Below are 53,732 nucleotides of genomic sequence, written 5' to 3'. Positions count from 1 at the left end.
GAGGAAAGGAGACGCCATGAGTGCGGAAGACAAGATCAAGGCTGCGGCGGAGAAGGTCGCCGGCAAGGCGAAGGAGACCGTCGGCAAGGTCACCGGCGACGACCGGCTCGTCGCCGAAGGCAAGTCCGAGCAGGCCAAGGGGAACGTCCGTGACGCGGCCGAGAACGTCAAGGACGTGTTCAAGAAGTGACGGCGGCGGGGAGAGGCCCGAAAGGGTCTCTCCCCGCCCCTTCCAAGGTCCGTGGGAGAGGATCCGATCCGGTGACGTTCGCGTTCCGAATCTCGTGGGGGATCCGAGTGGGGAGTGGGGTAGATGGAAGACGAACGCTTTCGCAGAGCGCTCGAGCACGCGGATGATCGCATCGTCGCCGGGCGGGCGGCGGACGGGGACGTCGAGGCGTTCGCCGTCCTCGTGCGCAGGTACACGCCCATGATGCGCGCGTACACGCAGCGGATGCTCAACTCCTCCGCGGATGTGGACGACATCGTGCAGGAGTCGTTCGTCACCGCCTGGCAGAGGTTCGGCGAGCTCGAGGACCTCTCGAAGGTCAAGAGCTGGCTGATGCGGATCGTGAGCCGCAAGGCGGTGGACCGGATCCGCGCCCTCCGCCCCGCGGTGGACATCGATTCCATCGACCGCCCCGCCCCGCTGCACACCTCCCCGTCGGCCGTCGTCGAGATGCGGGCGGGAGTGGCTGCGCTGGGGGCAGCCCTGCGCGAACTCCCGGACGCCCAGCGCGAATGCTGGGTCCTGCGGGAGATCGGCGGCTACTCCTATGAGGAGATCGCGGAAGAGCTCGACATCCCGGTCTCGACCGCGCGAGGACTGCTCGCTCGGGCCCGGAAATACATGATCGTACGGATGGAGGAGTGGCGATGACCGACGACAGGGAGGTCCCGGAGATCCGCCGGCTCGGACTGGAACCCACCGATCTGGACGGGCACACGATCGAGGAGCTCGCCGACTATCTGGATGCGGGGAGGACGCCGCGCGACCGCTCGATCGAGGAGTCGCCGGGGTGCCAGCTCGCCCTGGACGCGCTGCAGAGGCTGCACGGCCTCGGCTCGGAGCTGCTGGACGCCGAAACGGCGGCGGAACCCGAGGTCGATCCGACCTGGGTCGAGCGCGTCCTCAGCGGCATCGCGATGGACGCCAGGGCAGGACGGCGCATCCCCTTCGCGTCGGAGGAGCCGGACACGGACCTCGGGATCACCGAGGGTGCGGTGCGCGGCCTGATCCGCGCGGCCGAGGCCGCCGTGCCCGGGCTGCTGATCGGGCGCTGCCGATTCACCGGCGATGTGACGGCGGCCGGCGCTCCGATCCGCATCGAGATCGATGCGAGTGCCGTGCACGGCCAGTCGATCCCGGCGGTGGCCGACCGTCTGCGGGACGAGGTCGATCGCGCCCTGCGCACGCACACGGAGCTGAACGTGACCGCCATCGACATCGCGATCCGCGATATCCGGGAGGTGCCGACGTGGACGGAGGAGAAGCCATGACCACCACGGAGCAGGCGGTGCTCGCCGCCGAGATCGAGGGCGCGGTGCGGGCGACCGCCGGTGTCAGCGCCGTGTACCGCTCCGCCTCCGTGATCTCGCATCTGCTGCGAGCCGGTGCTGCCGCGCTGGGCGTCCGTCCGGAGGACGAGCCGCTCGTGTCGGTGGCCGAGACGGAGGTCGGCGTCGCGGTGGAGGCCTCGATCGGCGTCGAGTCGCACACCAGGTCCGGGGACACGCTTCGCGCCGTGCGCGCGGCCGTCGATGCCGTGCTCGAGAGGCAGGGCGTGCGGCGGGAGAGCCTGACGCTCACGGTTGTGCACGTCCACGCGGCGGCGCCGGAACCGGTGGTCTGACCGGCGCGGAGCGCGTGTCGTCCGTGCAGCGGACGGCACGCGCTCCGCTCGCCGGTCAGAGCGCCGCGCGCAGGCCGTCGACGAGCGGCGTGGTCGGGCGGCCGATCAGACGCGACAGGGTGCCGTCGGTGTCGGCGAGCGCGCCGTCGCGGATGCCCGCGTCCAAGGCGGCCACGAAGCCCGCCGTCCCCTCGTCCAGGCCGGCCTCGCGCAGGGCGGCCAGCTGCTCGTCCACGCTGAGGGCTCGATATGAGACGGGGCGTCCGGTGATCTCCGAGAACGCGGCGGCGAGGTCGCTGTAGGTCCACGCCACGTCGCCACCCAGCTCGTAGACCTGGCCGATGTGGCCGTCTTCGAGTGCCACGACCGCTGCCGCCTCGGCGAAGTCCTTGCGGCTCGCCGAGGCGACCCGCCCCTCGCCGGCACCCGCGGCGAGCACACCCGTCTCGGCCGCGCGGGCGAGGTCGGCGGCGTAGTTCTCGGTGTACCAGTTGTTGCGGAGGATCACCGCGGGGAGCCCGGCCGCGGCGATGAGCTCCTCGGTCGCCTTGTGCTCGGGAGCCAGGACGAGATCGCTGGTGGTGGCCTTGGGGGCGCTGGTGTAGATGAACTTCGCGACACCGGCGTCCTTCGCCGCCTCGATGACCGCCCTGTGCTGCGCGACGCGCTGGCCGACCTCGGAGCCGGAGACGAGCACGACGGTGTCGATGCCGTCGAGCGCGGTCGCGATCGAGGCGGGATCGGTGTAGTCGAGGTGGACGGCGCGGACACCCAGCTCCGCAGCCTTCGCGGTGTCGCGGGCGCCCGCGACGATCGACTGCGGGTCCGCACCGCGCTCCTGCAGGGCGGCGATGATCAGACGGCCGAGGTTGCCGGTCGCGCCGGTGACGAGGATGGTCATGAGGGGTCCTTTCGTAGGTGACCTCCTCGACAACCGCTCTCGCCCTGGTGACCATTCCGTCTGCGGGGTACCCACTTTGACGTAAGGTACCTACATGTCGGTGAGTTTTGCGCAGATCAAAGAGACCACGCCGTTCGCGTTCGACAAGAACTGCGGCACCCGGGTGGTGCTCGACCACATCATGAGCAAGTGGGGCGTGCTCGTGCTGTCGTGTCTCTCCGACGGCACCCGTCGCTGGGGAGAGCTGCGGCGGGAGGTCGACGGCATCAGCGAGAAGATGCTGGCCTCGACGCTGCGCACCCTCGCCGACGATGGGCTGGTGCACCGGGAATCCCTGCCGACCGTGCCCCCGCACGTGGAGTACAGCCTGACGCCGCTGGGTCGCGATCTGATGGAGCGCATGCTGCCGTTGATGCAGTGGGTCGCCGATCACGCCGACGGGATGCTCGAGCGGTCCTGAAAGTACGGATTCCTTTGCGAACTCGCGCAAGGACCTACGCAATTCGTCGCAGAAAGAAAGTCTTGACGCGATAACGGTGGCACCCCTACTGTCTGAGACATGGCTACGACGCCCATTCACCTTGAACGACCCGACGGCAAGGGACTGGCGGCAGGAACCCTCGGTCTGTGGGGATCCACCGTCATCGGTCTCGCTTCGACCGCTCCGGTCTATTCGCTCGTCGCGACGCTCGGCTTCGTGGTGCTGGCCGTGGGTGCGCAGGCGCCCATCGCCTTCATCATCGCTTTCGTCCCGATGCTCCTGATCGCGTTCGCGTATCGCGAGCTCAACAACGCCGTCCCCGACTGCGGCACCACCTTCACGTGGGGCACCAAGGCGTTCGGGCCCTGGGTCGGCTGGATGGGCGGGTGGGGCGTTGCCGTCGCGGGGATGGTCGTCCTCGCGAACCTCGCCCAGATCGCGTCCGTCTACTTCTGGTCGCTGATCGGCCAGGACCTGGAGAACAACGACTGGCGCGTCGTCGTGGTCGCCGTGATCTTCATCGCTGCCATGACCTGGGTCAGCTGGCGAGGCGTCGAGATCGGCGAACGCATCCAGAACGTCCTGCTCGCGATCCAGTACCTCGCGCTGGCGATCTTCATCGTCGCGGCGCTGTGGCAGTTCTTCGCCGGCACGGCCCCCGGCGCCACCGCGTTCGACTGGGAGTGGATGAACCCGTTCGCTTTCACGGACTGGTCCGGCTTCACGGAGGCGATCCTCCTCGCCCTCTTCATCTACTGGGGCTGGGACACCTGCCTCGCGCTGAACGAGGAGACCAAGGACCCCAAGCGGATCCCTGGACGCGCTGCGCTGCTGACCACGGTCATCCTGCTGGTCACCTACGTCGCCGTGACGATCGCCGCGATGATGTACGCCGGGCTGGGCGAGGACGGCACGGGGCTGGGCAACGAGGCCAACGCCGACGACTTCTTCCTCGCGATCAAGGACGGCCTGCTCGGCCCGTTCGGCTGGGTGCTCGTGGTCTCCGTCATCATCTCCGCGATCTCGTCGACCCAGACGACCATCCTGCCCACGGCCCGGGGAACCCTGGCGATGGGCGTCTACCGGGCGCTCCCGGCGAAGTTCAAGGATGTGCACCCGGTCTACAAGACGCCGTCGTTCTCCACGATCGTGATGGGCGTGGTCGCCTCCGCGTACTACGTCGGCATGACCCTGATCAGCGACAACATCCTGCAGGACTCGATCCTGTCCCTCGGTCTCGCGATCGCCTTCTACTACGCCATCACCGGTTTCGCGTGCGTCTGGTACTTCCGCAGGGACCTCACGTCCTCGGCGCGCGACTTCTTCTTCAAGGGGCTGTTCCCGCTGCTGGGCGGAATCATGCTCACGGGAGCCTTCATCCAGTCCGCGATCGACATGTGGGATGTGGACTACGGCTACACGGTGCTGTTCGGCATCGGCGGCACGTTCGTGATCGGCGTCGGCTCGCTGGCGTTCGGTCTCGTGCTGATGTTCCTCTGGTACCTCTTCCCGCGGTCGAAGCGGTTCTTCCGCGGCGAGAGCCTGAACCGCGACACCGAGGTGATGGTGCCGGACGAGCCCGCCGTGACGATCCGCTCGATCGACGGCGGGATCTGACCCGACCGGACGGCAGAGGGCGTTGTCCTAGGCTTGCTTCGTGCGCATCCGGCTCGACATCGCCTACGACGGCACCCACTTCCGCGGGTGGGCGAAGCAGCCGACGCCCCGCACGGTCCAGGGGACCCTCGAGGCTGCGCTGGCTCGCATCGTCGGCTCCGACGTGCAGTTCGTGGTGGCCGGTCGCACGGACGCCGGCGTGCATGCCAGCGGCCAGGTGGCGCACGTCGACCTCGACGAGAGGCAGTGGTCGCGGATCGAGGCCAGGCACGGACGCGCCCCACAGGACCCGGCCGGCACCATCGCCGGACGCCTGCGCGGCGTGCTCGGCGCGTACTCCGATGTGACCGTCTTCCGCTCGTCGATCGCCCCCGACGGATTCGACGCCCGGTTCTCGGCGGTGTGGCGGCGATATCGCTACCGCCTGGCCGACGAGCAGTCCGGCTACGACCCGCTGCGCCGGCTCGACACGACCAGCATCCGCGGACGCCTGGACGATGCGGCGATGGACGCCGCCGCCCGCACGCTCATCGGTCTGCATGACTTCGCCGCCTACTGCAAGCCGCGCCCGGAGGCGACGACGATCCGCACGCTGCTCGACTACCGCTGGGCACGCGATGCCGACGGGGTGCTCGTCGCCGAGGTCAAGGCCGACGCCTTCTGTCACAGCATGGTGCGCGCGCTCGTCGGCGCCTGTGCGGCCGTCGGCGAGGGGCGCCTCGACGTCGACGACCTCGCCGTGCTGCGGGACGCCCTGACGCGGACGAGCGAGTTCAAGGTGCTGCCGGCGCGGGGCCTGACCCTCACCGAGGTCGGCTATCCGACTGACGATCTGCTGTCGGCACGAGCCGAGCAGACCCGAGCCCGGCGCGACGCCGCCGCGGGCGACTGAGCCTGCGGCGCGCGCGCCGATACGGAGCCCTGCCACAGCCGAGGCGAGTAGCGTGGGCACGGTCATGAAGGTCATCTCCTACAACCTCCAGAAGCACCGCGCGGCAAGTGAGCTCGCGGCCCTCGTCGGCGAGCATGATCCGGACATCCTCTGCCTGCAGGAGTGCGACGTCCCGGCGCTGCCCCCGGAGATCGGCGACCTGGTGCTCGCGGATGCGACCCAGGGCAACCGTCTGGGACTGGCGCTGTTCTATCGGGCGAGCACCTTCCATCTCCAGGCCATCCGCACACTGGGGCTGAAGAAGTCGCTGCATGACCGCATCGCGAAGCCGGCGCACGAGCGCGTGCTGGGGGCGAGGCTCCGCGACATCGATGACGGTCAGGACTTCATCGTCGCGTCCTTCCACGCCGCCCCGCTCACGGCCCTGAACTCGCTGCGCCGCCACCAGATCCGCGCCGCTCTCACGGAGCTCGCAACGCTCGGCGACGGGCTGCCGCAGCTCATGGTCGGCGACTACAACTACCCGGTGTTCAAGGAGAGTCTCGGGCAGGCGGTGCGCGACCACGGTTACGCGCTGTCCCTCAGCGACGACCACACGTACACGCGGTACCGGGTGTTCCGCGGCCACTACGACTTCGCGACCTCCTCCGGCTTCGAGATCGAGCGCATCACGACCCTTCCGCAGGGACTGAGCGACCACCGCCCGATCCTCGTGACGGTCAAGCCCGACTGACCCCGTTCGGCGGTGGGTTTGGGCATACGGCCCGCGTGGCGTATGATTTCCCTTTGGTGCCTTTCCCCGTCCGCGGAGAAGGGGCATCGTCCGAACGTGAGCCCTCCACTGGCGTGTTCCCATCTCGACAGGCTCGATGAGCCAGAGATGACGAACCACCCCGGAGTGGGATTCACGAACCTCTCCGTTCGACACAAGAAAGCAGCACTATCGTGACGCGCACTTACACCCCCAAGGCTGGCGAAGTCCAGCGCGATTGGGTCGTCATCGACGCCACCGACGTCGTTCTCGGCCGTCTGGCTTCGCACGCCGCTACGCTCCTGCGTGGCAAGCACAAGCCGACCTTCGCCAACCACATCGACTCGGGTGACTTCGTCATCATCGTGAACGCCGACAAGGTCGCGCTCACCGGTCAGAAGCTCCAGAAGAAGCTGGCCTACCGCCACTCCGGTTACCCGGGCGGCCTGAAGTCGGTCACCTACGCCGAGCTTCTCGAGAAGAACCCGGTCCGCGCTGTCGAGAAGGCCATCCGTGGCATGCTCCCCAAGAACAGCCTCGGCCGCCAGCAGCTGTCCAAGCTCAAGGTGTACGTCGGTGGAGAGCACCCGCACGCCGCGCAGCAGCCCCAGCCGTACACCCTCGACCAGGTCGCCCAGTAAGCGCCGTAAAGACTAAGGACATACTCGTGGCTGACATCCAGGACACCACCGAAACCCCCCAGAGCTTCTCGACCTCGACTCCGGAGACCGAAACGGTCGAGGCGGCTCCCCGCCCCGTGCTGAGCGTCCCCGGTGCCGCTGTGGGACGTCGCAAGCAGGCCATCGCCCGCGTGCGCCTCATCCCCGGCTCGGGCACCATCACGGTCAACGGCCGTACGCTCGAGGACTACTTCCCGAACAAGCTGCACCAGCAGCTGATCAACGACCCGTTCACGGCGCTGAACCTCGCCGGCGCGTACGACGTCATCGCCCGCATCTCGGGCGGCGGCGACTCCGGCCAGGCCGGTGCGCTGCGTCTCGGCATCGCTCGTGCGCTGAACGAGATCGACGCGGAGAACAACCGTTCGACCCTCAAGAAGGCCGGCTTCCTCTCCCGTGACGCTCGCGTCAAGGAGCGCAAGAAGGCCGGACTCAAGAAGGCACGTAAGGCGCCTCAGTACTCGAAGCGTTAAGGTCCACTGCTCCGATGCCGATCTTTGGCACGGACGGCGTGCGAGGACTCGCCAATGGCATCCTCACCGCCGACCTGGCGCTCACCCTGGCCCAGGCGACAGCTGTCGTCCTGGGCCAGGGCCGTACTGCGGAGGCTCGCAAGGCCGAAGGCAAGCGACTCACCGCAGTTGTCGCCCGCGACCCCCGGGTCTCGGGACACTTCCTCACCGCTGCCGTCGCCGCGGGACTCGCGTCCTCGGGTGTCGACGTGCTCGAGGCCGGTGTCATCCCGACGCCCGCGCTCGCATTCCTCGTCGCCGACCGCGACGCCGACTTCGGCGTGATGATCTCCGCGTCGCATAACGCGGCGCCCGACAACGGCATCAAGATCTTCGCCCGCGGAGGCCGCAAGCTGCCCGATGTGGTCGAGCAGCGCATCGAAGAGGCCATGAACGGGGAGATGCTGCGCCCCACCGGCGCCGGGGTCGGCCGCATCGACCGCTTCTCCGACGCGGAGGACCGCTACGTCGTCCACCTGCTCGGCTCGCTGCCGAACCGTCTCGAGGGCATCCACGTGGTGCTCGACTGCGCGCACGGTGCCGCATCCGGTGTCTCGCCCGAGACGTTCCGCGACGCCGGGGCCGAGGTCACCGTGATCGGTGCCGACCCCGACGGCTGGAACATCAACGACGGCGTCGGCTCGACCCACCTCGACAACCTCGCCGAAGCCGTCGTCCGCCTGGGCGCAGACATCGGCATCGCCCATGACGGCGACGCCGACCGCTGCCTCGCGGTGGACGCGCAGGGCAACGTCATCGACGGCGATCAGATCATGGCGATCCTCGCGGTGTCGATGAAGGAGCGCGGTCGCCTCACGGACGACACCCTCGTCGCGACCGTGATGAGCAACCTCGGCCTGCACGTCGCGATGCGCGAGCACGGCATCACCGTCCGGCAGACCGCCGTGGGCGACCGCTACGTGCTCGAGGACATGAACGAGGGCGGCTACGCGCTGGGCGGTGAGCAGTCCGGCCACGTGATCATGAGCGAATACGCGACCACGGGCGACGGCATCCTCACCGGTCTGCACCTGGTGGCCGAGATGGCACGGCAGAACAAGTCGATCGCCGAACTGGCCTCGATCATGACCGTCTATCCGCAGGTCCTCATCAACGTGCGCGACGTCGACAAGGACCGCGTCTCGGACGACGAGGTCGTCCAGCAGGCCGTGCGCGACATCGAGACCGAGCTCGGCGACACCGGGCGCGTCCTCCTGCGCAAGTCCGGGACGGAACCGCTGGTGCGCGTCATGGTGGAAGCCGCCGACGCGGAGTCGGTGCACGCCTACGCGGGACGCCTCGCCGAGGTCGTCCAGGAGCGGCTCTCGCTCTGACCGCAGCGCTTTCGCAGACGGCCGGCCGCTGACCTCAGCGGCCGGCCGTCTCGCGTGCGGCGTGCTGACCGGTGTCCCGCTGCGTGCGCAGCGCCCGCGGCGTCGTGCCGTAGTCCTCGTCGAGTGCGCGGCGGAGACTCATCGGCGAGTGGAAACCCGCACGCTGCGAGATCTGCTCGATGCTCAGCTGGTCGTGAGCGCTGTCGAGCAGCAGCGAGCGGGCGAGCCGCGCCCGCTGATGGCGGATCTCTCCGGCGACGCTGTTCTCCACCTCGGCGAACACGAGCTGCAGCTGCCGCAGAGAGCACTGCACCTCACGAGCGACCACCGCCGGCGTGAGCCCCGGATCGCCGCACTGCTGGGCGATGACCGCGACCGCCCTGTCGCGCAGCGTGGCCCGCGGAGAGCGCTGAGAGGACTCGGCGCCGACCCTGTCGAGGAGGATGGCGCCGCTCATCTCCACGATCAGATGCTCGATCGCGTACCGCTCGATCGCCGTCGCCTCCTCGTCGGTGGCGAGGATCTGCTCGATGAACGCCTGCATGGCCAGGTCGAGCGGTCGTCGCTCGCCCAGACTCCTCGCGTCGTCCGGCACCCCCGTCACGAACGCGCCGAGAGCCGGCCGCCGGACGTACGCCGCGGTGATGTGCCACGGCCCCTCGCACCGCACGTGATGGGTGACGCCGGGCGGCGCGACCACGAGCCCGCTCTCCACCGGCATCCAGGGTCCGTCCGAGGGCTTCATCGACAGTTCGGCGGTGTCGACGAACGCGAAGACGGAGTGATCGGGGTGGGCGCTGGCGGTGTCGATGGCGAACTCGGTGGAACGGCCCTGCATCGACAGCAGGATCACCGGACCGGGCGTGCGCTCCGTCGCCCGCAGCGGTGCCCGGTCGTCGATCGTGCGGACACCGTGCGAGATCAACTCCTCCGCGCCGATCCGCCGTACCTCGCCTGGACTCACAGCACCCCCCGACGCCGATGACCGTGGGACGGCGCCGACCGTGAGGCCGGTGCTCGCCGAGCTCGTGCCTCCCCGCCGCCGACCGCGAGGGGAGGTGCGCGCTTCGTCAGAGGATACCGAGTCCGCACCAGCGGGCAACAGGGCATCCGCGTCGGTGTCGCGCGGTTCAGCGCGCCGTGTCGCTCCAACTCAGCTGCTCGATGTACCGCAGCAGCACGCCCTCGCGCAGCGCCCACGGCGAGACCTCCAGCTCGTCGAGTCGGAGCGCGGTCATCGCGGCGTGCAGGGAGACGGCCGCGGCCACGATCTGGAACGTCCGGTCCGGAGTGATCCCGGGGAGCTCCTGCCTGGCCGTGGCGGGCAGGCGCGCCAGCCGGGGGATCCAGGAGCCGAGCGAGGCGCGGGGGAGCAGCATCCGCTCGCTTCCCGACCACCCGGGCGCGGGATAGCCCACCAGTCGAGCGAGGGATCGGATGGCCTTGGACGACCCCACGACATGGTCGGGCCGGGGGAGGGCCAGGAACTGCGGCAGCACCGGTGCGAGCGTCTGCTCCGCGTGCGCGCGCAGCCGCTCCACCCCCTCCTCGCCCGGCGGATCGTCCGGCAGGAACTGCACGGTCATGCGCCCAGCGCCCAGCGGGACCGAGGCCGCGGCGTCCGGCAGCTCCTCGGCTCCGGCCGCGATCTCCAGAGAGCCGCCGCCGATGTCCAGGAGCAGGATCTGCCCCGCCGACCAGCCGAACCAGCGGCGCACCGCCAGGAAGGTCAGCTCCGCCTCGGTCTCGCCGTCGAGGACCTGCAGCGGCTGCCCGAGAGCGGCTTCGATGCGCGCGATGACCTCGGCGCCGTTTCGCGCGTCACGGACGGCGCTCGTCGCGGTGGCCAGCAGCGCATCCACGCGCTCGCTCTCGGCCACGCGACGCGCCTGGACGACCGCAGCCTCGAGTGCGACCACGCCCTCCTCCGAGATCGCGCCGTCCGGCGTGAGGTAGCGCATCAGGCGCAGCACCGACCGGTCGCTCGTCGTCGCCAGGGGCCTCCCGCCGGGGCGGACGTCGGCTGCCAGCATGTGGACGGTGTTGGATCCGATGTCGAGAACTCCCAGGCGCACGGGAAGAGACTACTCGCGCCCGGATACGATGTATCCCGTGACCACCGCCGACCCCACGCTGCCGCTGTCGCCGTACCGCGAGATCGGGCGGGCGGAGTGGGCCAGGCTCGCGGCAGGGCTCGATCAGCCGCTGACCGAGACCGAGGTGGTCGAGCTGCGCGGCATCGGCGACCGCCTCGATCTGACCGAGGTGCGCGAGGTGTACCTCCCGCTCAGCCGCCTGCTCAGCCTCTACGCGACCGCGACCAAGCGCCTCGGCGCCGCGACCTCGGCGTTCCTGCAGGAGGACGACACCACCACGCCGTTCGTGGTCGGCGTCGCCGGCTCCGTGGCTGTGGGCAAGTCGACCATCGCCCGCCTGCTGCGCGAGCTCATGAGCCGCTGGCCCGGGACGCCCCGGGTCGAGCTCGTCACCACCGACGGCTTCCTCTACCCCAATGCCGAGCTCGAGCGTCGCGGGATCATGGACCGCAAGGGCTTCCCCGAGTCGTACGACCGGCGCGCGCTGATCGAGTTCCTCACCGAGGTCAAGAGCGGCGCGACCGAGGTGCGTGCGCCGTTCTACTCCCACATGCGCTATGACATCGTCCCCGATGCGAACGTCGTCGTGCGTCGCCCCGACGTCGTGATCGTCGAGGGGCTGAACGTCCTGCAGCCGCCGCCCGCGCCGAACGACGTCGCCGTGAGCGACCTGTTCGACTTCTCGATCTTCGTGGATGCCGAGACCGCCCACATCGAGAAGTGGTACGTCGACCGATTCCTCGCTCTCCGCCAGGCGGCCTTCAGCAACCCGTCGTCGTACTTCAATGTGTTCGCCCACCTGACGGATGAGGAGGCGATCACCACGGCCCTCGGGTACTGGAACGAGATCAACATGCCCAACCTCGTCGAGAACGTGATGCCGACACGGCATCGTGCACGGCTCGTCCTGCGCAAGGGGCCGGACCACGACGTCGAGAGCGTGCTGCTCCGCAAGCTCTGACCGTCCGGCCGGGGTGAATGTACGGACGACTCGCAAAAATCCCGTCTTACTCTTGTTCCCATGTGTGGAATCGTCGGATACGTGGGCCCGCGCCCCAGCCAGGACATCCTTCTCGCGGGGCTCGCCCGCCTCGAATACCGCGGATACGACTCCGCGGGCGTCGCGGTCATCGACGGCGACGGCTCGCTCGGCATGCGGAAGAAAGCCGGAAAGCTCGCCGTGCTGCGCGACTCCCTCGCCGACGCCCCCCTCCCCGACGGCTCCACCGGCATCGGCCACACCCGCTGGGCGACCCACGGCGGCCCCACCGACGTCAACGCGCACCCGCACCTCGCCGACGACGACAAGCTCGCCCTCATCCACAACGGCATCATCGAGAACTTCTCGGCGCTGCGCGAGGAGCTGCTCGCCGACGGCGTCGTGTTCCGCAGCGAGACCGACACCGAGGTCGCCGCGGCCCTGCTCGGTCGCGAGTACGCCGGCAACGGAGGCGACCTCGAGCTCGCGTTCCGCTCGGTCGTGAACCGCCTCGAGGGGGCATTCACCCTGCTCGCCATGCACCAGGACCACCCAGGACTCGTCGTCGGCGCGCGCCGCAACTCCCCGCTCGTGATCGGCCTCGGCGAAGGGGAGAACTTCCTCGGCTCCGACGTCGCCGCCTTCATCGAGCACACCCGCAAGGCGCTCGCGATCGGTCAGGACCAGATCGTCTCGATCACTCCCGACGCGGTCACGGTCGTCGACTTCGCCGGCACGCCGGTCCAGCCCGAGCCGTTCGACGTGTCCTGGGATGCCGCCGCCGCAGAGAAGGGCGGCTGGTCGAGCTTCATGGCCAAGGAGGTCGCCGAGCAGCCCGAGGCCGTCGCCAACACGATCCGCGGACGCATCCAGGACGGCCAGGTGGTCATCCCCGAGCTGGACGGCCTCGATGAGCTGTTCCTCGGCATCAACCGCGTGATCATCACCGCGTGCGGCACCGCGTCGTATGCAGCCCTGGTCGGCAAGTACGCCATCGAGCAGTGGGCGCGTGTCGCGGTGGATGTCGAGCTCGCGCACGAGTTCCGCTACCGCGACCCGGTGATCGGCGCCGACACCCTCGTCGTGTCGATCAGCCAGTCCGGCGAGACCATGGACACGCTCATGGCCGTGAAGTACGCCAGGGAGCGCGGCGCGCGCACCCTCTCGATCTGCAACACCCAGGGCGCGACCATCCCGCGCGAATCGGACGCCGTGGTCTACACGCACGCCGGACCCGAGGTCGCCGTCGCATCGACGAAGGCCTTCTCGGCGCAGATCACCGCGCTGCTGCTGCTCGGCCTCCACATGGGCCGTGTGCGCGGTGCCGTCGCCGATGCGTCGGTCGACGTGGCCGAACTCGCCGCGCTCCCGGAGAAGATCGCGTCGGTGCTCGAGGGTGAGCAAGAGCACGTGACGCAGCTCGCCGGATGGATGGCGGACACCCGGTCCGTGCTGTTCCTCGGCCGTCACGTCGGCTACCCGATCGCGCTCGAGGGTGCGCTCAAGCTCAAGGAGATCTCCTACATCCACGCCGAGGGCTTCGCCGCGGGCGAGCTCAAGCACGGACCGATCGCCCTGATCGAGCCGGGCCAGCCGGTGTTCGTGCTGGTCCCGTCGCCGCGCCACTCCGCACTGGTGCACTCCAAGGTCGTCTCCAACATCCAGGAGATCCGCGCACGCGGTGCCCGCGTGATCGTGATCGCCGAGGTCGGAGACGCCGCCGTGCTGCCGTTCGCCGACGAGGTCATCCACATCCCGCTCGCCGGCGCGATGTTCGAGCCGCTGCTCGCGGTCGTGCCGCTGCAGATCTTCGCGATGGCGCTCGCCACGGCGAAGGGCCTCGACGTCGATCAGCCGCGCAACCTCGCGAAGTCCGTCACGGTCGAGTAACCGCGCTCCGTGCGCGCTCCCCGCGGACGAAGGACGGGCGCGCGCGGGCGGGGGCACGGGCGGGGGAGAAGGGGCCGCGGGTAGGCTGGGCGGGTGATCATCGGCACCGGCATCGACCTCGTGGACATCCCGCGGTTCGAGCGCACGATGGCCAGGACTCCTCGCCTGCGCGAGCGGCTCTTCGCCCCGGCGGAACGCGAGCTGCGTCTTCCCTCGCTCGCGGCACGCTACGCCGCCAAGGAAGCGCTGATCAAGGCGCTGGGCGGCTCCGACGGAGTGCACTGGATCGAGATCGAGATCGCCTCCGAAGCCTCGGGTCGACCGCACTTCGTGCTGTCCGGATCGACGGCCGCGGTCGTCGAAGAGCGCGGGATCCGCACGCTGCACCTGACCCTCACCCACGATGCCGGCCTGGCCGCTGCGTTCGTCGTCGCCGAAGGAGACCCCCTGTGACCGTCCCGTTCCGCGAGGCGACCATCGACCTCGATGCCATCGCCGACAACGTGCGCCACTTCCGTCGGCTCACCGGCGTCGAGGTCATCGCCGTCGTGAAGGCGAACGCCTACGGTCACGGCGCGGCGGCCGCCGCGGTGGCGGCGCTCTCCGGCGGTGCGACGCGACTCGGGGTGGCCGAGATCCCCGAGGCGCTGGAACTGCGCCGCCAGGGCGTGCACGCGCCCATCATGGCCTGGCTGCATGCGCCGGGGGAACGGTTCGAACAGGCGGCAGCGCAGGACATCGAGGTCGGGATCTCCTCCTTCGACCAGCTCGCGGCGGCTGCGGCGGCGGCCTCCGTCGCCCGTCCCGTCGCCGTGCACCTCAAATTCGAGACCGGGCTCTCGCGGAACGGCCTCGCTCCGGAGGACTGGGGTCGTGTGCTGGCCGAGGCCGCGCGACTCGAGCGCATCGGACGTCTCCGCGTCGTCGGCCTGTTCAGCCACCTCTCGAACACCTCCGCCGAGGACGACCGCGCGGCACTGGCGAAGTTCGACGAAGCGGTGGCGACCGCCGCCACGTTCGGAATCCGTCCGGAGATCCGCCACATCGCGGCCACGGCGGCCGCGATCGACCTGCCGGAGATGCGCCTCGACGCCGTCCGGATCGGCATCGGCCTCTACGGACTGTCGCCGTTCGAAGACCGCACCTCGTCCGACCTGGGCCTGCGACCGGCGATGACGCTCCGCGGTGCCGTCGCGGCCGTCCGGAGGGTGCCCGCGGGGACGGGCGTCTCCTACGGCTACGACCACCGCACGGAGCGCGACACGACGCTGGCGCTGGTTCCCCTCGGGTACGCAGACGGGATCCCCCGGAACGCCTCCGGGCGGCTCCCCGTGTCGATCGGCGGGCGGCGGTATGCGAACGTCGGGCGGATCGCGATGGACCAGTTCGTCGTCGACGTCGGCGACGCCCCCGTCTCCATCGGCGACGAGGTGGTGCTGTTCGGGGATCCGACGCTGGGAGTGCCCTCGGCCGCGGACTGGGCGACTGCCGCCGGCACCATCGACTACGAGATCGTCACGCGCATCGGACCGCGCGTGCCGCGGCGGACGTCATGAGCGTCGACCCGGCATTCCTCGGTCGCCGGGAGGTCGCGACCGCGGAGGCGATGGAGCAGCTCGGCTTCCGGATCGGCGAGCAGCTGGAGCCCGGAGACCTGCTCATCCTCACCGGACCCCTCGGCGCGGGGAAGACGACCTTCACCCGGGGCCTCGCGGAAGGACTCGGAGTGCGCGGACCCGTGCAGAGCCCGACGTTCGTGATCGCCCGCACCCACCCGTCCCTGGTCGGCCGCGCGCCGCTGGTGCACGTCGACGCGTACCGGCTCGGCTCCGCGGCGGAGCTGGACGACCTCGACCTCGACCTCGAGCGGTCGGTCGTCGTGATCGAATGGGGGCGCGGCATGGCGGAGGAGCTGGCGGACTCGTGGTGGGACATCGAGCTCGAACGCCCGGTCGGAGTCACGGACGACGACCCGTCTGAACTCGACGCGGACGCCCCCCGGATCGTGACGATCGCGAACGAGCGGATCTCGTGAGCGCCCCCGACCCCCGCCCCCTGGTCGCGGTGATCATCGAGGACGACGCCGGCGTGCGTTCGTTGCTGGAGGAGGTGTTCCTCGCGGCGGGGTTCGAGGTGCACCTCGCCGGCTCCGGCCCGGAGGGGCTTGCGGCGATCACGGCCCACCGCCCGATCATCACGACACTCGACATCAACCTTCCCGGCATCGACGGCTTCGAGGTCGCCCGGCGCATCCGCCGGATCAGCGACACGTTCGTCATCATGCTCTCCGCCCTCGCCGAGGAATCGGATGTGGTCCTCGGTCTCACCTCCGGGGCGGACGAGTACCTCGTCAAGCCGTTCCGCCCGCGGGAGCTGCGAGCCCGCATCGAGGCGCTGCTGCGGCGTCCGCGTCTCCCGGACGCCCGGACCTCCGCGACGGCACGCCCCGCCGCAGAGGTGGAGGCGCCGACGGCGACGGACGGGGCGACCGTGCTGACCTGGCGGGGCAGAGTCCATCGGGACCTCAGTCTCGACCTCGACACGCGCCTGGTGCTGGTCGCGCAGAAGCGGGTCGACCTCACACCCACCGAGTTCGACCTGCTCGCGGCCCTCCTCGAGGCGAAGCAGAGGGTGTGCAGCAAAGCGGAGCTGGCGCGCGGTCTCCGCGGTTCGCCGGCCGGCGCGAACGACTACGTGAGCGAACCGGACAAGCGCGCGATCGAGACGCACATCGCCAATCTGCGCCGCAAGCTCGGAGACCGGTCGGCGCAGCCGCGCTACATCGAGACCGTCCGTGGCGTCGGCTACCGTCTCACGCCGACCGCAGACGAACCGAGCTGACCGGGGCGGGACCGCGGCTCCCCAGCCGCGGCCCCGGTTGCCTGCGAATCCCCACTCGCGGCCCCAGCTTCTGCGAATATCCCCAGTCGCAGTGTCGGCCCCACTCAGAATGCTATGGCGGCGAAGGCCCCCGAAGAGCGCGCGGGCCCGATCTTTGAGTAATCTTGCGGGAATGCTGAGGATCGACCGGAGGGCGGGCGACACATGATCCGCACCGTGTCGATCTGGCGCTGGCAGTTGGTGTTCACGGGCAGCATCGTCGCGATCGTCGTCATGATCACGGCGTTCAAGCCGCAGACCTTCGCCAACCCGCTCGTGGTGGCCGGCATCGCCCTCATCATGGTCACCACGCTGGGCACGCTGGCGGTGCCGTGGCACCGGCTTCCGCGGACCGCTGCGGCCGCGATCCCCCTGCTCGATGCGCTGGCGGTGGGCTTCACCACCAATGCGCCGGATCTTCGTCTCGGCTTCCTCTGGGTGTTCCCCGTCGTGTGGCTGGCGACGTACTTCACCCTGCCCTGGGTGCTCGGCGGGATCGTGTTCATCAGCGGAACGCTCGTCGTGTTCGCGGATCAGAACGGCACACCGGCGGACGTGCTGCTGCGCCTGCTCACCCTGGTGATCACCCTGGGTTTCCTCGGTGTGACCGTGCGGATCGGCGCTCAGCGCTCCCGAGCCGCCCGACGGCTCCTGCAGCGTCGTTCGGAGCAGGTGAACCGCGCCGCGGAACGGGCCGAGACGAACCAGCACCGCGTCACGCAGGTCGTCGACGCCCTCGGGGTGGCGCTGGTCGTGGTCACGGCGGAGGGGCGCATCCTCCAGATGAACGACGCCTACCGCGCTCTGTACGGTCGTGATCGCTTCGGAGCGGCGCTGCCCTCGGCCGCCGTCGAGTACGACGCCAGGAAGGGGACGGCGGTGCCGCTGGAGCAGACGACGCTGTCGCGTGCCGCTCGCGGCGAGAGCCTGCAGTCGGAGCGGGTGTGGCTGTTCGACGGCGAGGGGCGCTGGCGTGCCCTGGAGGTCAGCACGCAGCCTATGGCCAGCGCGCGCGAGGGCGACCGCATCACCCTGGTCGTGATCGATGACGTCACCGCCCTTCTCGAAGCCGAGGAGGAGCGGCGCGCCCTCACCGCGGTCGTCTCCCACGAGCTGCGCAACCCGCTGACGGCGATCATCGGTCACGTGGACCTGCTCCGCGAGCGCGACGACCTGCCGGGGCGGGTGCCGGCGCAGCTCGAGATCATCGCCAACGCGGGGGACCGCATGCAGGACCTCGTCACCAGCATCCTCGACCAGAACGGCGGCGCGGCGCAGGAGCCGTTCGAGCCGGTCGATCTGCGCGAGGTCGTGGAGGCGTCGGCGGCGTCGTACGCCCCGCTCATCTCCGGGAACCGACAGGAGCTCACGGTCGAGGGGGCGGACGGTCTGGTCATCTACGGTGACGCGTTCCGTCTGCGGCAGGTGCTCGACAACCTGCTCAGCAACGCCGTCAAGTACACCCCCGCGGGAGGGCGCATCGAGGTCAGTCTCGGCGCGGCAGCCGACGGGCAGGCCGAGCTCGCGATCTCCGACAACGGGGCGGGAATGGGGCCGGACGACCTGTCGCGCGTGTTCGAGCCGTACTTCCGCACGGAGAGCGCGGTGCGGGCCGGCATCGGAGGCACCGGGCTCGGAATGGGCATCGCCCGAGAGATCGTCGTCGCGCACGAGGGCATCATCGATGTCGCCAGCGAGCTCGGCGTCGGCACCCGCGTGACGCTGCGGTTCCCCCAGCGCCGAGTCAAGGAGGTCCAGGCATGACGCCGCTCGTGCCCGTCAGCGTCGACATCACCACGAGCATGGTGGCGGTGGTCACCGTGCTCACCGCCCTCGTCGTCGGACTCGGCACCCTGGCGAGGCCGAGCAGGGCCACCGTGATCTGGGGCGCCGCCTTCGGACTCGGCGTGCTGGGGGCCTACCTGTGGCTGGCCGGCCAGCAGACGCAGGAGCAGATGCTGCGGTCGATCGCGTCGGCGCTCATGCTCTGCTTCGAGCCTCTGGTCTGGGTGGGGCTGCGCCTGCACTTCGGTCGCCGGGCGTCCTGGTGGCCGGTCGTCGCGTTCCTGGTGGCCGTGCCCGCGCTCCTGGCGGCCACGTCGGACACCCGCTGGTATCTGCCGTCCTTCCACCTCGCCTTCCTCGCCAGCTCCGCGTTCGCCGGCCTCGTCGCGTACGAGCTGCTGCGCGACCGGCCCACCGTCCGCGACATCGTGCTGCCGCTGGCGCTCGCCTCCTCGGGCTTCGTGGTGGTGGCGATCGTGAGCGCCGCGTCCGCGCTCGTCTCCGGTCGGATCGGGTCCGACGAACAGCTCAGCGCCCTCCGGGGCATGAACGCGGTCGGGACGCTCGTGGTGAGCACGTGCGCGGCGTTCACGCTCGTGCTGCTGGTGCGGACGGAGGCGCGAGCGGCCGGCCCGGCTCACGACGACGCGGCTGAACGGGCTCGTCGACGGCTCCGCAAGGCCGAGGCGCAGCACGATCAGGCGTGGTCCGTGCTGGACATCCGGCTCGACGACCCCGTCGACCTCCGGGAGGCGTCCACCGGGGCGGCGTTCGCGCGCCTCGTCGACCGGTTCCACGACGACATCGAGGAGGCGCTTCCGGCATCGGCGGATGCGGAGCGGGTCGAGGACGGTCGTGCGATCGTCCTGCTCCGCGGCGGTGACGAGTCGGTGCGGCACCACCTGCGCGCGATCCTCGGTCGGATCGCCGTGATGGAGCGGGATGAGACGATCACCGGGATCCGATCGTCCGCGAGCATCGGGTGGGCCACCGCATCGGTCGTCGGCTACGACTACGACGCGCTCGTCGCGGCCGCCGCGCAGGCGTGCGCCCGTGCACGTGCAGCCGGCGGCGACCAGTGGAAGCGCGCCACGTCGATGGACCTGTCCGGGGTCTGACGGCGTCTCTGACGGCGCGGGGTCAGGACGTGCGGGACTCCCGGCCGCGGGCGAGCGCTGCAGCGATGGCGCTCTCCGCGCCGGCATCGGTCTCGGCGGCGGCGGAGACGTTCTCGGCGACGACGGCCTCGACGATCTCCGTGCGCTGGATGCGCGTCTCTCGGGGTGCTTTGACGCCGATCCGCACGCTGTCGCCCTTGATCTCGAGCAGCGTGACCTCGATGTCGCCGTCGATGCGCACGCTCTCACCGATTCGCCTCGTCAACACCAGCATTCGTTCAGCCTAGTGCCGCAGGGACCGCGCCGACCGCGGTCGACGGTGCGTCGCGGACGACGCCGACGGTCTCGATCGTGAGTGCGGCGGCGGTCGCCTCGGTGTAGGAGAGCACCGGCAGGCCGTCGGTCTGCGCCGAGACCAGACGTCGAACCGCCGGGCGCAGCGAAGGCGCACACACCAGCACCGGCTCCCCGCCGTCCCGCACCGCGGAGACCGCCTGCTTGACGGACTCCACGACCGCTTCCATGCGCTGCGGGTCGAAGACGATCTGCGTGCCGTCGTCTCCGGGGCGCAGGCTCTCGAGCATCGCCTGCTCCAGCAGCGGATTGATCATGACCACGCGCAGCGTCCCGCCGTCGGCGAATCGCGCGGCGATCGCCGGCCCGAGTGCGGCCCTGGCCGCCTCGATCAGTCCCTCGGGGTCCGTGGAGGTCCTGGCGCGCAGGGCCAGCGCCTCGTAGATCCGGCTCAGGTCGTTGATCGGGACGCGCTCGGCGAGCAGGCCCTGCAGCACGCGCTGGATCTCGGCGAGCGACAGCAGGGCAGGAGTGAGCTCCTCGACCGCCGCCGGAGAGGCCTGCTTGAGCGCATCCGTGAGCTGGCGCACATCCTCGCGGCTGAGCAGGCGGGCGGCGTGGGCGTGGATCACGCTGCTCAGATGCGTGATGATCACGCTGGCCCGATCGATCACCGTGGCTCCGGCGAACTCCGCGCTGTGGCGCATCTCCATCGGGATCCACTTGCCCTCGAGGCCGAACACGGGATCGAGCGTGGCGGTGCCGGGAAGCGCGTCCAGCCCCTGCCCGAGCGCGAGCACCGACCCCACGGGCGCCGTGCCCCTGCCGGTCTCCACGCCGGCGATGCGGATGACGTACGCGGACTGGGCGAGCTCGATGCTGTCGCGGGTCCGCACGGGCGGGGTGATCAGACCCAGGTCCAGGGCGATCCGGCGCCGCAGCGCCTTGACCCGGGCCAGCAGGTCGTCCGGTCCGCCCGTGACGAGGTCGACGATATCGGGCGCGAGCAGGATCTCCAGCGGGTGCACGCGCATCTTCTCGATCAGCTCCTCCGGCTGATCGGCCGGCACCGGATCCGCGGTCCTCGCCGCTGTCGCCTCCTCGCGCTTCTGCGTGGCCTTGATGCGCTGGGCGATCAGGAGCAGCACCGCGCCGATGGCCACGAACGGCAGCATCGGCATGTGCGGGATCAGCGACATGACGATGGCAGCGCACCCGGCGATGATGAGCGCGTTGCGGGATTGGCCGAGCTGCGCCGAGGCTGCCGTCCCCATCTCCGCCTCGGCGGTGGAACGGGTCACGATCATGCCGGTGGACACGGCCATCAGCAGAGCGGGGATCTGCGTGACCAGCCCGTCGCCGATGGTGAGGAGGCTGTAGGTGCTGACGGCCTCGTCGATCGACATCCCGTGCTGGACGAGACCGATCGCGATGCCGCCGACGAGGTTGATGATGATGATCACGAGTCCGGCGATCGCGTCGCCCTTGACGAACTTGGAGGCGCCGTCCATCGCGCCGTAGAAGTCGGCCTCGGCGGCGACCTCCGCGCGCCGCTCGCGGGCCTCCGCATCGGTGATGAGTCCGGCGTTGAGGTCGGCGTCGATCGCCATCTGCTTGCCCGGCATGGCGTCGAGGGTGAACCGGGCGCCCACCTCGGCGACGCGCTCCGCACCCTTCGTCACGACCACGAACTGGATCACGACGAGGATCAGGAAGACGACGGCGCCGATGATGAGGGATCCGCCCACCGCGATCGCGCCGAACGCCTCGATGACCTGCCCGGCATACGCCTCCCCGAGCACGAGGCGGGTGGAGGCGACGTTGAGGCCGAGTCGGAACAGCGTGGCCACCAGCAGCAGCGAGGGGAACACCGAGAAGTCCAGCGGCTTCTTCACGAACATCGACGTGAGCAGGATCACCAGCGCGAACATGATGTTCAGGATGATGAGGATGTCGAGCAGGAACGGCGGCACCGGGACGACGAGCAGCATGATGATGCCGACGACCCCGATGGGCACCATGAGCTTGACGAACAGCTGTCTCATGCGGTCCTCCGGTAGGGAAGGGAGTGGATGCCGCGCGCGGCGCCGCGCCGACGCAGCGCGTCGACGAACACCAGCACCCGCGCGACGGCGTTGTACAGGTCTTCGGGGATCTCCTGCCCCAGCTCGCACGCGGCGTGCAGGGCGCGGGCGAGGGTGATCTCGCGCACCATCGGGACACCGGCGCGCGCCGCCTCGTCGCGGATGCGCTCGGCGATCACGCCGCTGCCCTTGGCGACGACCTTCGGCGCGGAGCGACCGGCCTCGTACCGCAGCGCGACGGCGACGTGCGTCGGGTTGACGAGGACGACATCGGAGCCGGCGACCGCGGCGATCATCCGGTTGCGGCTGACGGCGAGCTGACGCGAGCGCCGCTGCTGGCGGATGAGCGGGTCGCCCTCGGAGTTCTTGTTCTCGTCGCGGATCTCGCGCTTGGTCATGCGGGTGTGCTTGCGGTTGCGCCGCATGACCACGAACATGTCGATCGCGGCGAGACCGAGTCCGACGGCGATCGCGGTCTGGAGCAGGGCGGTCGTGCCCTCGGTCGCGGTGCCGAGCAGTCGCGTGATCGAGTGCGCACCGCTCGCGGTGAGCACGGGCATCAGACCGGCGATGACCAGCCACAGCGCGATCCCGATCGCCGCGGTCTTGAGCAGCGCCTTCGCGCCCTCCCACAGCGCCTGCATCCCGAACACGCGGCGCAGCCCCGTGACGATGTTGAACTGCTCGAAACGGCCGCTCAGCTTGCGCAGGTGCACCCCGCCCTGGATCACCGCGCCGATCAGGGTGACGGCGGCCACGGCCGCCAGCATCACTGCGAGCGTCGGGAGGACGGAACCGAGGCCGAGCGCGAGGGCGCCGAGCGCGGCCTGCGGGGTGGGCGCCAGGGTCAAGGACGTGAGCGTCAGCAGCTGCTCCGTGCCGGCGGAGGCACCCAGGGCGATGGCCGCCGGTGTCGTGATGGCCGCGGCGCCGATGCCGAGCCAGGCGGTCAGATCCTGGCTGCGTGCGATGCGTCCCTTCTGCCTGGCCTCCCGCAGGTGCTTGTCCGTCGCCTTCTCGCTGCGCTCGCCGCTGTCGGTGCCGCTCACGGTGTCACCCCCTGCATCATCCGCAGCGCCTGCGAGGCGAGGGAGTCGACGATGCCGGGCAGCACGGCGTACACCGCGCCGGCCAGCAGCAGCGTCAGGAGGATCTTCACGGGGAAGCCCATCGCGAACGCATTCAGCGCGGGGGCCACGCGGGTGATGAGTCCGAGGCCGACGTCGGCGAGGAACAGGACGAGAACGAGGGGACCGGCGATCTGCACGGCCGCGAGCACCATCTGCGACACCCCGTCGACGAGCAGCTCGGCGGGACCGGCGACGGCGAACACCCCGTCGACGGGGACGGCCTCGAAGCTCCGCGCCAGCCCGGCCAGGATCAGCTGATACCCGCCGGAGGCGAACAGGAGCGTGAGCGCCGTCAGGTGGAACAGGCGCGTGAACTGCGCGCCGTTGACGAGCGAGTGCGGATCGAAGGCCTGAGCGAGCTGGAACCCGCCGAAGACGTCGATCAGGCTGCCGGCGGCCTGGAGCGCGGAGAAGCACAGCAGCACGAGGAAGCCCAGCAGGGCGCCCGTGATCAGCTGCAGCACGAGCGCTCCGAGGAACGGACCCGTGTCGAGGTTCTCGTACCCGGGGGAGACGGCGGTGCCGACCGCGAGGGAGAGGCCGATCGCGAGCGTCGCCTTCACCCTCGCCGGGATGGCCCCGTACGAGAAGGGCGGGGCGATCATGATGAACGCCGTGATGCGGACCGCGGCGAGCATGGTCGCCTCCAGCCACGCGAAGTCGATGGGGATGTACACGGGGTCATCCGCTCAGCAGGGTGGGGATGCGTGCGAACATCTCGTTCGTGAACGCGATCATCTCGGCGATCATCCAGTTGCCGGCGATGAGCAGGGCGATGCCGACCGCGACGATCTTGGGCACGAACGACAGCGTCACCTCCTGCACCTGCGTGATCGACTGCAGCAGCGAGATCGCGAAGCCGACAACGAGAGCGGTGACCAGCACGGGCGCTGCGAGCTTGGCTGCGACGAGGAGCCCCTGGGCCCCGATGTCGAGGACGGCTTCCGGGCTCATCCGACCCCTCCGTAACTCTCCAGGAGGGCGCGGATGATGAGTCCCCACCCGTCGACCAGGATGAACAGCAGGATCTTGAACGGCAGGGAGATCATCACCGGCGGGAGCATCATCATGCCCATCGACATCAGCGCTGCGGCCACGACCAGGTCGATCACGAGGAACGGGACGAAGATGACGAAGCCGATGATGAAGGCCGCCCGCAGCTCCGAGATCATGAACGCGGGGATGAGCGTGTACATCGGGACGCTCGACGGGTCCTCGGGGTTGGGCTGGTCCGCCATCCTCGTCATCAGAGCGAGGTCCTCCTCGCGCGTGAAGCGCAGCATCCACTCCTGCAGCGGGAGCTGGCCGACGTCGATGGCCTGCGCGAACGTGAGGCTGCCGTCGATGTACGGCTGCACGGCGACCGTGTTGATCTCGGTCAGCACCGGCCACATGATGAACAGCGACAGGAAGAGCGACAGCCCCGCGAGCACCTGGTTCGGCGGGATGGTCGGCAGCGAGAGCGCGTTCCTCGTCATGGCCAGCACCACGAAGATCTTCGTGAACGACGACATCATCAGCAGCAGCGCGGGCGCGACCGACAGCAGGGTGATCCCCAGCAGGGTGAGGATCGACCCGGACGGGCCGCCGTCGGCCCCGTTGATGTCGATGGTCACACCCTCGCCCTGATCGTCCGGGGGGACCTGGGCGTGGGCGGCGGTGCCCGTGACGAGGGTCAGCACGACGACGAGGGCGAGCACGCCGACCAGGATCAGCACGAACCGTCGCAGCGCTCGCCGGTCGACGACCCCCCGCGCGACGCTCATCGGGTGCGCCGGATGGCCTCGGCGGTCTGCCGCCAGGTTTCGGGGGAGAGGATGGAGCCGCGCAGCGGGTCGTTGCGGTGCCGCACGCGCCGCCGCAGCATCTGCTCGCCGGATGCGGTGGCCGTGGGCGCCGCGCCCGCCGTCTCGGTCAGCGCGGTCGCGGCGAGGATGCGATCGAACTCCGCGGCATCCGAGGTCGCGGAGGAGGTCCCCGACCACACCGGGAGCGCGGTGTCGTGGTGCGCGGTCGGCGGCTTCAGGGGGAGCCGATCGACGACGCTCACGCCGTGTTCCGTCACCCCGAGGACGTAGCGGGCGTCCTCCGTCTGGATCATGACGACCTGTGCCTTCGGGCCGACCCCCTGCCGTCCGAGCACCGTGATCGCCTCGCTGTCGCGACGACGCGCCTGCGTGCGCGCGACGCGGCGCTGCAGGAACCACAGCGCCCCGAGCACTGCGGCGAGCGAGAGCACGACCCGCAGGCCGAGCAGGAGGTCGTCCAGGGTCAGGCCTCGACGTTCTCGAGGATGCGGGTGATCCGCACCGCGTAGTCCTGGTCGACGACGACGACCTCGCCGTGCGCGATGATCCGGCCGTTGAGCTTGATGTCGGCCGGAGCGCCCGCCGAGCGGTCGAGCTCGACGACGCGGCCCGGCTCGAGGTCGAGCACGTCGCGCACAGCCATCCTGGTGCGTCCGATCTCGACCGTCAGCTCCATCTCGACCCCGGCGATGCGGTGCAGGCGCCGGGAGGAGTTCGCGGTGGCCTCCGGCGCGCGCGTGACGATGACGGCCAGGCGCCCGATCGTGCGGTCGGTGTCGTCCTGCAGGTCGAACAGCTGCGCCAGCGGATCGGCGAAGAGCGTGGAGGCGTCGCCGAGGTGGGCGTCGCCGAGCGCTCCGGAGCCCAGGGCGCTCGTCGCGGATTCGAGCGCGTCACGCAGCCGCTCGGCGAGCGGGGCGGACGCGAGCCCGTCGATCAGGGCGTCGGCGTCGAACAGCTGCACCGCGAGCCGGGCACTCGCCTCGCCGACGAACGGCACGATCAGGGCCTCTCCCGTGTCGCCGGACACCTGGGAGGGTCGAGCGGTCACGGGAGCGGCCGTCGGGAGCCGGGCCGCGAAGGCGGCGGCGACGGCGGATTCGTAGGTGGTGGTGCTGGTCACGCGGGCTCCTCGGCGAAGGCGGGATCGGGGACGATGGTGGCGACGACGCACGCGAGCCGCGCGCCGGAGCTGCCGACCGCGGCTGTCGCCACGGTCTGATCGCCGACGGCGAGCACCAGGGGGCGGTCGGCGGAGTGCGGGAAGGTGAGGACGTCGCCCACGGAGAGGTCGAGCACCTCGCGGGGCAGGACGGACCGGGGGGCGAGCCGCAGGGACAGCTCGACCGGTGCCACCTCGACCTGACGCCGGACGAGAGAGGGGGCGGCAGACCGCTCGCTGTCTGAGGGGCGCACCGTGAAGCCCGCCAGGATCGACGCGGGGAGCATCACGCTGAGCGGCACGGTCCGACCGGCCAGGCGCATGGAGAACCGCGCCACGATGACGGGTTCACCGGCGGCGGCGACCTGCGCGAACTGGGAACTGTACTGGATCCCGCTCATGGTCACGCCGGCGGGGAGGAGACCGTCCAGTGCTCCCGTCAGGTGATCGATCGCGTCGTCGACCAGCGAGCGGATCAGGGCCTGCTCGATCGGCGTGAACGTGCGGTCCTCCGAGGCGGCGGTGGCGGTGGCGCGACCGCCGACCATCTGCACGATCCAGGAGGTGGCTGCCGAGGTCGGCAGCTGCACGATGAGGCGTTCCTCGGAGTCGGGCAGGGCGCACACGATCATCGTGGTGGTGGTCGGCAGCGACTGCGCATACTCGCCGTACGTCAGCATCCCGACGTGCTCGACCGCGATGGTGGCGCGCACGTGGATCTTCGCGGACAGCTGTGCGGACCACTGCCGGGAGAACGTCTCGAACGCGAGCTCCAGCGCCCGGGTGTGCTCGCGCGACAGGGTCGCCGAACGGCCGAAGTCGTACACCTCGACATCGGCGGTCTTCGTCGCCGTCCCCGAGCGCGCTTCGGAGCGCACGCTTTCCTCGATCACCACGAACCCGACTATCGGGCGGTGATCGGCGTGCGTTAGAAGGAAGAGGGAGAGTCAGGAAGACGGCTGCGCCGCCTGCGCCTGGGGGATGAGCGCTCGCACCTCCTCTTTCGCGTCGGACAGGACCACGATGTCGACCCGCCTGTTCTGGGCCAGGGCCTCGGAGCTGTCGCCCGCGGCGACCGGACGGGTGTCGCCGAAACCCACCGACTTCAGGTGCGTCGGCGGGATGCCGGAGGCGTCGACGAGATGGCGCAGCACCTGTGTCGAGCGGCCGGCCGAGAGCTCCCAGTTGGTCGGGTAGGGCGCGACCGAACCGCGCACGTCCGCATGGCCCTCGACCGAGATCTCGTTGGGGGTGGTGACCAGCACGGAGCCGAGGGCGTCGAGCACGGCGATCGCGGTGGGGCTGAGCGAGGCGCTGTTGGTGGTGAAGAACGTCTCGGCGCTGACCAGTCCGATCGTGAGTCCCCGCTCGTCGATCGTGAAGGTGACGTCGGCTTCGAGCCCGTTGTCGGCGAGCACCTGGCGCAGACGCTCGCGCAGGGCGGAGAGCTCGGTGAACTCGGTCTGCGCGGCGGCCAGATCGAGGTCGGCGAAGTCCTCGCCCTCGTCATCGACGAGCTCCGGCGGCACGACGACCCCGGTGGTGGCGTCGATGTCGTCGGAGGGCTCCTGGCCGAAGCCGGTCGCGAGCGAGGCGCTGAGGGCCTCGAACTTCTCCTGGTCGACCGTGGACATGGCGAACAGCACGATGAACATGCACATCAGCACGGTCACCATGTCGAGGTACGACGCCATCCAGCGCTCGTCGGGTCCGCTGTGCTCCTCCTGCGGGACCCGACGCCGGGAGCGCACGCTCATGAGCCCTGCTCCGTCTCCTCGGCGGCCGGGGTGCGGGAGCGGCCCTTGGCACGGGTCGAGGAGCGGTCGGAGACGAGGGCGCGCAGACGCTCGCCGACGAACTGCGGCGGAGCGCCGGCCTGGATCGCGAGCATGCCCTCCATGAGCACGGTCATGCGCTCCAGTTCGAGCTCGCCGAGCCGCTGCAGCCGGCCGCCGATCGGCAGCCAGATGAAGTTGGCCGACAGCAGACCCCACAGCGTCGCCACGAAAGCCGCGGCGATCATGGGCCCGAGCGTGTCGGGCTTGTCGAGCTTCTCCAGCACGTGCGTCAGGGAGACGACCGTGCCGATGATGCCGACCGTCGGGGCGAAGCCGCCGAGGGTCATGTAGAACCGCGAGGCGGTGCGGTTGCGGGCCGCGGTCGAGGTGAGCTCGTCCTCGAGCAGCGTGCGCAGATCCTCCGCATCCGTGCCGTCGGCGATGCTCTGCAGGGCCTGACGCAGGAATGGATCCTTCTCGTCCTCCAGGCCCTGCTCCAGCGCGAGCAGGCCCTCCGCGCGTGCCTTCTCCGCGTAGCCGACGACCGTGTCGATCATGCTCTGGGCGGTGCGGCGCTCGCCGCGGAATGCCCGGGGCAGGGACTTGAGAGCGTGCAGTGCGTCGCGCAGGGTCCCGCTCGCGAGCCCGACGGCGATCGTCGCGCCGAACACCAGCACCATGGGGGCGGGCAGCAGCAGGGAGCCGACGGTCGCGCCCTCGATGTTGATCATGGCGACCAGGGCGCCGAAGGCGAGGATCAGGCCGAGGATCAGTGACGGGTCCATCAGAGCCCCGCCTCGGAGTCGCGGACGGTGTCCGCCTCGCCGGTGGCGATCAGCGTCGCGGCGGCGGCCAGCACGCCGGCCCGGAACCCGGTGATCTGCGCGATGACGTCGTCCATCGACTCCGTGACGACGAACGTGGCGCCGTCGACCATGATGAGCGTCGTGTCGGGCGTGGCCTGGACACGTTCGATCAGGTCGGGGTTCACCGCGAACCGGGTGCGGTTCAGGCGCGTGAGGACGATCATGGGCTCCATCCTGGAAATTCCGTCCGCGTTCCGGGGATCGCGGACTGACGGCCCATCCTGGGCTGTCGAAGGGGACTGTCGGCCGGACGGCTTCGCGCGTTAGCGGCCACCCCGGCGGCAGGGCCCGCCGGGGATCCCGACGGGCCCTGCGCGGATCAGCTTCAGCGCTTGAGGTTCGTCAGCTCCTGGAGCACCTCGTCGCTGGTCGTGATGATGCGGGCGTTCGCCTGGAAGCCGCGCTGGGCGACGATCAGGTTCGTGAACTCCTGCGACAGGTCGACGTTCGACATCTCGAGCGCGCCGCTGATGATGCCGCCCAGTCCGTCCGCTCCGGCCTGACCGAGCGTGGGCTGCCCGGAGTTGCCGCTCGGACGGTACTGCGACGAGCCGGCCTTCTCGAGACCGCCGGGGTTGACGAAGCCGGCGAGCGCGACGCGGGCGAGCACCTCGGTGTCGCCGTTGCTGAACGTGCCGACGAGGCTGCCGTCGTTGGTGAGGGCGTACGAGCTCAGCGTGCCGGCCGGCTTGCCGTTCTGCTCCTTGATGGCGACGTCGCTGACGTCGGCGAATCCGGTGACAGCGGAGAGGTCGACCGTGATGCCGCCGGAGACGATCGAGGAGGGACCCGCCTGCTTGCCGTCGGTGAAGGCGAGCGAGGTGCGCGTTCCGGCCGGGTCGGTCACATCCCATCCGGTCGCGGTGCGCGTGAACGTCAGGCGCAGCGAGGTCGCCGTGCCCTCCGCGTCGTACGTCTTGACGTCCCGTACGAGCGTGTCGCCGACGGCCGCCCCCGAGGGCAGGTTGCCGGTCACGCGCGCGGTGGTCGTCGCGGCCGCGGGGCTGAGGGCGCCGACGGGCAGGGTGATGTCGCCGATGCCCTGGCCGGGGACGATCGTGCCGCCCTGGGCCGTCCATCCCTGGACGAGCGCGCCGTCGGCAGACACGAGCTTGCCGCTCGCGTCGAAGGAGAACCCGCCGTTGCGGGTGTACAGCGTCTCCCCGCCGGAGCGGACGACGAAGAAGCCGTCGCCGGCGATCATGAGATCGGTCGGCACGCCGGTGGGCTGGGGCGCTCCGGAGGCGAAGTTGGTGCTGATCCCGGCGACCTGTACGCCGAGACCGACCTGGGCGGGGTTCTGACCGCCCACGGCCTGCTGCGGCATCATCGAGTTGCGCAGGAGCTGCGAGAGCGAGTCCTGGAACTGCACGGCCGAGGCCTTGAAACCGGTGGTGTTGACGTTGGCGATGTTGTTGCCGGTGACGTCGAGCATGGTCTGGTGCGAACGCAGACCCGAGATTCCGGCGAACAGAGAGCGGAGCATGGTGATGCCTTTCTGGAAGGGACTGGTCAGGACTGCGGACGGGAGACGAGGTTGATGCCGGACACGGCATCGAGCGGGATGGATTTCTCGCCGATGGTCACGAGGGGGACGGCGCCGGCGTAGGAGACCGAGGTGACGATGCCCTTCTGCGTCGCGCCGTCGGCGTCGACGTACTGCGCCTCGTGGCCGATGAGCGCCGCAGCGGTCTGGCGCATGCTGAGCGCGAAGCTCTCGGTCGAGGTCGCGGACAGCGCGGTGAGCTGCTCCATGGACGCCAGCTGCGTGGTCTGCGAGATCATCTCGTTCGTGTTCATGGGCGAGCTGGGGTCCTGGTTGGTGAGCTGCGTCACGAGCAGCTTCAGGAACACCTCGGAGTCGAGCGTCTTCTTCCGCTCGGTTGCCGGGGTCGTGCTGCCCGTCTGCATTCCGGAGGTGGGCACGGTGCCGGGCACGGTGCCGGGGATCGTGCCGGAGATGGGGTCGACCGTGGTCATGGGGGTCCTCTCGGATCAGGCGAAGATGTCGATGCCGCCGGGCGGCGCGTCGAGGGGTGCGGGGGATGCCGGGTCGGGAGCGGCCGGACGGCCCTCCGCTGCGGGGCGGGGATCGGAGGGGGCTCGGCCCGTGGGTGCTCCGCCTCCGTGCTGTCCGCTGCCCGCACCGGGGGCCGTGCCGCTCGGGGAGCCGCTGCCGGCGCCGGGGTGCTGCGACGAGGGACCGGGTCCGTCGCCGGAGGTGGCGAGTCCGAGGGAAGCGTGCGGGGCCGCGGCGGCGAGGTCCCGTCGCAGGTCGCCGAGGATCGCGCGCAGCGCATCCCTCCCGAGGTCGTTCGGCGCGTGCAGTTCGATGTGGATCGCGCCGCCGGAGATGTGCGCGCGCACCGTGACGGGGCCCAGATTCTCCGGCGACACCGTGAGGGTGAGGCTGTGCTCGCCGTCCGCGGCCTGCGCGAGCGAGACCACGGGCGCGGTGAGCTGGGGCAGCAGCACGGCCCGAGGGGCGGCGACGGCGGACGGCATCGCGGCAGGAGCGGCGCTCGGGGCGGAGGCGGCGGTGACGACCGGCGGCGTCGACACGAGTGCGTCGGGGGCAGGGGCGGACGGGGAACCGCTCGCCGCGAGGGCGGATCCCTGGGCGGACTGCGCCGGTGCTGCCACGGCATCGCCGTGGGCGGCCCCAGCGTCCGGTGCCGCGGTCACGGCCGTGGTCGCAGCCGTCGGCCCCGTCGAGGTCGGTGCGCCGGTCGTCGAGGGCGCCGCAGGGCTGATGCGCGGGCTCGCCGCGGAGTCGGAGCGGGCGGCGTCGCGAGAAGCGGAGCCGGGGTGGGGCGCGGCGGCATCGCCGGACGCCGCATCGGAAGCAGAGGAGACGCTGCCGGCGGGGGCGGCGGCCCCGCCGGCCACGGGGACGGCGGTGGTCCGGAGGGCGGTTGCGCGATCGCCGGCACTGTCTTCGGCGGTGGCCGGGGCGGGAGGCGCTTCCGCGGCGGCCACGGGAGCTGCCGTGGAAGCGGAGAGCGCGGACCCGGCCAGGCCCGCCCGGTCGCCGGTCGCTGCCGGGAGCGGGAGGGAGGCGTCGGCGGACTCCGAGCCGTCGGCCGTCGGGTTCGCCACGACGGAGGGCGTCGTCGGCGCCGCTTCTCCGGATGTCGCCGGCGCCGGTTCGCTGGCCGGAAGGGGAGTGGGGGCTGTCGCGCTGAGCATCGTCGTCGGCAGACCCGTCGTCGGCAGGCCCGCCGGGTCGAGGGGCGCATCCTCCGGCGCTGCATCCCCGGCGTCGACGTCGGCCCGGTGCTCGGAGGCGCGCGTGGCGTCCTGGATCACCTCGGCGAACGCCGTGGCACCGGGCGTGGCCTGCCGGGACGAGCCGGCGGCCGGGGCCCGGTGAAGGCGCGCGTCGAGCAGGTCGACGATGCCGAGAGCGGTCATGAGCGGCCCTCCGTGCTGGTGCGCGAGCCGATCTCGTCGAGTTCGGACTGCTCGGCGTGGAGCTCTGCGGCGCGCATCCGAGCGGCATGGGCCTCGGCGAGCCGATCGAGCCCGCGCATCGCCCGCCGCGCCTCCGCATGCTCGGCTCTGGCGTGGTCGACCGTCTGCTCCTGCAGCTCGGAGAGCGCGGTCAGATCGGCGAGCAGAGTGCGGCCGGCGACGCGGGCGGCGGCGAGCGCGGCGAGCGACCGGACGTCGACGGCTTCGCTGCCCGCACCGGCGAGGTGCGCGCGGAGCGAGCGGTCTCGGGCCTCCGTGTGCTGGGCGTCGATCACCGCGCGGGACAGGCGCTGGGCCGCCGCACGCTCCTGGATCTCGCGGACGCGCAGCAGTCCTGCCAGGGAGAAGGATCGCGTCATGGGAGTCCTCCGAACGACGAGACGAGGCCCTCGAGCCGACGCCACGATTCCTCGATGGGGCTCGTCTCGTCGAGGGGCTGGGTGAGGAACGCGCTGATCTCCCTCTCGTGCAGGATCGCGGCGTCGATGCGCGCATCGGCTCCCGCCTGGTACGCGCCGATGTCGATGAGGTCGTTCGCGCGGCGTCTCGCGGCGAGCACGGCGCGGAGCGTGGCGGCGCGGCTGCGGCGTTCGGGGGCGGTGATCTTGCCGGCAACGCGGGAGACGGAGCCGAGGACGTCGATCGCGGGGTGGTGGCCGGACAGCGCGAGCGCGCGGTCGAGCACGACGTGGCCGTCGAGGATCGAGCGCACGGTGTCGGCGATGGGCTCGTTGTGGTCGTCGCCGTCGACGAGCACCGTGTAGATGCCGGTGATCGATCCGCGCTCGTCGGTGCCGGCGCGTTCGAGCAGGCCGGCGAGCAGCGAGAACGTCGAGGGCGGATAGCCCCGCGTGGCCGGCGGCTCGCCCGCCGACAGGCCGATCTCGCGCTGCGCCATCGCGACGCGGGTGAGCGAGTCCATCATGAGGATCGCGTGCGCGCCGTCGTCGCGGAAGGCCTCGGCGATCCTCGTCGCGGTGTAGGCGGCGCGGATGCGCGCCATCGCGGGCTGATCGGAGGTCGAGACGACGACCACCGAGCGCGCGAGCCCCTCCGGCCCGAGGTCGTCCTCGATGAACTCCCGGACCTCGCGGCCGCGCTCGCCGACGAGGGCGATCACGGTGACCTCCGCCTCCGTTCCCCGCGCGATCATCGACAGCAGCGAGGACTTGCCGACGCCGGAGCCGGCGAAGAGACCGACCCGCTGCCCGCGACCGACGCTGACGAGGGTGTCGAGCGCCCGCACTCCGAGGGGGAGCGGCGAGTCGATCCGGTCGCGTCCCATGATCGACGGCGGAGCGTGGTCGAGACTCACCGCGACGGCACCGGTGAGCGGGCCCTTCCCGTCGATCGGCCGACCGAGGCCGTCGAGCACCCGTCCGAGCAGGGCCCGGCCGGTCGGCACCCGCAGCGGACCACCGCGACCGCGCACCGGCGCGCCGACGGTGAGGCCGGCGACCGGTCCGAGCGGCATGCACCGCAGGCCGCTCTCGCTGATCGCGACGACCTCCGCATCCACGCCGTCGAGGGTCACCACGTCGCCGACCGCCCCGTCCAGACCGCGCACCTGCACGCTCAGTCCGCGCACCTGCGCGACCTCGCCCACGCGCTCCGGTCGGGCGGCGTCGAGCACCGCGGACCAGGCGCTCACGCGCGCGCCTCGGCGAGGGCGGAACGAGCGCGTTCGAAGGCGCGGCCGATCCGGGCGTCGATGTGGCCGTGGTCCAGAGTCGCGATGGCGTCGCCGCGGTCGAGGGCGTCATCGGCGATGAGCACGAACTCCGTCAGCTCGGTGCCTGCGTCCTGGATCGTGCGGAGGTCGTCGGGATGCAAGCGCACCTCGCGGATCTCGGCCGGCTCCGCGGAGGCGAGGGCCCGCCGCGCGGCTGCGGCCGCCGCGGCGCCGCTGTCCGAGAGCTCGCCCAGGACGATCTGCTCGGCGAGCTCGACGGCGCACCGCAGCACCTGCTCCTCCGCGGCCTCGGTCAGCTCCCGCTCCCGCACGGCGAGCGAGCGGGCTGCCGCGTGCAGGGCGGCGATCGCCGCGTCGACCTCGCGCGCCGCTGCGGCATCGCGGGCGGCGCGCTCCTCCGCGGCGGCCCGCTGCGCGGCGGCGGCCTCCTCGACTCCGGCGCGGAAGCCCTCCGCGTGCCCGTCCGCGTACCCGCGCATGCGCGCCCGCGCGTGCTCCGCGCCGCTCTCGCGTCCGTCCAGACGCGGGAACAGCACGGGGGAGAAGGACTCAGTAGACATACTCGTCCTCGTCCGCCCGCTGCACCGTGATGTCTCCTGCCGCTTCGAGCGCGCGGATCGTGCGCACGATCTCGGCCCTGGCCTCCTCGACCTGCGACACGCGCACGGGTCCGAGGGTGCGGGCCTCCTCGTCGAGGTTCTCCCTGTTGCGCTCGGAGACGTTGCGGCGGATGAGGTCCACGATCGGCTGGTGCGCGCCCTTGAGCGCGAGCGCGAGCGAGCGGATGTCCATGCCGCGCAGGACGCGCTGGGTGTCGCGGTCGTCGAGCTTGACGATGTCGGCGAACGTGAACATGCGCGAGCGGATGTCCTCCGCGAGGGCGCTGTCGCGGTCTTCGATGCTCGCCAGCAGGGCCTTCTCGACGGTCGCACCGGACCGGGCGATCATCTCCACGAGCGGTTCCACTCCGCCGAGCACCTCGGGGGTGTCCCGCGCGGCGAACGTGCCCGTTCGGGACTTGAGCACGTCGGCGACGATCGCGATGGCCTCCTGCGAAGCCGTGCCCATCGTCGCGATCCCGTGCGCGACATCCGTGCGGGTCGGATCGGGGAGCGCGGCCAGCACGGCGGCCGCCTTGTCGGTCGGCAGGTGCGCGAGCACCAGGGCGACGGTCTGCGGAAGCTCGCCGTCGAGCAGGGTCGCCAGCTGTGCCGGGTCGGCGGATCCGAGGAACTCGAAGGACGAGTTCAGGGATGCGGAGCCGACCCTGCCCAGCACGGCGGCTGCCCGTTCCGCGCCGAAGGTCGCCTCCAGCAGGCCGGCGGCGATGTCGCGTCCTCCGCGTGCCGGCGGCAGGTGCCCCGAGGCGATGCGGTGGAACTGGCCGAGGGCCTCGGCGGTGGTCGCCGCGTCGAGGTTCTGCAGGTCGATGATCTCGGCGGCGACGGCCTCCGCCTCCGCCTCCGAGAGGTGCTTCATGACCTCGATCGCCTGCGCGCGATCGAGGTTCATCAGCACGACGGCGGCCGTCTGCCGATCGGTCAGCCCGGTCATACCGGCTGCCTGTCGTCGATGAGGGTCCGCAGCAGCTCGGCGGTCCGCTTCGGGTCCTGCCGGGTGAGCGAGTCGATCTCGGCGCGGCGGCGCTCGAGGCTGACCTGCGCGGGCTCCGGGTCGGGCTCCGGCTCCGGATCGGGTGTCGTCTCCAGGAAGGCGAGCGGGGTCGTCGGCGCCTGGTCGATCGCGGCCGTCGGCGCGCCGGCGCTGAGCGTCGAGATCGCGGGCGGGCGCTCGCCGAACAGCTGGTCGAACTCGCTGTCGGGGCTGCTGCGGCGCCGGGCGCGGAGGATGAGTGCGATGAGAGCCGCCAGCAGGGGGATGGCGATCGCCGCGGCGATGATGATCGTGTTCAACAGCACGGCCTGGCGCTCGGCGGCCTCGGCGTCCTTCGCGGCCTGGAGCGCAGCCTGGGCCGCCTCGGTGTCGGTCTGGCTGAAGTTCACGAGCTCGACCGTGATGGCATCGCCGCGGTCGGCGTCGATGCCGGCCGCCGTCTCCACCAGATCGCTCAGCTGCGCGGTGCTGAGGTTGCCCGCTGCCTCCGCATCGACGGCCACCGACACCGACTGGCGCAGCACCGATCCCGCGGGGGTCGAGGTGCTCTGCGTGCTCTTGTTCACCGCGTTGGTCTTCGACTCCTCGGTCGACTCGAACGTGCCGTCGCCGTCGGCCGAGGGGACGGCGATGTTGTCGGGCCCGAGCACGCCGGCGTTCGAGCTCGAGCCGTTCTGGGTCTCGCTGCGGGTCTGCTCCGACAGCGGCGGGGCGCCCTCGGCGGGCGTGTAGGTCTCCTCGACGCGTTCGTTGACCGAGCGGTCGATGTCGGCGACCACGGTCACGGTCGCGTTGCCGACGCCGACCACGGTGTCGAGCAGCTGCTGCACGCTCGCGGTCACGCGCGCCTCGTAGTCGCCGGCCTGCTGGTCGATGCCTCCGGTGGAGCCGACGCCGACGGCGGACAGGGTCCGGCCGCTCTGATCGACGACGGCGACGTTCTCGGGCTTCATGCCGCTGACCGCCGCCGAGGTCAGGTGCACGATCGCCTCGACCTGCTTGGCCGACAGGGTCGAGCTCCCCGAGGTCTCGACGAACACCGAGGCGGTGGCATCGACGGTCTCGGAGACGAAGACGCTCTCCTCGGGGATCGCGAGCTGCACCGACGCCGCCGTGACGCCTTCGATCGAGGAGATCGTGGCGGCGAGCTCGCCCTCGATGGCGCGCTTGTATGTCACGGACTGCTGGAACTCGGAGGTCGTCACGCCCATGTCGTCCAGCAGCGAGTATCCGCCGGAGCTGGCGCTGGGCAGGCCGGCTGACGCGGCCGCGAGGCGCTGGTCGTACACGTCCTTCTCCGGCACCAGCACGGTCGCTCCGCCGTCCGCCAGCTCGTAGGGCACTGCGGAGGATCGCAGCTGCTCGACGACGGCGTTCGCGTCGGAGGCGCTCATGCCGGAGAACAGCGGTGTGTACGTCGGGCGGCTGAGCCAGCTCGACAGCGCGACGATGCCGAGAGCGAGCACGGCGACGCCGATGATCGCGATCGTGCGCTGCGCGAGCGTGAAGCCCGCGATCACGCGCCCGATGCGCTGGAAGACGTTCGTGACGGCCTGCGGCATCAGGCTTGCATCCGCATGATCTCGTTGAACGCGTCGACGCCCTTGTTGCGGACGGCGGCGACGAGTTCGAGCGTGACCGCCGCGCGGGAGGAGGCGATCATGGCGGAGTGGATGTCATCGAGGTCGCCGGTCACAGCGGAGACCTTGAGCGCGTCGGATTCCGACTGCAGCGAACGCAGCTCGTCGATCGCGCCGGTGACGCTGTTCGCGAAGGCGGTGTCGTCCGTCGCCTTCGCCGGCGCGGCGGGCGGTGCGAGCGTGAACGACGAGGAGATGCCCTCGATGCCGGAGAGAGGTGTCATCAGCTGCGTCCGATCTGCAGGGCCGCTTCGTAGGAGTTGCGGGCACGGTCGACGATCGCCGCGCTGGCCTGGTAGCCGCGCTGCGCGAGGATGAGCTGACTCATCTGGTCGCCCAGGTCGATGTCCGGGTAGCGCACGTAGCCGTCCGCATCGGCGAGCGGATGGTCCGGCTGGTGCACGAGCCGCCCCTCCGCGCTGCCCTGCGCGGTCCCGGCGACGTAGACGCCGGGCGACTGGTCGCTCGTCTGCGCCAGGATGTACCTCGCGCGGAACGCGGCGTCATCGGTGCGGCTCGCGGTGTTGATGTTGGCGATGTTGTCGCTGATGGCGTCGAGCCACTTGCGGTGCACGGTCAGGCCGGTGCCGGCGATGCCGATCGCGTCGAAGGTCATGACGTCCTCATCGCGGTGCGCATCGACGAGAACGATCCGTTCACGGCCTGCGTCGCGAACTGATAGCGCAGCATCGTGTCGATGCTGGACAGGGTCTCGGTGTCGAGGTTGACGTTGTTGCCGTTCAAGCGCGTCGGCTCGAGCGAGGTGCCGACCGTGGCGGCGACCCGGCCGTCTCCCGCGTCGACCGAGCGGGCGAGGGCCTCCTCGAACCGCACGCGCTTGGCGTGATAGTCCGGGGTGTTGATGTTGGCGATGTTGTCCGAGATCGCGCGCTGACGCAGCGCGAGTCCGTCGAGCGCACTCGTCAGCGCGTTGATGGTCACAGAATCGAACACGAACCGGCTCCCCGTGTGTGGCTGGTGTGGCCGATCCATGGCCGAGTCTTGCGAGCCATCCCTGCTCTTCGTGTTCTATCGGCAGGTTTGCGGAGGATGTTAGCGGGGGCGTCTCAGCCGTCGACGTCGAGGTACGCGGGTGCGTCGGCCGATCGCGTGCCCGGGATCCGGGTCAGGGCGCCGAGGTGCTGACGAACGTCGTCGAGATCGCCCCGCGCGCGGTCCATCGCAGAGCGCTGAAGCTCGATCACCGCTCGCGCGCGGTCGAGCATCCCGGGAGGCAGCGGCGTCGACGGCGGGGTCCAGGGCGCGAGGTCCACGATCTCGGCCGCGCCCGGTGCGGCGGCGAGCACCCGCCTCGCATCCTCCTCGAGCCGATCGAGCAGCGCGGTCCATTCGTCCGTGCTCACGCGCGCGCCTCGGCCACCGTTCGGGCCGCCTCGTGCCATGCGTCCCGCAGGGGCGCGATGATCTCGTGGCACGCGCGGGTGCGCTCCGGGTCACGGCCGATGTTCGCGCCGATGAGCGTCTGGGACAGGAAGACATACAGCGAGCGCAGGCCGGCGCTGCCGTTCCAGTCGTCCGTGAGAGACGAGGAGAGCTCCGAGATGATCGCCTGGGCATGCTGGAGCTGCGTGTTGGCCTCGGCCCAGTCCTCGGCGCGCTGCGCCTTCTCTCCGCGCTCGATGTCGAGCAGCAGGCGATCGTAGAGCATCGTGACGAGGCGCTCCGGCGGTGCGGACAGCACGGCGTCCTCGCGGTAGCGCTGCTGGGCACGCAGAGCGGCGTTCATGCTCACTTCCCCGATCCCGAGCTCGAACCGGGCAGCGAGGCGATCTGCGACGCCAGGTACGACGACTGCGACTGCATCTGCGACAGCATGACCTCCAGTCGCGCATAGGTGCGCTCGAGGCTCGCCTTCCGCTGTGCGAGGCGCACGTCCCAGCGCTCCATCTGCTCGCCGAGGCTCTTCACCTCGCTCTCCTGACCCGTGATGCGGGAGGTCAGCAGCCCGTCGTACTTGTCGGAGTAGACCTTCGCGGTGTCCTGCACGCGCGAGGCGATGCCCGAGAAGAGTCCGGCGACCGCGTCCGGATCCTTCGCGAGCGCCTCGGCGAACTTCTCCTCGTCGAAGCTCAGCACGCCGTACATGTCGGTCGAGATGCCGATGGAGGAGGGGGAGACGCCGTCCACGGGGTGCTGCACGGCGTCGGCGAGGGCGGTCCGCAGTCCGCGCACCGTGCTGTCGCCGGTGAACACGCCGAGCGTCGTCTTCTGTCCCTGACCTGCCGCGACGGTCGCCTTCGAGCCGTTGTCGATGCGGGTCAGGATGTCCTTGATGAGGGCGATGAACTCGCCGGAGGCCTTCGTCCTGGCCTCAGAGTCGACGGAGACGCCGATCGTGACGGGGTCGGCCGACGCCGTCGTCACGGTCACATCCACACCGTCGAACAGATCGGTGAACGTGTTGCTCGACGACGTGATGACCTGTTCGGCGCTGGTGCCCGCCCACAGCCGGACCTGCGCGTCGGTGCCGACCGCGATGACGGCCGCGCCCGGCTCGGCGGCGATGTCCGCGGCCGTGCCGGCCTCGACGGCGGCGATGTCGCCGCGGTAGGCGCGGAACTGGCCTTGCTGACCAGGGTCGGCGGCACGCAGCTGCAGGCGGTGCATCGCCTTGCCGTCGGCGTCGACCCCGGCGGGGACGGCCGTGGCGATGATGCCGGCGCCGGAGTCGTTGATGGCCTGTGCGACGTCCTGCATCGAGGCGGAGTCGGCCGTGACCTGCACGCGCTCGCCCTTCGCGTTCTCCAGCGTGAGGACGGGCGGGTCGACCGGCCATCCGGCGGAGGCGGTCGAGACGATGGTGTGGTTCTTCGCCACGCGGTCGACGACGATGTCGGCCGAGAGGGGGGCGGCGCCCGTGCGCGTCGCGACCGTGACGGTGGGCGAGGACGAGGAGGTCGTGAACCGTGCCAGTCCGTCGCGCGATGCTGCCTTCTCGGCCGCGGTGGCGAGGTTCTGGATCGACGTGTTCAGCGTCTGCAGCTGCGAGACGATGCCGTTCTTGTCATCCATCTTCGCCTTGAGCAGCGACCGGGGGATGGCGTGCACGTCCATCAGCGCCTTGATGACCTCTGTGGTCTTCAGGCCGGAGACGAGGCCGTCGAGGGAGAGCGACATGGGCGCCTTTCCGGTTCGGGGGCGGATGGGGCCCGGGCGACGGCGGAGACCGCCGCCCGGACCTCACGAGGTGGTTCAGCGCAGCAGCTGCAGCACGCCCTGGTTGGCCTGGTTGGCCTGGGCGAGCATCGCCGTTCCCGCCTGCGACAGGATGTTCGCGGACGTGAACTTGACCATCTCGGACGCCATGTCGGTGTCGCGGATGCGGCTCTCGGCGGCCGAGAGGTTCTCCGCCGACACGTTGAGGCTGTTGATGGTCGACTCGAAGCGGTTCTGCAGCGCACCGTAGCCGGCACGTGCGGTCGAGACCGCCTGGATCTGCGTGTCGATGCCGGCCAGGGCCGCACCGTAGCTCGCCGCGTCGGTCATGGTCGCCGCGAGCGTCTTGATGTCGGCACCGAGGGTGTCGAAGTCGGTCAGGGCGACCGAGATCTGGTCCTCGGCGGCGACGGCGCCCGCACCGACCTGGAACGTCAGCGTCGTGCCGCCCGAGAGCAGCTTGATGCCGTTGAAGTTGGTGCTGTCGGCGATCCGGGTGAGCTCGTCACCGAGGGTGTTGATCTCCTTCTGGATCGCGTCGCGCGACTTCGCGTTGTTCGAGTCGTTCGCACCCTGGTTGGTCAGGTCGCGAACGCGCTGCAGGATCGAGTGGACCTCGGTCAGGGCGCCTTCCGCGGTCTGGATGACCGAGATGCCGTCCTGGGCGTTGCGGGCGGCGACGTTCAGGCCGTTGACCTGCGAGCGCAGGCCCTCGGAGATCGCCAGACCGGCCGCGTCGTCCGCTGCACGGTTGATGCGCAGACCGCTCGAGAGCTTCTCGAGCGACTTCGACAGGTCGTTCTGCGTGTTGGACAGGTTGCGGTAGGCGTTGAGCGCCGACACGTTGGTGTTGATCTGCATACCCATGAGGGTTTCCTCCGTGAATGTTGTGGAACGGGGGACCATCCGTGGTCTCCCGTCCTCACCTATCGGCGGAGGTGTCGTGCCCGTTAGGGGCGAGTGGATCGGGTCAGGCCGGTGCGGGGTCTCGGAAGACGTCGGCGATGCGCGCGCTCGCGGCATCGGCGATCCTCGAGAAGTAGGCATCGCGTGCACCGGCGGAGACGCGCGTCGTGGTGACCGGTGCGGATCCTTCGGCGAAGTACCTGTCCAGCGCGTCCCGCAGCAGCCGGATGGCCTCGGATCGCTGCTGCGACACCGCCGAGTGGGTCACGCCCAGCTCCTCGGCGATCTCCTTGACCGGCCGCTCCTCGAAGTAGACGGCCTGCACGATGCGGCGCATGCGCTCGGGGAGCGCGAGGACGGCCTGCTCGAGCACCTCGCGCCGCTCGCCGACGAGCGCCGACTCCTCGGGCAGGGGGACGTCCGCGGTCACGTCGCGGGCGGAGGGGTCCTCGATCGTCGTCACGGTGCGTGCGGCATCGCCGAGCGCTTCCACGACGACCTCCTTCGCCACGCCCATCGCCGTGGCGACCTCGGCGGCGGTCGCGGTCCTGCCGAGCGCGGAGGTGAGCGTCTCGCGCACGGCGACCGTCTCCTTGATGCGCTTGCGGATGCCGCGGGAGGCCCAGTCCATCGAGCGCATCTCATCGGCGAACGCACCGAGGATGCGTCGGCGGGCGTAGGCGCCGAAGGGGACGCCGAGGTCCGCGTCGAAGGCCTCGGCGGCCGTCACGAGCGCGAGCGCTCCGACGGCGGCGAGTTCGTCGCGGGGGATGTGGGTGGCACGGGCGTGGGTCTCGGCGGCGAGGTATCCGACCAGGGGGAGGTTGCTCTCGATGAGCGCATTGCGCTCAGCGCGCGACGGCATAGGGGATGATCCACCTCTCTGGATGCACTCCAAAAGATCCAAGGAGATGAATAGATGCGCATATCACACTTGTCGTGATTTGTACATGGGGAGAACTATCCATCGCCGTTCCACATAGTAACGTTAGAGACGCGCTGGCCGATAGTGACCTTTGGCCGCGTCGTCAGGCGGGGCGATCACTGGGGAAAAGGGGATCATGGGAGCCAACGAACTATCGATTCAGCTGTGGCGCGAGCGCGAACTGCTCGAGATGCTGCTCTTCAAGCTCGACGAGCAGCAGCTTCTGCTCGCCGCGGGGCGATCCCAATGGATCCAGTTTGCCGCACGGGAGATCGATCAGGTTCTCGATCGGCTGCGGGGGGCAGCGCTTTCGAGGACCGTGGAGGTCGCCGCCGTCGCCGAGGAGTGGGGGGCTCCCGAGGCTGCGACGATCCGCGAGCTGATCGAGCACGCGCCCGAGGGGGCGTGGCAGGAGGTCTTCGCGGATCACATGCGCGCGCTCACCCGCCTCGCCGCGGAGGTCGAGCAGATGCGTGATGCGAACGCGGAACAGCTCGCCGGCGTGCTCCGCGCCACCCAGGAGACCATCGCCGCGCTCGGACACGACACCGGCGAGTACACGACCACCGGCGACCGCGCCCGCGACGACGCAGCGCGCATCGTCGACACCGAGATGTGACCGAGAGGGATTCATGTCGACCTTCAGTGGATTGACCACCGCCGCCAGCGGACTCGCGGCAGCGCGCCGCGGCATGGACGTCGTCGGGCAGAACATCGCGAACCAGAAGACAGAGGGGTACTCGCGGCAGCGCGTGCTGACCTCGGCGGTCGCCGCCGTCGCGCAGTCCGGGCGCTTCAGCGTCGGAGCCGTCCCCGGCCACGGCGTCTCGATCGACGGTGTCGCCCGGCTCGGCGACGCCCTGCTCGACGCGCGCGTGCGGGATACGCTCGGCGCGTCCGGATTCTGGTCGGCGCGGGCCGTGACCGCCACGGCGATCGAGGCGTCGCTCGCCGAACCGACCGAGAACGGACTGGCCACCCGCCTGTCCAAGTTCTGGTCGGGATGGCAGGACCTCGCGAACACCCCTGATTCCGGGGCAGCCGCGGCCAGCGTGCTGGAATCGGCGAAGGAGCTGGCCTCCCACATCGCAGGCGGCTACCGCACCGTGGCGACGCAGTGGAGCGAGGCACGCGCCGGGGCCGAGCGCACGGTATCGCAGGTCAACGCCGCCGCCGATCAGATCGCGGTGCTCAACGGCGAGATCCGCGACGCGCTCGCCTCCGGACGCTCCGCGAACGAGCTCATGGACCAGCGCGACCTCCTCGCGCAGGGCGTCGCCCGGATGTCCGGAGCCGCGTCCACGGTCGAGAGCGACGGGACGATGACCGTCCGTCTGGGCGGCAACGCCCTCGTCTCCGGCTCCGACGCGCGCCATCTCGTGCTCACGGGACCGGCCGCCATCGACGCCGGACAACGCTTCAGCCTCGCCTGGGACTCCGCGCCCGACCTGCCGGTGTCCATCGACGGCGGCGAGCTGGGGGGCGCGCTCTCCGTGCTCGCGCCGGCGTCGGAGGGCGGGATGCTCGCCGGACTCGCCGCGACGTACGATGCGGTGGCGACCGCACTGGCCGACGCGCTGAACGCCCAGCACCGCGCGGGCGTCACCGCCTCGGGGCAGCCCGGCGGCGACTTCTTCACCCTGCCCGCCACCGGATCCGCGGCCCTCGGACTGCGCGTGGCCGTCACCTCCGCGTCCGACCTCGCGCTCGCCGCGCCCGGCGCGGGCGCCAAGGACGCGACCAACGCCGACCTCATCTCGCAGATCGGCCGCCGAGCGGACTCCCCGGACGCGCTCTGGTCCGACCACGTCACCCGCTTCGGGGTCGCGACCGCCGCCGACGTGCAGCGCGCCAAGGTGTCCGACTCCGCCGCGGTCGCCGCAGCGGGAGCGCAGCAGTCCGTGGCCGCCGTCGACGGCGACGAGGAGACCATCAACCTCCTCACCTATCAGACCGCCTATCAGGCCGCGGCGAGAGTCATGACGGCCGTCGACGAGGCCCTCGACGTCCTCATCAACCGCACGGGCGTCGTCGGACGCTGATCGAAGGAGCATCGTGATCTCTCGTGTGACGTCCTCGTCCATGACCCAGACGGCCATGCGCCAGCTGCAGTCCAATCTCTCCGAGCTCGCCCGTCTGCAGGAGCAGGCCACCTCCCAGCGGGCCTTCGCCGCGCCCTCCGACGACCCGGCGGCGGCCGCGACCGCGATGGCGCTGCATGCCGAGCAGCGCCGCAACGAGCAGTACGCGCGGAACATCGACGACGGACTCGCCTGGGTCACCGCCGCCGACTCCGCCATCACCGCCAGCACCTCCCTGCTCAGCCGCGTGCGCGACCTCACCGCGCAGGGGGCGAACGACGGAGCCCTCGACGCGACGGCCAAGGAGGCGCTGGCGGTGGAGCTCGAGGGCATCCGCAAGGAGCTCTTCGCCCAGGCCAACACCCGGCTCCTCGGGCGCTCGGTGTTCGCCGGCACCTCGGACACGGCCGCCTTCGCCGCCGACTACAGCCACAGCGGGGTGCCGGGAGCAGAGGTCACGCGGCGCGTGTCCGACGCGGCCTCCGTCCGTGTCGACACCGATGGCGCGGCCGTCTTCGGCACCGGCGACGACTCCGTGTTCGCGCTGGTCGATCGGATCGTCGCGGACCTGCGTTCGGGAGCCAACGTGGGCCCCCGGCTGGCGGAGATCGACACCCGCCGCACGGCCATGCTCGGCGTGCAGGGCTCCGTGGGCACCCGGCAGTCTCAGATCGAACGCGCCAAGGAGGCGGCAGTGCAGAATTCCGTGTCCCTCGAATCCCGCCGGACGGCGGTGGAGGACGTCGATTCGGTCGAGGTGCTCGTCCGCCTGCAAGCCCAGGAGCTCGTGTACCGCTCCGCGCTCGCCGTCAACGCGCGCGTCCTGCAGCCGTCGCTCATGGACTTCCTGCGATGAGCGCGGCACTGACCTTCCTCGCCCCTCCGCCCGGACTCGCGCCGCACGTCGACTTCGACCTCGCGCCGGTCGACGGCGCGGACGGCCTGTTCGCGATGCGAGCGGCCCGGGACGCCGACCTACGGCTCTACCTCGTCGACCCGCGCACGGTGTTGGACGAGTACGCCCCCATCCTCACCGACGAGCAGGCGGACGGCCTCGCGCTCGGCTCGCCGGACGACGCGCTGATCCTGGTGGTCGCGCACCCGTCGTCGGAGGGCGTGAGCGTGAACCTGCTGGCTCCGGTGATCGTCAACCGCACCACGGGAGCGGCGTCGCAGGTCATCCTCGAGGACCAGGACTACCCGCTGCGGGCTCCCCTCGGCTGAGAGGGGCTCTCGCGGGTGCGGTCCGCGGTTCGCCCACCGCCCTCCCGGGAGAACGGCGACTAATCTGGAGTCGTGATCCTTGCCGTCGACACCTCACTGGGCACGGCTGTCGCCCTCGCCGATGCGGACGGGGCCCGACGCGCCGAGGCCGCAGCCGCCGACCCTCTCGGCCATGCCGAGGTCATCGGCGACCTCCTCGTCGAAGCTCTGCGGGAGGCGGGTGACGGGGAGATCACGCACGTCGTCGCCGGCATGGGACCGGGACCGTTCACGGGTCTGCGCATCGGCATCGCCGCGGCGAGGGCGTTCGCCCTGGGCCGGGGCATCCCGGTGATCCCCGTCCCGAGTCATCTCGCGGCGGCGCTCACCGCCCTCCAGACCGAGACGCAGCCGTTCGCGATCGTGACCGACGCCCGCCGCCGCGAGGTCGCGATCACGGTCTTCGACGGCGTGGATGAGGACGGGATCCCGCAGATCGTCGCCGACACCGTCCTGGTCAAGGCGGCGGACGCCGATGCGCACCTCGACGGCATCCACCGCGTCGACGTGGCCGCGCTCTCCGCGCTCGACCTGGCGAGGGTGGGTGCGCGCGCTCTGGCCGCCGGCCGCACCCTCGCGGGGGAGGAGCCGCTCTACATGCGACACCCCGACGTGACCCTGCCCGGTGCGCCGAAGAAGGTGGGGACATGACGCTGCGCGACGCGACACCGGCAGACCTCGACGCGATCATGGCGATCGAGAACCGATCCTTCCCCACGGATGCGTGGAGCCGCGAGACCATGGCGGCGGAGCTGTCGAGTCCGCACGGCCGGTACCTCGTCGACGATCAGGACGGCGCGGTCATCGGCTACGGCGGGGTGCGTGCGCTCCGCGGCAGCGCGGACGCCGACATCCAGACCATCGCGCTCCTCGCCGAGCATCGCGGCCAGGGCAGGGGTCGTGCCCTCCTGCGTGCGCTGCTGGCCGCTGCGACCGAGCGAGGCGCCAGGGAGGTCTTCCTGGAGGTCCGGGCGGACAACCCCGTCGCGGAAGGGCTGTACATCGCCGAGGGGTTCCGGGAGATCGGCCGTCGGCCCCGCTACTACCAGCCCGATGACGTGGATGCGATCGTGATGCGCCGGGAGCTGCCGCGCCACGCGGCCTCCGCCGAGACCGTCGAGGAGGCGAAGGCATGAGCGGACCCCTGGTGCTCGGCATCGAGACGAGCTGCGACGAGACCGGCATCGGCATCGTCCGCGGACGGACGCTGCTGTCGAACACGATCGCCTCGAGCATGGACGAGCACGCCAGGTACGGCGGCGTCGTGCCGGAGGTCGCGGCGCGCGCACACCTCGAAGCGCTGCAGCCGGCCATCGACGCCGCGCTCGCGGAAGCCGGGGTGGGGCTGCACGAGCTCGACGCCGTCGCCGTCACGAGCGGTCCGGGACTCGCCGGTGCCCTGATGGTGGGAGTCGGCGCCGCGAAGGGCCTCGCGGTCTCCCTCGACAAACCGCTGTACGCCGTCAACCACCTGGTCGGGCACATCGCCGCCGACATCCTCACCGCCGACTCCGCCCCCCTGGAGTACCCGACCATCGCGCTGCTCGTCTCCGGAGGGCACACCTCGCTGCTGCATGTCCGCGACCTCACCACCGATGTCGAGCTGCTCGGCGAGACGATGGACGACGCCGCCGGGGAGGCCTTCGACAAGGTGGCACGGCTGCTGTCGCTCCCTTATCCCGGCGGGCCGGAGATCGACCGCGCCGCCGTCGACGGCGACCCCGACGCGATCCGCTTCCCCCGGGGCCTGTCCCGCGCGTCCGATCTGGCCGCGCATCGCTACGACTTCTCCTTCTCGGGCTTGAAGACGGCTGTCGCGCGGTGGGTGGAGCGCTGCGAGGCGGACGGCGTCGAGGTGCCGCTCGCCGATGTCGCCGCGAGCTTCCGTGAGGCGGTCGTCGACGTGCTCGTGACGAAAGCGCTCGCCGCGTGCGCGGACCTCGGCGTGCCCCGGCTGCTCCTCGGCGGCGGTGTGATCGCCAACCGGCGGCTGCGGGAGGTCGCACTCTCGCGGGCCGAGGCGGCAGGCGTGACCGTGCGCATCCCTCCGCTGTCGCTGTGCACCGACAACGGCGCGATGATCGCGGCTCTCGCCGCCGAGCTCATCTCCTCCGGACGGCATCCGTCGACGCTCGCGTTCGGGGCGGATTCGACCCTTCCCGTGACCGAGATCCAGATCGCCGAGGCGGTTCCGGCATGAGCGACATCTCCGGTCCCCGCGGCCCGTCCTCTCCGCCTGCTCGGATCGAGCAGCCCAGCGAGGAGGTCGAGCACCCCGCCCGGTCCGCACGACTGCCAGGAGCACCGCGCGACGGCTACACGAAGCTGCCCACCGGTCCGGTCGGCATCGAGCCGGTCGTGGTGAGCGGCCCCGACATCGATGCGCCCGAAGAGGCGGAGTGGGAGCCGACGACCGGAACGATCGACGTCGACGAGACGCGGCTCGCGCCCTGGGCTCTGCTCGCTGCCATCGTCGCGCTCGGCGCATCGTTCTTCGTCGGCTGGGGCATCCCGGTCGCGGTCGTCGCGGTGATCGCGGCGATCATGTCGCTGCGGCGGCCCGTCGAGAGCAGGGCGATCGCGCGCTGGGCGCTGGTCCTCGGACTGTGCGCGACCGTCTACAGTCTGGGCTGGCTGGTCTGGGCCGGAATGCAGTTCGAGAAGCTGGGCTGAGCCGTGCTGAGCCCGGACGACCTCCAGGAGCTGCGTTCGCTGCAGGAGCGGGCCTACGGGCGAGACGCCGGTCTCACGGCGGCGGAAGCGGAGCGACTGCGCGAATTCGAGGAGCGGCGCTTCTCCCGGCCGCCCGAGACGACGGACGCCGCGGATGCGACCCTGCGCGGGCCCGTCGGCTCCGAGCGCATCACGGCTGCGGAGACGGGGGAGGCCGACGCGGGTCATGCCGCTCAGCTCGCCGAGGAGCAGGCCGATTCCCGTGGACAGCCGATCGCTCCGGACCCGGGGCTCCCGGACACGGCGTCCCGCAGCAGCGCACGGGCCCTGCTGCGGCGCCATTGGCGCCCGGCCGCGCTCATCGCTGCGGCATCGCTCCTCGCCGGCGTGGGGATCGGATGGGCGGCATCGGCGGTGTCCGCTCCAGCGCCGGTCGCACTGACCGCCGAACAGCAGGAGTGGCAGAACGACCTGCTCGCCAGCGGCGACTACGACTCCGGATCGGTGCGCGCGGTCGCCGTCGAAGAGGGCACGGTGGTCTGGACCGCGACCAAGGACGAGCGGTCCCGCACGTGCCTGATCCTGAGCACGGGAGACGTCACCCAGCCGAGCTGCGACCGGACCGAGACGGTGGCCACCACGGGCATCTACGGCTCGATCACCGTCGACGCCGACGACGACCGGCAGCGCCAGGTCGCCGTGCAGATGCTGCTGACCGCGGCGGGCGAGCCCGCTGTCGCCGTGAGCGCGTACGACTACGACACCGGGATCAGCGGCATCACCTACGCGAACGACGAGGAGGCGCTGATCGCGGAGCGCCTGGTCGACGACGGCTTCGACGCGAACTCGCTGTGGGTGGTCGGCTACGACGACGACGTGCCGGTGTGGTCGGGGATCCAGACCGAGACGCAGAATCCGTGTCTGATCTACGGCGGCTCCGCGCCGGACGATCCCGTGACCTGCGCCGATCCGGAGACGATGCAGGAGGAGTCCTCGAGCCTCGTCCTCAACGTCGTCGACGCCGAGACCGGCGGCGTGACACATCTCGAGATGCGGTCGAACCGGGGGCCGACGTATCTCGTCATCACGCGGGAGGAAGGCGTCGTCGGTGCCGGCGGGGACTGAGCCCGAAGAGCTCCGTGCCCTGCAGCGGAAGGCGTACGGCCCGCACGGCGGCGCCCTGACCGACATCGAGGCGCGGCGGCTTCGCGAGCTCGAGCAGGCCGGACGATCGACGACCCCTCCGGTGGAGGACGCGTCATCCTCGGCGCGGCCGGAACCGACCTCCGAGCCGCACTCGACCGTCGCGGAGGAACGGTCGTCGGGTGGCGGTGCGGATGCCGCCGGTCCCCTCCGCGAAGCCGAGCCGGGCGCACCCTCCGTCGACGAGCAGTCCGAGACGCCGGTGCGGTCGCTGCGACGGCATGCGGCCGCAGTCGTCACAGCGGCGCTCCTGCTCGCCGCGGGCACGGGTGCCGGCTGGGCGCTGTTCGCCCCGCGGGTCGACGGCATCCCGCTGACCGAGGATCAGCAGCAGCGACGCGCGGAGCTGTCCGCCGACGCGTTCGACCAGGGATCCGTGCGGGCGATCGCGGAGAGGGACGGTGCGCTCGCCTGGTACGCCACCCAGGACGGCGGCGACATCCACTGCCTGATCCTGGACCTCGACGAGCAGTCGCAGACCGACTGCCTGCCCTCCGACGAGATCGAGCGCGGTCTGACCGCGTCGCTCGCCCTGCCACCCGGAGACGAGGCCGAAGAGGGCGGCGTCCTCTACGCCACGATGCTCCTGTCCACGACGGGGGAGCCGATGGTCGGCATCCAGCGGTGGACGTCGACCTCGATGCTCTCCTGGCAGTTCGAGGGGGAGGAGCTCGCCAGAGCGGAGTCGCTCGTCGCGCAGGGCTATCAGCTCGGGGTCTCCATCGTCGGCACGTTCCGTGGCGCACCGGTCTGGGTGGCCGACCGGGTCTCGGAGCAGGGGTCCACACTGCGGTGCCTCGTCGTGGATGCGGCCGACGCGGGGCTGATGGAGTGCGAGCCGCTGGAGACGGCGGTGTCGAACGGGCTCCGCACCGAGGTGCTGGACACCGATCCGGACCAAGCGGCGGTGCTCGAGCTGAAGTTCACGACTCAGCAGACTCCCTACCTCACCATCACCGCCCCGCCCCCGGGTCCCCCCGCCTCCGTCGTGGTGCAGGCCCCTCCCGGCGACCCCATCGAGGTCTCCACCCCCGACCGCTGACCCCATCTCCCCCCTCCCCCTCCCTCCCCTCCCTCCCTCCCCCTCCTCCGTCGTCGAGTGCACGGCTTCGCGTCGAGTGCACGGCTTGGCCGCGCGAGGATCCCGTGCATTCGGCGACATCCCGTGCACTCGGCGGAAGGAGGGAGGGGGGAGGAGGAGGAGAGGAGGAGGGGGAGTCAGGGGGAGGGGATGCGGTCGGCGAGGATCGCGCGGCGCTGGTCGCCGATGCGGGCGAGGATCAGCGTCGCCTCCTGGTCGCCTCGGAGGGCCAGCTTCCTGCGGAACGCGGCGGGGTCGATGTCGACGCCGCGCTTCTTGATCTCGAGACGGCCGATCCCGTGCGCCTTGAGCGCGGCGCTGATGGCCTTGGGATTCGCCGCCATCGTCTCGCGCACACGGAACGACTGCACGAACGGACTGGTCACCGCGGCATCGGAGGTCAGATAGGCGATGTGCCGGTCGAGCATTCCGGCGTCGAGGCTGCGGGCCACGTCGCCGATCAGCCGGGCGCGGATGACGGCGCCGTCCGGTTCGTGCAGGAACGCCCCCAGCTCCCGGACCGGCTCGTCGACGGTGTCCGCGGGAGCGGTCATCTCGTGCGAGCGGTCACCGCGGATCACCAGCGCCGCGCGGCGGACGCCTTCCCGAGCGAGCGCTCCGCTCCACACGACGAGCTCCACCACGCTGCCGTCGGCGCTCACCCACTGCGCCTCGGCGTCGGCGGGCAGCGCGTCGCGGTCGTGCCCTGGACCGAGCTTGATCCCGGTCGGCACGCGTGCTGCGACGTCGAACGCCCAGTCCAGGGAGGGCGAGTAGCCGTCGGAGGACACCCGTCGGGTCTCGCTGTGGCCGGACGTGCGCCGAGCCGGATCCATCCAGATGGCGCGTGCCCCCGAGGCCTCCGCTTCGGGGAGTGCCTCTTCGGCGGTGGCGTGACGCACCTGGGCGGCGGCACCGAAGGGCGCGAGGTTGTACGCCGCGATGGCGGAGGTGACCTCGTCGGCGTCGACGGCGAGCACGTCCAGGCCGGCGCCGGCGAAGGCGAGCGCGTCGCCTCCGATGCCGCAGCCGAGGTCGGCGACGCCCGTGAAGCCCGCCTGGCGGATGCGCTGCGCGTGGCGCGCGGCCACGGCGAGCCTCGTCGCCTGCTCGAGGCCGGCGCGGGTGAAGAGCATGCGTGCGGCGAAGGGGCCGAACTTGGCGGTGGCCTTCGCGCGCAGATGCGCCTGCCCGACGACGGCCGAGACGAGTTCGGGGGAGTGTCCGTCGGCGCGCAGTCGGGAGACGGCGCGTGCGACCTCGGCGATGTCCTCGATCGGCCCCAGGCTGTCGAGCAGTTCCAGGCCCACGGGGGTCAGCAGCGCGCGCAGCTCGGACATCTCCACGTCCTCAGCCTAATTCCCCGGCGCGGAGCCGACCTACGCGGTGCGCTGGCACTCGCATTGCATGAGTGCCAGCCGACCGCCTACACTGGCATTAGCACTCTCGGGTTGAGAGTGCGAACAAGTCTTTCGTGTCAGCGTCAAGAAAGAAGAGGTAGACCGTGTCGGTTTCCATCAAGCCGCTCGAGGACCGCATCGTCATCAAGCAGGTCGAGGCCGAGCAGACCACCGCCAGTGGCCTGGTCATCCCCGACACCGCCAAGGAGAAGCCCCAGGAGGGCGAGGTCGTGGCGGTCGGCCCCGGCCGCATCGACGACAACGGCAACCGTGTTCCGCTCGACGTCGCCGTCGGCGACCGCGTGCTCTACAGCAAGTACGGCGGCACCGAGGTGAAGTTCGGCGCAGACGAGTTCCTCGTCCTGTCGGCTCGCGACGTCCTGGCGGTCGTCGTCCGCTGATTTGCGGAACCTGATTCCCGTCTCCTCTGAGGGGCGGGATCGAGGTCCTCGAAGGGGGCCCGGATGCGTATCGCATCCGGGCCCCCTTCCGCGTTCCGCCACCGGGCATCCCTTTCCTGCCAACTTCTCCCGGCGAGCCCGTCGCGGGGATTTGCGGACCTCGACTCGGGCATAGGGTTGTGCGGTGCCCCTCGAGTCTCCCCGCGCCACGCAGACCGCGGGCGTCGCGTATGCCGGAGCCGCCTACCTGCTCTGGGGTGTGCTCCCTCTCTACTTCCTGCTCCTCGTCCCGACCGGTCCGTGGGAGGTGGTCGCATGGCGGGTGCTGCTGTCGTTCGTCTTCTGCGTGCTGCTGCTCACGGTCACGCGCGGCTGGGCGGCGTTCGGCGTGATCCTGCGGCAGCCGAGGCTGCTGGGCTGGACGGCGCTGGCCGGTCTGCTGATCTACGTCAACTGGCAGGTGTTCCTGATCGGGACGCTCAGCGGCAACGTCGTCGAGACGAGCCTGGGCTACTTCATCAACCCGATCACGACCGTGCTGCTGGGCGTCTTCGTGCTGAAGGAGCGCATCCGGCGGCTGCAGTGGGCCGCCATCGCCATCGCGGCGGTCGCCGTCATCGTGATCGTCGTCGCCTACCGGCAGTTCCCGTGGATCGCGCTGTCGCTGACAGCGTCCTTCGGCGTCTACGGACTCATCAAGAAGAAGATCGGCCCGGCGGTCGACGCCGTGAGCGGTCTGACTCTGGAGTCCTTCTGGCTCATCCCGATCGCCGTGGTCCAGCTCGTCCTCGTCGCGCAGACGACCGGCATCACGATGGGCGCGAACGGATGGCCGCACGCCCTGCTCCTCGCCTTCGCCGGCGTCGCCACGGCCGTGCCGCTGCTGCTGTTCGCCGCGGGGACCCGGCGCATCGACCTCACCGTGATCGGGATGATCCAGTTCATCACGCCCGTCATGCAGTTCCTCATCGGCGTGGCCGTGCTGCACGAGCCGATGCCGCCGGAGAGATGGGCGGGCTTCATCATCGTGTGGATCGCGATCGGCATCTTCGTCGTCGACCTGCTCCTGGCCGCACGGCGCGGCCGGAGGAGCGTGCAGCCGGAACTCGTCTGAACCGGGGGCTCAGCCCGCCAGGAACCCGGTGTCGGATCGTTAACGCACCGAAACATCGGTGACCCCTACGCGAGACCTTTCGGTCCTAGTGTTAGAGCACCCGACCGTGGTCACAATCCACGGCCAGTCACGCAAGGGAGCATCATGACCGCATTCACGCGCTCGCGCAGCGCCAAGATCCTCGCTGGAGTCGCGC

The 53,732-nt window shown here is 70.7% G+C and carries 64 protein-coding genes (1 of these 64 only partly in view); 32 read left to right on the top strand and 32 right to left on the bottom strand.

Annotation, left to right across the window (positions count from 1 at the left end):
- Window positions 1-16: 16 nt before the first annotated feature.
- The 4 genes from F6A08_RS14565 (at window position 17) to F6A08_RS14550 (ending at window position 1,853) form a co-directional block, all read left to right on the top strand.
- On the top strand, window positions 17-190 hold the full coding sequence (locus tag F6A08_RS14565) for a CsbD family protein (protein ID WP_017203709.1): 174 nt from the start codon (window positions 17-19) through the stop codon (window positions 188-190).
- Window positions 191-313: 123 nt separating this feature from the next.
- Window positions 314-880: an RNA polymerase sigma factor gene (locus F6A08_RS14560; protein ID WP_017203708.1), complete on the top strand. Its 567-nt coding sequence runs from the start codon at window positions 314-316 to the stop codon at window positions 878-880.
- Window positions 877-1,500 carry an Asp23/Gls24 family envelope stress response protein gene (locus F6A08_RS14555; protein ID WP_151459831.1) on the top strand — a complete coding sequence of 208 codons (624 nt, stop codon included), beginning with the start codon at window positions 877-879 and terminating at the stop codon, window positions 1,498-1,500. The genes F6A08_RS14560 and F6A08_RS14555 overlap by 4 nt, the downstream gene beginning before the upstream one ends.
- The gene (locus tag F6A08_RS14550) at window positions 1,497-1,853 is read left to right on the top strand and encodes a hypothetical protein (protein WP_151459830.1); all 357 of its coding nucleotides are present in this window, start codon (window positions 1,497-1,499) and stop codon (window positions 1,851-1,853) included. The genes F6A08_RS14555 and F6A08_RS14550 overlap by 4 nt, the downstream gene beginning before the upstream one ends.
- Before the next feature lie 55 nt (window positions 1,854-1,908).
- Here the strand turns inward: F6A08_RS14550 and F6A08_RS14545 are convergent, their stop codons facing one another.
- On the bottom strand, window positions 1,909-2,754 hold the full coding sequence (locus tag F6A08_RS14545) for an SDR family oxidoreductase (protein ID WP_124894947.1): 846 nt from the start codon (window positions 2,752-2,754) through the stop codon (window positions 1,909-1,911).
- A 94-nt stretch (window positions 2,755-2,848) separates the two neighbouring features.
- On the opposite strand from F6A08_RS14545, the gene F6A08_RS14540 reads away from it, so the two are divergent.
- The 7 genes from F6A08_RS14540 to glmM all read left to right on the top strand — a co-directional run bounded on the left by F6A08_RS14540 (window position 2,849) and on the right by glmM (window position 9,021).
- Window positions 2,849-3,214 (top strand): winged helix-turn-helix transcriptional regulator, encoded by a 366-nt coding sequence (locus tag F6A08_RS14540; protein ID WP_017203705.1) that lies wholly within the window; start codon window positions 2,849-2,851, stop codon window positions 3,212-3,214.
- Between the two features lie 99 nt (window positions 3,215-3,313).
- Window positions 3,314-4,852: an APC family permease gene (locus tag F6A08_RS14535; protein WP_151459829.1), complete on the top strand. Its 1,539-nt coding sequence runs from the start codon at window positions 3,314-3,316 to the stop codon at window positions 4,850-4,852.
- 40 nt (window positions 4,853-4,892) lie between these two features.
- Window positions 4,893-5,744, top strand: coding sequence for a tRNA pseudouridine(38-40) synthase TruA (gene truA, locus F6A08_RS14530; RefSeq protein WP_151459828.1), 852 nt, complete (start codon window positions 4,893-4,895; stop codon window positions 5,742-5,744).
- Window positions 5,745-5,808: 64 nt separating this feature from the next.
- A complete protein-coding gene (locus F6A08_RS14525; protein WP_124896804.1) occupies window positions 5,809-6,477 on the top strand; it encodes an endonuclease/exonuclease/phosphatase family protein in 669 nt (222 codons plus the stop codon).
- A gap of 212 nt (window positions 6,478-6,689) precedes the next feature.
- The gene (gene rplM / locus F6A08_RS14520; protein ID WP_017203702.1) at window positions 6,690-7,136 is read left to right on the top strand and encodes a 50S ribosomal protein L13; all 447 of its coding nucleotides are present in this window, start codon (window positions 6,690-6,692) and stop codon (window positions 7,134-7,136) included.
- Between the two features lie 26 nt (window positions 7,137-7,162).
- Window positions 7,163-7,648: a 30S ribosomal protein S9 gene (gene rpsI / locus F6A08_RS14515; RefSeq protein WP_151459827.1), complete on the top strand. Its 486-nt coding sequence runs from the start codon at window positions 7,163-7,165 to the stop codon at window positions 7,646-7,648.
- Window positions 7,649-7,662: 14 nt separating this feature from the next.
- On the top strand, window positions 7,663-9,021 hold the full coding sequence (glmM, locus tag F6A08_RS14510) for a phosphoglucosamine mutase (RefSeq protein ID WP_017203700.1): 1,359 nt from the start codon (window positions 7,663-7,665) through the stop codon (window positions 9,019-9,021).
- A 34-nt stretch (window positions 9,022-9,055) separates the two neighbouring features.
- On the opposite strand, the gene F6A08_RS14505 is transcribed toward glmM, so the two are convergent.
- Together F6A08_RS14505 and F6A08_RS14500 are read right to left on the bottom strand one after the other, a co-directional pair.
- Window positions 9,056-9,985 carry a helix-turn-helix domain-containing protein gene (locus F6A08_RS14505; RefSeq protein ID WP_151459826.1) on the bottom strand — a complete coding sequence of 310 codons (930 nt, stop codon included), beginning with the start codon at window positions 9,983-9,985 and terminating at the stop codon, window positions 9,056-9,058.
- A gap of 166 nt (window positions 9,986-10,151) precedes the next feature.
- A complete protein-coding gene (locus F6A08_RS14500) occupies window positions 10,152-11,096 on the bottom strand; it encodes a Ppx/GppA phosphatase family protein (RefSeq protein WP_124894950.1) in 945 nt (314 codons plus the stop codon).
- Between the two features lie 28 nt (window positions 11,097-11,124).
- Between F6A08_RS14500 and coaA the strand changes: the two genes are divergently transcribed.
- The 8 genes from coaA to F6A08_RS14460 all read left to right on the top strand — a co-directional run bounded on the left by coaA (window position 11,125) and on the right by F6A08_RS14460 (window position 19,769).
- Window positions 11,125-12,078: a type I pantothenate kinase gene (coaA, locus tag F6A08_RS14495; protein ID WP_017203697.1), complete on the top strand. Its 954-nt coding sequence runs from the start codon at window positions 11,125-11,127 to the stop codon at window positions 12,076-12,078.
- Between the two features lie 60 nt (window positions 12,079-12,138).
- Window positions 12,139-13,986: a glutamine--fructose-6-phosphate transaminase (isomerizing) gene (gene glmS / locus F6A08_RS14490; RefSeq protein ID WP_026049914.1), complete on the top strand. Its 1,848-nt coding sequence runs from the start codon at window positions 12,139-12,141 to the stop codon at window positions 13,984-13,986.
- 93 nt (window positions 13,987-14,079) lie between these two features.
- Window positions 14,080-14,439 (top strand): holo-ACP synthase, encoded by a 360-nt coding sequence (locus F6A08_RS14485; protein ID WP_017203695.1) that lies wholly within the window; start codon window positions 14,080-14,082, stop codon window positions 14,437-14,439.
- A complete protein-coding gene (alr, locus tag F6A08_RS14480) occupies window positions 14,436-15,542 on the top strand; it encodes an alanine racemase (protein ID WP_151459825.1) in 1,107 nt (368 codons plus the stop codon). Before F6A08_RS14485 ends, alr begins: the two co-directional genes overlap by 4 nt.
- Window positions 15,539-16,021 (top strand): tRNA (adenosine(37)-N6)-threonylcarbamoyltransferase complex ATPase subunit type 1 TsaE, encoded by a 483-nt coding sequence (gene tsaE, locus F6A08_RS14475; RefSeq protein WP_124894951.1) that lies wholly within the window; start codon window positions 15,539-15,541, stop codon window positions 16,019-16,021. The genes alr and tsaE overlap by 4 nt, the downstream gene beginning before the upstream one ends.
- Window positions 16,018-16,827, top strand: a complete 810-nt coding sequence (locus F6A08_RS14470; protein WP_017203692.1) for a response regulator transcription factor — start codon at window positions 16,018-16,020, stop codon at window positions 16,825-16,827. Before tsaE ends, F6A08_RS14470 begins: the two co-directional genes overlap by 4 nt.
- Window positions 16,828-17,031: 204 nt before the next feature.
- Entirely contained in the window at window positions 17,032-18,630 is a 1,599-nt protein-coding gene (locus F6A08_RS14465) for a sensor histidine kinase (RefSeq protein ID WP_151459824.1), read from the top strand.
- Window positions 18,627-19,769, top strand: coding sequence for a hypothetical protein (locus tag F6A08_RS14460; RefSeq protein ID WP_151459823.1), 1,143 nt, complete (start codon window positions 18,627-18,629; stop codon window positions 19,767-19,769). The genes F6A08_RS14465 and F6A08_RS14460 overlap by 4 nt, the downstream gene beginning before the upstream one ends.
- A gap of 22 nt (window positions 19,770-19,791) precedes the next feature.
- Here F6A08_RS14460 and csrA read toward each other — a convergent pair whose 3' ends face one another.
- From csrA to F6A08_RS14320, 28 genes are all read right to left on the bottom strand, one after another.
- Window positions 19,792-20,043, bottom strand: a complete 252-nt coding sequence (gene csrA, locus F6A08_RS17870) for a carbon storage regulator CsrA (RefSeq protein WP_151459822.1) — start codon at window positions 20,041-20,043, stop codon at window positions 19,792-19,794.
- A gap of 4 nt (window positions 20,044-20,047) precedes the next feature.
- Window positions 20,048-22,108 (bottom strand): flagellar biosynthesis protein FlhA, encoded by a 2,061-nt coding sequence (locus F6A08_RS14450; RefSeq protein WP_151459821.1) that lies wholly within the window; start codon window positions 22,106-22,108, stop codon window positions 20,048-20,050.
- On the bottom strand, window positions 22,105-23,196 hold the full coding sequence (locus F6A08_RS14445; RefSeq protein WP_124894956.1) for an EscU/YscU/HrcU family type III secretion system export apparatus switch protein: 1,092 nt from the start codon (window positions 23,194-23,196) through the stop codon (window positions 22,105-22,107). Before F6A08_RS14445 ends, F6A08_RS14450 begins: the two co-directional genes overlap by 4 nt.
- Window positions 23,193-23,954: a flagellar biosynthetic protein FliR gene (locus F6A08_RS14440; RefSeq protein WP_017203686.1), complete on the bottom strand. Its 762-nt coding sequence runs from the start codon at window positions 23,952-23,954 to the stop codon at window positions 23,193-23,195. Before F6A08_RS14440 ends, F6A08_RS14445 begins: the two co-directional genes overlap by 4 nt.
- Before the next feature lie 4 nt (window positions 23,955-23,958).
- The gene (fliQ, locus tag F6A08_RS14435; protein WP_017203685.1) at window positions 23,959-24,231 is read right to left on the bottom strand and encodes a flagellar biosynthesis protein FliQ; all 273 of its coding nucleotides are present in this window, start codon (window positions 24,229-24,231) and stop codon (window positions 23,959-23,961) included.
- Complete coding sequence (gene fliP, locus F6A08_RS14430) at window positions 24,228-25,043, bottom strand: flagellar type III secretion system pore protein FliP (RefSeq protein ID WP_017203684.1); 816 nt, start codon at window positions 25,041-25,043, stop codon at window positions 24,228-24,230. The genes fliQ and fliP overlap by 4 nt, the downstream gene beginning before the upstream one ends.
- The gene (locus F6A08_RS14425; protein WP_017203683.1) at window positions 25,040-25,516 is read right to left on the bottom strand and encodes a FliO/MopB family protein; all 477 of its coding nucleotides are present in this window, start codon (window positions 25,514-25,516) and stop codon (window positions 25,040-25,042) included. Before F6A08_RS14425 ends, fliP begins: the two co-directional genes overlap by 4 nt.
- 32 nt (window positions 25,517-25,548) lie before the next feature.
- The gene (gene fliN / locus F6A08_RS14420; RefSeq protein WP_017203682.1) at window positions 25,549-26,208 is read right to left on the bottom strand and encodes a flagellar motor switch protein FliN; all 660 of its coding nucleotides are present in this window, start codon (window positions 26,206-26,208) and stop codon (window positions 25,549-25,551) included.
- The gene (locus F6A08_RS14415; protein WP_151459820.1) at window positions 26,205-27,143 is read right to left on the bottom strand and encodes a flagellar motor switch protein FliM; all 939 of its coding nucleotides are present in this window, start codon (window positions 27,141-27,143) and stop codon (window positions 26,205-26,207) included. The genes fliN and F6A08_RS14415 overlap by 4 nt, the downstream gene beginning before the upstream one ends.
- Window positions 27,144-27,194: 51 nt before the next feature.
- Entirely contained in the window at window positions 27,195-28,004 is an 810-nt protein-coding gene (locus F6A08_RS14410) for an OmpA/MotB family protein (protein ID WP_017203680.1), read from the bottom strand.
- Window positions 28,001-28,810: a motility protein A gene (locus tag F6A08_RS14405; RefSeq protein ID WP_017203679.1), complete on the bottom strand. Its 810-nt coding sequence runs from the start codon at window positions 28,808-28,810 to the stop codon at window positions 28,001-28,003. The genes F6A08_RS14410 and F6A08_RS14405 overlap by 4 nt, the downstream gene beginning before the upstream one ends.
- On the bottom strand, window positions 28,810-29,055 hold the full coding sequence (locus tag F6A08_RS14400; RefSeq protein ID WP_017203678.1) for a flagellar FlbD family protein: 246 nt from the start codon (window positions 29,053-29,055) through the stop codon (window positions 28,810-28,812). Before F6A08_RS14400 ends, F6A08_RS14405 begins: the two co-directional genes overlap by 1 nt.
- A gap of 161 nt (window positions 29,056-29,216) precedes the next feature.
- A complete protein-coding gene (locus F6A08_RS14395; protein ID WP_017203677.1) occupies window positions 29,217-30,377 on the bottom strand; it encodes a flagellar hook protein FlgE in 1,161 nt (386 codons plus the stop codon).
- A gap of 26 nt (window positions 30,378-30,403) precedes the next feature.
- Window positions 30,404-30,871: a flagellar hook assembly protein FlgD gene (locus F6A08_RS14390; RefSeq protein ID WP_017203676.1), complete on the bottom strand. Its 468-nt coding sequence runs from the start codon at window positions 30,869-30,871 to the stop codon at window positions 30,404-30,406.
- A 15-nt stretch (window positions 30,872-30,886) separates the two neighbouring features.
- Complete coding sequence (locus tag F6A08_RS17865) at window positions 30,887-32,305, bottom strand: flagellar hook-length control protein FliK (RefSeq protein ID WP_151459819.1); 1,419 nt, start codon at window positions 32,303-32,305, stop codon at window positions 30,887-30,889.
- Window positions 32,302-32,724: a flagellar export protein FliJ gene (locus tag F6A08_RS14380; RefSeq protein ID WP_124894962.1), complete on the bottom strand. Its 423-nt coding sequence runs from the start codon at window positions 32,722-32,724 to the stop codon at window positions 32,302-32,304. The genes F6A08_RS17865 and F6A08_RS14380 overlap by 4 nt, the downstream gene beginning before the upstream one ends.
- Window positions 32,721-34,016 (bottom strand): FliI/YscN family ATPase, encoded by a 1,296-nt coding sequence (locus F6A08_RS14375; protein ID WP_151459818.1) that lies wholly within the window; start codon window positions 34,014-34,016, stop codon window positions 32,721-32,723. Before F6A08_RS14375 ends, F6A08_RS14380 begins: the two co-directional genes overlap by 4 nt.
- Window positions 34,013-34,618: a FliH/SctL family protein gene (locus F6A08_RS14370; protein ID WP_151459817.1), complete on the bottom strand. Its 606-nt coding sequence runs from the start codon at window positions 34,616-34,618 to the stop codon at window positions 34,013-34,015. Before F6A08_RS14370 ends, F6A08_RS14375 begins: the two co-directional genes overlap by 4 nt.
- Window positions 34,608-35,612 (bottom strand): flagellar motor switch protein FliG, encoded by a 1,005-nt coding sequence (gene fliG / locus F6A08_RS14365; RefSeq protein WP_017203675.1) that lies wholly within the window; start codon window positions 35,610-35,612, stop codon window positions 34,608-34,610. Before fliG ends, F6A08_RS14370 begins: the two co-directional genes overlap by 11 nt.
- Window positions 35,609-37,234 carry a flagellar basal-body MS-ring/collar protein FliF gene (fliF, locus tag F6A08_RS14360; RefSeq protein WP_151459816.1) on the bottom strand — a complete coding sequence of 542 codons (1,626 nt, stop codon included), beginning with the start codon at window positions 37,232-37,234 and terminating at the stop codon, window positions 35,609-35,611. Before fliF ends, fliG begins: the two co-directional genes overlap by 4 nt.
- Window positions 37,234-37,536 (bottom strand): flagellar hook-basal body complex protein FliE, encoded by a 303-nt coding sequence (gene fliE / locus F6A08_RS14355; RefSeq protein ID WP_017203673.1) that lies wholly within the window; start codon window positions 37,534-37,536, stop codon window positions 37,234-37,236. Before fliE ends, fliF begins: the two co-directional genes overlap by 1 nt.
- Complete coding sequence (locus tag F6A08_RS14350) at window positions 37,536-37,928, bottom strand: flagellar basal body rod protein FlgC (RefSeq protein WP_017203672.1); 393 nt, start codon at window positions 37,926-37,928, stop codon at window positions 37,536-37,538. Before F6A08_RS14350 ends, fliE begins: the two co-directional genes overlap by 1 nt.
- Window positions 37,925-38,266, bottom strand: a complete 342-nt coding sequence (locus tag F6A08_RS14345; protein WP_017203671.1) for a flagellar basal body rod protein FlgB — start codon at window positions 38,264-38,266, stop codon at window positions 37,925-37,927. Before F6A08_RS14345 ends, F6A08_RS14350 begins: the two co-directional genes overlap by 4 nt.
- A 113-nt stretch (window positions 38,267-38,379) precedes the next feature.
- Window positions 38,380-38,676 (bottom strand): hypothetical protein, encoded by a 297-nt coding sequence (locus F6A08_RS14340; RefSeq protein WP_151459815.1) that lies wholly within the window; start codon window positions 38,674-38,676, stop codon window positions 38,380-38,382.
- Entirely contained in the window at window positions 38,673-39,059 is a 387-nt protein-coding gene (fliS, locus tag F6A08_RS14335) for a flagellar export chaperone FliS (RefSeq protein ID WP_017203669.1), read from the bottom strand. Before fliS ends, F6A08_RS14340 begins: the two co-directional genes overlap by 4 nt.
- A 2-nt stretch (window positions 39,060-39,061) precedes the next feature.
- Window positions 39,062-40,450: a flagellar filament capping protein FliD gene (fliD, locus tag F6A08_RS14330; RefSeq protein ID WP_151459814.1), complete on the bottom strand. Its 1,389-nt coding sequence runs from the start codon at window positions 40,448-40,450 to the stop codon at window positions 39,062-39,064.
- A gap of 75 nt (window positions 40,451-40,525) precedes the next feature.
- On the bottom strand, window positions 40,526-41,356 hold the full coding sequence (locus F6A08_RS14325; RefSeq protein ID WP_124894966.1) for a flagellin N-terminal helical domain-containing protein: 831 nt from the start codon (window positions 41,354-41,356) through the stop codon (window positions 40,526-40,528).
- A gap of 103 nt (window positions 41,357-41,459) precedes the next feature.
- Window positions 41,460-42,260, bottom strand: coding sequence for a sigma-70 family RNA polymerase sigma factor (locus tag F6A08_RS14320; protein WP_151459813.1), 801 nt, complete (start codon window positions 42,258-42,260; stop codon window positions 41,460-41,462).
- Window positions 42,261-42,456: 196 nt separating this feature from the next.
- Between F6A08_RS14320 and F6A08_RS14315 the strand changes: the two genes are divergently transcribed.
- The 10 genes from F6A08_RS14315 to F6A08_RS14270 all read left to right on the top strand — a co-directional run bounded on the left by F6A08_RS14315 (window position 42,457) and on the right by F6A08_RS14270 (window position 50,582).
- A complete protein-coding gene (locus tag F6A08_RS14315; RefSeq protein ID WP_017203665.1) occupies window positions 42,457-42,939 on the top strand; it encodes a flagellar protein FlgN in 483 nt (160 codons plus the stop codon).
- 13 nt (window positions 42,940-42,952) lie between these two features.
- Window positions 42,953-44,362, top strand: a complete 1,410-nt coding sequence (gene flgK, locus F6A08_RS14310) for a flagellar hook-associated protein FlgK (RefSeq protein ID WP_151459812.1) — start codon at window positions 42,953-42,955, stop codon at window positions 44,360-44,362.
- Between the two features lie 13 nt (window positions 44,363-44,375).
- A complete protein-coding gene (gene flgL / locus F6A08_RS14305) occupies window positions 44,376-45,257 on the top strand; it encodes a flagellar hook-associated protein FlgL (protein ID WP_026049911.1) in 882 nt (293 codons plus the stop codon).
- Window positions 45,254-45,625 carry a flagellar assembly protein FliW gene (locus tag F6A08_RS14300; RefSeq protein ID WP_017203662.1) on the top strand — a complete coding sequence of 124 codons (372 nt, stop codon included), beginning with the start codon at window positions 45,254-45,256 and terminating at the stop codon, window positions 45,623-45,625. The genes flgL and F6A08_RS14300 overlap by 4 nt, the downstream gene beginning before the upstream one ends.
- Before the next feature lie 72 nt (window positions 45,626-45,697).
- Entirely contained in the window at window positions 45,698-46,315 is a 618-nt protein-coding gene (gene tsaB / locus F6A08_RS14295; protein WP_151459811.1) for a tRNA (adenosine(37)-N6)-threonylcarbamoyltransferase complex dimerization subunit type 1 TsaB, read from the top strand.
- Window positions 46,312-46,800 (top strand): ribosomal protein S18-alanine N-acetyltransferase, encoded by a 489-nt coding sequence (gene rimI, locus F6A08_RS14290; protein WP_017203660.1) that lies wholly within the window; start codon window positions 46,312-46,314, stop codon window positions 46,798-46,800. Before tsaB ends, rimI begins: the two co-directional genes overlap by 4 nt.
- Window positions 46,797-47,864: a tRNA (adenosine(37)-N6)-threonylcarbamoyltransferase complex transferase subunit TsaD gene (gene tsaD, locus F6A08_RS14285; protein ID WP_017203659.1), complete on the top strand. Its 1,068-nt coding sequence runs from the start codon at window positions 46,797-46,799 to the stop codon at window positions 47,862-47,864. Before rimI ends, tsaD begins: the two co-directional genes overlap by 4 nt.
- The gene (locus tag F6A08_RS14280) at window positions 47,861-48,337 is read left to right on the top strand and encodes a hypothetical protein (RefSeq protein WP_124894969.1); all 477 of its coding nucleotides are present in this window, start codon (window positions 47,861-47,863) and stop codon (window positions 48,335-48,337) included. Before tsaD ends, F6A08_RS14280 begins: the two co-directional genes overlap by 4 nt.
- 3 nt (window positions 48,338-48,340) lie before the next feature.
- Window positions 48,341-49,462, top strand: coding sequence for a hypothetical protein (locus F6A08_RS14275; RefSeq protein ID WP_151459810.1), 1,122 nt, complete (start codon window positions 48,341-48,343; stop codon window positions 49,460-49,462).
- On the top strand, window positions 49,446-50,582 hold the full coding sequence (locus tag F6A08_RS14270) for a hypothetical protein (protein WP_151459809.1): 1,137 nt from the start codon (window positions 49,446-49,448) through the stop codon (window positions 50,580-50,582). The genes F6A08_RS14275 and F6A08_RS14270 overlap by 17 nt, the downstream gene beginning before the upstream one ends.
- Before the next feature lie 176 nt (window positions 50,583-50,758).
- On the opposite strand, the gene F6A08_RS14265 is transcribed toward F6A08_RS14270, so the two are convergent.
- The gene (locus F6A08_RS14265; RefSeq protein ID WP_192576813.1) at window positions 50,759-51,961 is read right to left on the bottom strand and encodes a class I SAM-dependent methyltransferase; all 1,203 of its coding nucleotides are present in this window, start codon (window positions 51,959-51,961) and stop codon (window positions 50,759-50,761) included.
- A gap of 164 nt (window positions 51,962-52,125) precedes the next feature.
- Here F6A08_RS14265 and groES point away from each other — a divergent pair, with 164 nt between their 5' ends.
- From groES to F6A08_RS14250, 3 genes are all read left to right on the top strand, one after another.
- Entirely contained in the window at window positions 52,126-52,422 is a 297-nt protein-coding gene (gene groES / locus F6A08_RS14260; RefSeq protein ID WP_017203655.1) for a co-chaperone GroES, read from the top strand.
- A 184-nt stretch (window positions 52,423-52,606) separates the two neighbouring features.
- Entirely contained in the window at window positions 52,607-53,536 is a 930-nt protein-coding gene (rarD, locus tag F6A08_RS14255) for an EamA family transporter RarD (protein WP_151459807.1), read from the top strand.
- Between the two features lie 144 nt (window positions 53,537-53,680).
- Window positions 53,681-53,732: the 5' portion of an ABC transporter substrate-binding protein gene (locus F6A08_RS14250; protein WP_017203653.1), read on the top strand. It continues 1,217 nt past the right edge of the window; the window shows 52 of its 1,269 coding nt (coding positions 1-52); its start codon is at window positions 53,681-53,683; its stop codon lies off the right edge, out of view.

Origin of the sequence: Microbacterium algeriense, assembly GCF_008868005.1 — a bacterium.
GTDB lineage: Bacteria > Actinomycetota > Actinomycetes > Actinomycetales > Microbacteriaceae > Microbacterium > Microbacterium algeriense.
This window is presented reverse-complemented; position numbering and strand designations above follow the sequence as displayed.

Excerpts from the sequence above, each read along its gene's own strand:
- F6A08_RS14460 (WP_151459823.1), top strand. The coding sequence starts at position 18,627 with ATGACGCCGCTCGTGCCCGTCAGCGTCGACATCACCACGAGCATGGTG.
- fliS (WP_017203669.1), bottom strand. The coding sequence starts at position 39,059 with ATGAACGCCGCTCTGCGTGCCCAGCAGCGCTACCGCGAGGACGCCGTG.
- F6A08_RS14550 (WP_151459830.1), top strand. The coding sequence starts at position 1,497 with ATGACCACCACGGAGCAGGCGGTGCTCGCCGCCGAGATCGAGGGCGCG.
- F6A08_RS14300 (WP_017203662.1), top strand. The coding sequence starts at position 45,254 with ATGAGCGCGGCACTGACCTTCCTCGCCCCTCCGCCCGGACTCGCGCCG.
- flgK (WP_151459812.1), top strand. The coding sequence starts at position 42,953 with ATGTCGACCTTCAGTGGATTGACCACCGCCGCCAGCGGACTCGCGGCA.
- F6A08_RS14320 (WP_151459813.1), bottom strand. The coding sequence starts at position 42,260 with ATGCCGTCGCGCGCTGAGCGCAATGCGCTCATCGAGAGCAACCTCCCC.
- F6A08_RS14370 (WP_151459817.1), bottom strand. The coding sequence starts at position 34,618 with ATGTCTACTGAGTCCTTCTCCCCCGTGCTGTTCCCGCGTCTGGACGGA.
- F6A08_RS17865 (WP_151459819.1), bottom strand. The coding sequence starts at position 32,305 with ATGACCGCTCTCGGCATCGTCGACCTGCTCGACGCGCGCCTTCACCGG.
- F6A08_RS14465 (WP_151459824.1), top strand. The coding sequence starts at position 17,032 with ATGATCCGCACCGTGTCGATCTGGCGCTGGCAGTTGGTGTTCACGGGC.
- glmS (WP_026049914.1), top strand. The coding sequence starts at position 12,139 with ATGTGTGGAATCGTCGGATACGTGGGCCCGCGCCCCAGCCAGGACATC.
- fliG (WP_017203675.1), bottom strand. The coding sequence starts at position 35,612 with ATGACCGGGCTGACCGATCGGCAGACGGCCGCCGTCGTGCTGATGAAC.
- F6A08_RS14450 (WP_151459821.1), bottom strand. The coding sequence starts at position 22,108 with ATGAGACAGCTGTTCGTCAAGCTCATGGTGCCCATCGGGGTCGTCGGC.
- csrA (WP_151459822.1), bottom strand. The coding sequence starts at position 20,043 with ATGCTGGTGTTGACGAGGCGAATCGGTGAGAGCGTGCGCATCGACGGC.
- F6A08_RS14400 (WP_017203678.1), bottom strand. The coding sequence starts at position 29,055 with ATGATCGTCCTCACGCGCCTGAACCGCACCCGGTTCGCGGTGAACCCC.
- F6A08_RS14535 (WP_151459829.1), top strand. The coding sequence starts at position 3,314 with ATGGCTACGACGCCCATTCACCTTGAACGACCCGACGGCAAGGGACTG.
- F6A08_RS14325 (WP_124894966.1), bottom strand. The coding sequence starts at position 41,356 with ATGGGTATGCAGATCAACACCAACGTGTCGGCGCTCAACGCCTACCGC.
- fliE (WP_017203673.1), bottom strand. The coding sequence starts at position 37,536 with ATGACACCTCTCTCCGGCATCGAGGGCATCTCCTCGTCGTTCACGCTC.
- F6A08_RS14280 (WP_124894969.1), top strand. The coding sequence starts at position 47,861 with ATGAGCGACATCTCCGGTCCCCGCGGCCCGTCCTCTCCGCCTGCTCGG.
- F6A08_RS14560 (WP_017203708.1), top strand. The coding sequence starts at position 314 with ATGGAAGACGAACGCTTTCGCAGAGCGCTCGAGCACGCGGATGATCGC.
- F6A08_RS14380 (WP_124894962.1), bottom strand. The coding sequence starts at position 32,724 with ATGACGCGATCCTTCTCCCTGGCAGGACTGCTGCGCGTCCGCGAGATC.
- F6A08_RS14405 (WP_017203679.1), bottom strand. The coding sequence starts at position 28,810 with ATGGACCCGTCACTGATCCTCGGCCTGATCCTCGCCTTCGGCGCCCTG.
- F6A08_RS14265 (WP_192576813.1), bottom strand. The coding sequence starts at position 51,961 with ATGTCCGAGCTGCGCGCGCTGCTGACCCCCGTGGGCCTGGAACTGCTC.
- fliQ (WP_017203685.1), bottom strand. The coding sequence starts at position 24,231 with ATGAGCCCGGAAGCCGTCCTCGACATCGGGGCCCAGGGGCTCCTCGTC.
- glmM (WP_017203700.1), top strand. The coding sequence starts at position 7,663 with ATGCCGATCTTTGGCACGGACGGCGTGCGAGGACTCGCCAATGGCATC.
- F6A08_RS14395 (WP_017203677.1), bottom strand. The coding sequence starts at position 30,377 with ATGCTCCGCTCTCTGTTCGCCGGAATCTCGGGTCTGCGTTCGCACCAG.
- rimI (WP_017203660.1), top strand. The coding sequence starts at position 46,312 with ATGACGCTGCGCGACGCGACACCGGCAGACCTCGACGCGATCATGGCG.
- F6A08_RS14545 (WP_124894947.1), bottom strand. The coding sequence starts at position 2,754 with ATGACCATCCTCGTCACCGGCGCGACCGGCAACCTCGGCCGTCTGATC.
- fliF (WP_151459816.1), bottom strand. The coding sequence starts at position 37,234 with ATGCCGCAGGCCGTCACGAACGTCTTCCAGCGCATCGGGCGCGTGATC.
- F6A08_RS14525 (WP_124896804.1), top strand. The coding sequence starts at position 5,809 with ATGAAGGTCATCTCCTACAACCTCCAGAAGCACCGCGCGGCAAGTGAG.
- F6A08_RS14390 (WP_017203676.1), bottom strand. The coding sequence starts at position 30,871 with ATGACCACGGTCGACCCCATCTCCGGCACGATCCCCGGCACCGTGCCC.
- fliD (WP_151459814.1), bottom strand. The coding sequence starts at position 40,450 with ATGTCGCTCTCCCTCGACGGCCTCGTCTCCGGCCTGAAGACCACAGAG.
- F6A08_RS14555 (WP_151459831.1), top strand. The coding sequence starts at position 877 with ATGACCGACGACAGGGAGGTCCCGGAGATCCGCCGGCTCGGACTGGAA.
- coaA (WP_017203697.1), top strand. The coding sequence starts at position 11,125 with ATGTATCCCGTGACCACCGCCGACCCCACGCTGCCGCTGTCGCCGTAC.
- fliP (WP_017203684.1), bottom strand. The coding sequence starts at position 25,043 with ATGAGCGTCGCGCGGGGGGTCGTCGACCGGCGAGCGCTGCGACGGTTC.
- F6A08_RS14565 (WP_017203709.1), top strand. The coding sequence starts at position 17 with ATGAGTGCGGAAGACAAGATCAAGGCTGCGGCGGAGAAGGTCGCCGGC.
- tsaE (WP_124894951.1), top strand. The coding sequence starts at position 15,539 with ATGAGCGTCGACCCGGCATTCCTCGGTCGCCGGGAGGTCGCGACCGCG.
- F6A08_RS14410 (WP_017203680.1), bottom strand. The coding sequence starts at position 28,004 with ATGAGCGTGCGCTCCCGGCGTCGGGTCCCGCAGGAGGAGCACAGCGGA.
- F6A08_RS14350 (WP_017203672.1), bottom strand. The coding sequence starts at position 37,928 with ATGACCTTCGACGCGATCGGCATCGCCGGCACCGGCCTGACCGTGCAC.
- F6A08_RS14315 (WP_017203665.1), top strand. The coding sequence starts at position 42,457 with ATGGGAGCCAACGAACTATCGATTCAGCTGTGGCGCGAGCGCGAACTG.
- tsaD (WP_017203659.1), top strand. The coding sequence starts at position 46,797 with ATGAGCGGACCCCTGGTGCTCGGCATCGAGACGAGCTGCGACGAGACC.
- F6A08_RS14540 (WP_017203705.1), top strand. The coding sequence starts at position 2,849 with ATGTCGGTGAGTTTTGCGCAGATCAAAGAGACCACGCCGTTCGCGTTC.